Genomic DNA, 56767 nt, shown 5'->3' on the forward strand with positions numbered 1-56767 from the left:
GAACTGGGCGCCGAGCTGGGGGAGAAGGCCACCCTGGTCCAGTTCTCCACCGCCTTCTGCCAGCCCTGCCGGGCCACCCGCCGCACCCTCGCCGAGGTCGCCGCCATGGTCGAGGGCGTCGGACACGTGGAGATCGACGCCGAGGAGCGGCTCGACCTCGTGCGCGCCCTCGGCATCGCCCGTACGCCCACCGTCCTCGTCCTCGACCGGGACGGCCGCATCGTCATCCGGGCCGCCGGGCAGCCTCGTAGGGCCGATGTCATCGCGGCGCTGGGGCGGGCGGTGTGAGCATGTCCGCATCCTGGCGATATCGTCCGCATGCTGATACGTACACTTGACTGAGCACGTCAACGATCGTCAGTCTGGCGCAATGCTCCCAGAACTCCTTCTCTACGGCCGGGCCCATGTGGACCTCGGCCGCAACGCGAGCGCGCGCTGTCCGGGTGTCTGACGGCCCCGCGACCCCTCTCCCGCCCTCGCAGAAGGACAATTCCATGACGGTCTCGCCCGAGCTCCGCACGCTCCCGACGATTCCCTCCGCTCCCTCCCCGCGCACCTCGTTCGCCGCCGACCCGGTCCCCGCCGTCGGTGCCCCGCGCCCCGGCTCCCCCGAACTGCTGCGCTCCGTCTTCCGGCAGCACGCCGCCGGCGTCGCGGTCATCACCGCGTACGGCGAGGGGCGCCCGGTCGGCTTCACCGCCACCTCGCTCAACTCCGTGGCCGCCGAACCCCCGCTGATCTCCTTCGGCGTGGGCACCGGATCCTCCAGCTGGCCGGTGCTCGCCGGGGCCGAGCACGTCGGCGTGCACATACTCGGCGAGCACCAGGCGGACCTGGCGGCCACCTTCGCGCGCAGCGGCGCCGACCGCTTCGGCGCGCCCACCCGCTGGAGCCACGGCCCCGAGGGAGTGCCGGTCCTAGACGGGGTGCTCGCCTGGCTGGTGTGCCGCGTGGTGGCCAGGGTCCCGGCCGGCGACCACCGGATCGTCATCGCCGAGGCCGTGGCCGGCGACCCGGACGGCGCGGGCCGTCCGCTGCTCTACCACCAGGGGCGCTTCAACGCCCTGCGCGACTGAGAGTTCCCGTACGAGCCCTGTGCGGGCGTTGGCAAGGTCACACGGCTGAGCGCTTGCTCACTGGTAACGAACTGGGTGTACTGGCGAGTAATATTTCGGCGGGGCGTCGGACGCCCCGACCGGAAACCCGCCCTTCAGGCGCCTATGCTGCGAGCAACAAGGCAGCCCAGTTATGACGATGCAGTAGGAGAGCCGGCGTGAGCTTGAGGATCGTTGTCTGTGTGAAGTACGTGCCGGACGCCACTGGCGACCGGAAGTTCGCCGATGACCTGACGGTCGACCGCGACGACGTCGACGGCCTCCTTTCGGAGCTCGACGAGTACGCGGTCGAGCAGGCCCTGCAGATCGCCGAAGAGGCGGACGACGCAGAGGTCACCGTGCTCACGGTCGGCCCCGAGGACGCCAAGGACGCCCTGCGCAAGGCGCTGTCCATGGGTGCCGACAAGGCCGTCCACGTCGAGGACGACGACCTGCACGGCACCGACGTCATGGGCACCTCCCTGGTGCTCGCCAAGGCCATCGAGAAGACCGGCTACGACGTCGTCATCGCCGGCATGGCCTCCACCGACGGCACCATGGGTGTCCTCCCGGCGATCCTGGCCGAGCGCCTGGGCGTCCCGCAGGTCACCCTGCTCTCCGAGGTCAAGGTCGAGGACGGCAAGGTGACGGGCCGCCGTGACGGCGACACCGCCTCCGAGCAGCTGGAGGCCTCCCTCCCGGCCGTCGTCTCCGTGACGGACCAGTCGGGCGAGGCCCGCTACCCGTCCTTCAAGGGCATCATGGCCGCCAAGAAGAAGCCGGTGGAGTCCCTGGACCTGTCCGACCTCGACATCGAGGCGGAGGAGGTCGGCCTGGAGGGCTCCTGGACCAAGGTCGACGAGGCGAACGAGCGCCCCGCCCGCACCAAGGGCACGATCGTCACGGACGAGGGCGAGGGCGGCAAGCAGCTGGCCGAGTTCCTTGCGGGCCAGAAGTTCATCTAGGGCCCGCGCGAACCGCGCCGTTCGCTGTTTCCCCGACGTCCCCCGTTTCTTCCGCAGGAGATTGAAGTCCCATGGCTGAGATTCTCGTCTACGTCGACCACGTCGACGGAGCCGTCCGCAAGCCCACCCTGGAGCTGCTGACCCTCGCCCGCCGCCTCGGCGAGCCGGTCGCCGTCGCGCTCGGCAACGGCGCCGCCGACACCGCCGCCGCGCTCGCCGAGCACGGCGCCGTGAAGGTCCTCACCGCCGAGGCCCCCGAGTTCGCCGAGTACCTCGTCGTCCCGAAGGTGGAGGCCCTCCAGGCCGCGTACGAGGCTGTCTCCCCGGCCGCCGTGCTCGTCCCGTCCTCCGCCGAGGGCAAGGAGATCGCCGCCCGCCTCGCCGTCCGCATCGGCTCCGGCATCATCACCGACGCCGTGGACCTCGAGGCCGGCGCCGAGGGCCCGGTCGCGACGCAGTCCGCGTTCGCCGCCTCGTACACCACCAAGTCCCGTGTCTCCAAGGGCACTCCGGTCATCACGGTCAAGCCGAACTCGGCCCCCGTGGAGGCCGCCCCGGCCGCCGGTACGGTCGAGGCCCTCGCCGTCTCCTTCTCGGAGAAGGCGCACGGCACCAAGGTCACCGCCCGCACCCCGCGCGAGTCGACCGGCCGCCCGGAGCTGACCGAGGCCGCGATCGTGGTCTCCGGCGGCCGCGGCGTCAACGGCGCCGAGAACTTCGGCATCATCGAGGCGCTCGCCGACTCGCTCGGTGCCGCCGTCGGCGCCTCCCGCGCCGCCGTCGACGCCGGCTGGTACCCGCACTCCAACCAGGTCGGCCAGACCGGCAAGTCGGTCTCGCCGCAGCTGTACATCGCCTCCGGCATCTCCGGTGCGATCCAGCACCGCGCGGGTATGCAGACCTCGAAGACCATCGTCGCGATCAACAAGGACGCCGAGGCGCCGATCTTCGACCTGGTCGACTACGGCGTGGTCGGCGACCTGTTCGACGTCGTGCCGCAGCTGACCCAGGAGATCCAGGCCCGTAAGGGCTGAGCTGGGCACTCGTACCGGTCCGGGGGCCGCGTGGTGATCGTCACCGCGCGGCCCCCGGCCGTTTCACCGACGGGTGGACACCCATTGACGCAGGTCCGGACCGACTACTAACTTCGCCATACGGATTGTTGATTCCGTGCAGCGGAAAACAGGAGGACGTGGGATGGGCCAGCAGGAGAAGGTGTCGACGAGCCTCGCCGGCGCGGTCAGCGAGGGCATCAGCGCCTCCCTCGCCACCGTGGACGCCGAGCTGGACCGTCGCTACCCGGGAGACCCCGGCACCCGCCAGCCCGTCCACACCGTCTACGTCCCCGGCGACGTCTTCGACGCCGGCACCATCCGCTCCTGGGGCGACCAGGCCCTCGCCGCCCTCGACGAGCACGCCCCGGACGCGGCGACCTTCGCCGGCGTCCTCGGCCTGGCCGACGACCTCGCCGAGGACGTCTACGGACGCGTCCGGGCCAAGCTGGAGCGCGAGCCCGTCGAGGACCTCCGGGTCGACTTCGAGGACGGTTACGGGGGCGGTGACGAGGACCGCGACGCCGCCCGCGCCGCCCGGATCATCACCGAGGCGTACGCGGACCTCAGCGCCGCCCCGTACATGGGCATCCGGATGAAGTGCATGGAGTCCGCCGTGCGCGACCGGGGCATCCGCACCACCGACGTCTTCCTCACCGGCCTCATGGAGCACGGCGGCCTGCCCGACGGTCTCGTCCTCACCCTCCCCAAGGTCACCTACCCCGAGCAGGTCACCGCCTTCGTACGCCTCCTGGAGGCCTTCGAGAGGGCCCACGGCCTCGACGAGGGCCGCCTCGGCTTCGAGATCCAGATCGAGACCAGCCAGGCCATCCTCGCCGCCGACGGCACCGCCACCGTCGCCCGCATGATCGACGCCGCCGAGGGCCGCGCCACCGGCCTGCACTACGGCACCTTCGACTACAGCGCCTGCCTCGGCGTCTCCGCCGCCTACCAGGCCAGCGACCACCCGGCCGCCGACCACGCCAAGGCGATCATGCAGGTCGCCGCCGCGGGCACGGGAGTGCGCGTCTCCGACGGCTCCACCAACGTGCTCCCGGTCGGCTCCACCGCCCATGTCCACGAGGCCTGGAAGCTCCACTACGGCCTCACCCGCCGCGCCCTGGCCCGCGCCTACTACCAGGGCTGGGACATGCACCCCGGCCACATCCCCACCCGTTACGCCGCCGTCTTCGCCTTCTACCGCGAGGGCTTCGAGAGTGCCGCTCAGCGTCTCTCCGCCTACGCCAACCACGCCGGCGGCGACGTCATGGACGAGCCCGCCACCGCCAAGGCGCTCTCCTCCTACCTGCTCCGCGGCCTGCAGTGCGGCGCCCTCGACAGCGCGGAGGTCGACGCCCTCACCGGCATGACCCGCGCCGACCTGGAGCGCTTCTCGGCCCCGCGCCGCGGCGATCTGACGGCGACAGCCCAGTAACCCTCGGCCCGCCCAGGGCCACGCTCCGTGCCCCGTACTCTGTACGCGTCCATCGCAGCCGACAGAGGAACGGGGCACGGGTGTCTTCGGGGGAGTACGAGCGGCTGTCCGGCCGCTACCGGGTGGTGAGCCGACTCGGGCGCGGCGGCATGGGAGTCGTCTGGCGCGCGGTCGACGAGGTGCTCGGCCGTGAGGTGGCGGTCAAGGAACTGCGCACCTACAACGACGCGTCGGGGGCGGAACTGGAAGACCTGCGGCTGCGCATGCAGCGCGAGGCCCGGGCGGCGGCCCGGATCCGCCACCCCGGAGTGGTCGCCGTCCACGACGTGACCGAGCATCAGGGGCGGCCCGTCATCGTCATGGAACTGGTCGAAGGGCCCTCGCTCGACGGTGTCCTCGCCGAGCGCGGTGTGATCGACCCGCGGGAGGCGGCGGGCATCGGCGCCGCCGTCCTGGAGGCGCTCGCCGCCGCGCACGAAGCGGGCGTGCTCCACCGGGACGTGAAGCCGGGCAACGTGCTGCTCGACCGCGGCGGACCCGCCGGGGGCGGCCGGGTCGTCCTGACCGACTTCGGCATCGCCGCGATGGAGGACCCCGACGACGGCAACGCCACCCATCTCACCCGCAGTGGCGAGATCGTCGGCTCCCTCGACTACCTGGCGCCCGAACGCGCCCAGGGACGGCAGCCGGGGCCCGCCTCCGACGTATGGGCACTCGGCGCCACCCTGTACGCGGCGGTCGAGGGCACCTCGCCCTTCCGCCGCACCTCCACCTGGTCCACCCTCAACGCCATCGTGGTCGAACCCCTCCCGACCCCCCTCCGCGCCGGCCCCCTGACCCCGGTCCTGCTGCGCCTCCTCGACAAGGACCCGTCCCGCCGCCCGGACGCGCGGACGGCGGCGGGCCTGCTGCGGGCGGTGGCGGCCGGGGACACGGGTCCGGCGGCGGGTCCGGGGCTGGCGCCGCCTCCGGCGGCAGGTGCTCCGGGCCCGACCGCCCCGACCGCCCCGGCGGGCTCGCTCCCGGGCGTGCCCGGTGCCGTACCGGCGCAGCCGTGGACGCCCACCGCACAGGAGCCCGTACCGCCCCGGCCGGAGACCGGCGGCCCGGCAGGACCGCTCGCGCAGGAACCCGGCACCCCTTGGGCCGCGGGCGGCGGCCCGGCGGCACCGCCTGCCGCGCCCGCGCAGGGGTGGACGCCGGCCGGCCGGGACGTCGTACCGCCTGGGACCGCGACCGGCGGTCCGGCGGCACCGCTCGCCGCGCCCGCGCAGGCGTGGACGCCCACCGAGCCCGGCGCCGTACCGCGCCCACCCCAGGGCTTCGGCCCGGCGGTCGCTCCGGTGGCGATGTCGGCGCCCGCGCCGGTGGGCTTCCCGGGCGGGGCGGCGACGGCCTCCGTCGCGTCCGGAGAGCAGGGCGGGCCCGGCGGCGGGGCCTCGGTGACGGCCGGGCGGCCTGCGCGGAGGCGGTCGGGGGCGCTGGTCGCCGCCGCGGCCGTCGCGGGGGTGCTGCTGGTCGGCGGCGGGGTGACGTACGCGCTCCTCGACCGCGACAGCGGCGACGGCCGCGAACCGACGGCCGGCGGCGAGGCGTCGGGCCGGCCCACCGGCGACCCCGGGCGGGTCCTCGACCCGGGCAAGCCGGGTGGGGGAGCGACCGCCGACGGGCGGCCGACCGCGTCCGCGACACCCTCGCGGGAGGGCGGGCGGCCGTCGGCCTCCCCGTCCGCGCCCACGGACTCCGCGCCGCCCGCCTCCTCGGCCCCGCCCGGCACCCGGCCGACGACGGCGCCGACACCCGGCCGGACCGGAGGTACGAAGACCGCGCCCGCGCCCGCGCCGTCGAGCGGCGGCGGCTGCACCGCGAAGGGCGGCGGGAAGTACGACTGCCAGGTGTGGCGCACGGAGAAGACGTACCGTCACGACGGCGGCGAGATGGGCATCCTGAACGCCGGCACGAACTACTTCTACTGCCAGGTCGACCTGGGCCGCCGCGAGACCTACGGTCAGTGGACCAACATCTGGTGGGCCAGGACCGACGACGACAGCGGCAACACCAACGTGTACTTCAGCGTCGTCTACATCAAGGGCGGGAACAACGACCAGCCGGTGCCGGGCCTGCCGATCTGCTGAGCCGACCGCCGGGGGGTCAGGCCGGCGGCGCGATCTCGCCCGAGCCCCGGGCGAGCAGCCGCGTCTCCAGGACCAGTGTCTCCGGCGCCCCGGCCACTCCGTCGAGGCGCCGGAACAGGCGCTCCGCCGCCGTGCGGCCGAGCGCCGCCGCGTCCTGCGCGATGACCGTGATGCCGAGCAGATCCGCGAGCTCGATGTCGTCGAACCCGACCAGCGCGACCGGCTGTTCGCGCCCGGCGAGCACGCGGACCGCCGTCACGGTCACCCGGTTGTTGCCCGCGAAGAGCGCCGTCACCGGCTCCGGACCGGACAGCATCGCCTCGACCGCCGCCGCGACCCGCTCCGGATCCGTCGGACCGAGCGACACCCACGCCTCGGCCACTTCGAGCCCCGCGTCCTCCATCGCGGCCCGGTAGCCGCGCAGCCGCTCCGTCGCGGTGTGGATGCGCGGCCGGTCGCCGATGAAACCGATCCGGCGGTGCCCGTGCGCGATCAGATGCGCCACGCCCGCGCGGGAGCCGCCGAAGCTGTCCGAGAGCACGGTGTCCGCCTCGATCCGCCCGGCCGGCCGGTCCACGAAGACCGTGGCCACGCCCGCCCGCATCTCCGGCTCCAGATAGCGGTGGTCGCCGCCCGCCGGGATGACGATGAGCCCGTCCACCCGGCGCGCGCACAGCGCGAGCGCCAGCTCCTGCTCGCGCTCCGGGTCCTCGGCGCTGGAACCGTTGATGAGCAGCGCCCCGTGCGCCCGCGCCACCTCCTCGACGGCGCGGCTCAGCGGACCGTAGAACGGGTCGGCGAGGTCTTCGAGGACCAGCCCGACCGAGGCGGTGCGCCCCTTGCGCAGCACCCGCGCGCTGTCGTTGCGGCGGAAGCCGAGCGACTCGATGGCCTCCTGCACCCGCCGTTCGGTGTCGGGGGTGACCCCCGGCTCGCCGTTGACGACCCGTGAGACGGTCTTCAGGCCCACGCCCGCACGGGCGGCGACGTCCTTCATGGTGGGCCGATTGCCGTAGCGGTGCTCGGGGCGTCGGACGATGTCGGCCACGGTGTGCGGTTCCTCCGTCGGATGCGCGATCGGGCGCTCAGATGCGTATCGATCTCGTTGCTGTCGAGCATAGGCCCTGGACAACGTTGTCAGAGGCGGGAAGACTGTAGGTCACACCCACCGTCCCCACGGAGACCCGGAGCCCATGCGCACAGACCTCGTCGTCGCCCTCGACATCGGCGGCACCAAGATCGCCGGAGCGCTGGTCGACGCCGGCGGCCGCATCCAGGTGCGCGCCCGGCGGCCGACCCCCGCGCGGGAGGACGGCGAGACGGTGATGAAGGCCGTGACGACGGTGCTCGACGAGCTCGCGGAGTCCCCGCTGTGGGCCTCCGCCGGAGCCGTGGGCATCGGCAGCGCGGGTCCGGTCGATGCCTCGGCGGGCACCGTCAGCCCGGTCAACGTGCCCGGCTGGCGTGACTTCCCGCTGGTCGAGCGCGTGCGCTGGGCCACCGGCGGGCGGCCCGTCACCCTGGTCGGCGACGGCGTCGCGATGACCGCCGCCGAGCACTGGCAGGGGGCCGCGCGCGGCCACGACAACGCGCTGTGCCTCGTCGTCTCCACCGGCGTCGGCGGCGGCCTGGTCCTCGGCGGCCGGCTCCACCCCGGCCCCACCGGCAATGCCGGTCACATCGGCCACATCAGCGTGGACCTGGACGGCGACCCCTGCGCCTGCGGCGGACGGGGCTGCGTCGAGCGGATCGCCAGCGGCCCGCACATCGCCCGCCGCGCGCTGGAGGCCGGCTGGCGGCCCGGCCCGGACGGCGACGCCTCCGCCGCCGCGGTGGCCGCCGCCGCCCGGGCCGGGGACCCCGTCGCCGTCGCCTCCTTCGAACGCGCCGCCCAGGCCCTGGCCGCCGGCATCGCCGCCACCGCCTCCCTGGTCGAGATCGACATCGCGGTCGTCGGCGGGGGAGTCGCCGGCGCCGGCGAGGTCCTCTTCGCCCCGCTGCGCCGCAGCCTCCGCTCGTACGCCACGCTCTCCTTCGTCCGCGACCTCACGGTCGTGCCCGCCCTCACCGGCACCGACGCCGGCCTCCTCGGCGCCGCCGCGGCCGCCGCCCCGCGCACGGACGCGGGGCCGGACGCGGACGCCGGTACGGTACGGCGCTGAGCGCACCCGGCGGCGCAGGCCGGGCTGTGGGGGGCGTACGCGGGGCGCATGGCAGGCGCGGGGGCGTCGTACGGCGTCGGGGCCGCGCCCTCCGCGGCGTACCGCCACCGTGTCCGGCGAGGTCCGGTGAGGCCCGGCGCGCACCGCTCCGCACCGCCCGGGCGCGGCACGGGGCATCTGCCGGGACGGCGCCGGACCCTCGCCCCGTACCGGCGAGCGGCCACGCGCGATGGCGTGCGCCGGGCCGCCGACGTCCGGTGGTTTCCGTGGCAGGGTGGTGCGGGCAAGCCACCTGGGGCCGACGATGAGGGGGAATCGTGATCATCTGGATCAACGGGGCGTTCGGCGCGGGGAAGTCCAGCACCGCGCGCGAACTGGTCGAGCTGATCCCGGACAGCACGCTGTACGACCCCGAGTCCACCGGTGGCGCGTTGAGCCGGATGCTCCCGCGGAAACGTCTCGCGGAGGTCGACGACTTCCAGGACCTGCCGATCTGGCGCCGCCTCGTCGTGGACACCGCCGCCGCCATGCTCGCCGAACTGGGCGGGGTCCTCGTGGTGCCCATGACCCTGCTGCGGCAGGAGTACCGCGACGAGATCTTCGGCGGCCTGGCGGCCCGCCGGATCGAGGTGCGGCACGTGGTGCTCGCACCCGATGAAACGATCCTGCGCGAGCGGATCGACGGCCGGGCCGCGCTCGTGGGCGCCGTCGACGCCGCCGAGGCGGCGGTCACCGCCCTGGCCGTCGGCGAGACCCCGGCGGAGGCCGCGGCCCGCGCCGGCCGCTGGTGCCTGGACCAGATCGACCGCTATCGCGGTGCGCTCGACGGCTGGCTCGCCGCCGACGCGTACGCCGTGGACAACTCCGCGCTGACCGCCGCCGAGACCGCCCGGGCCGTCGCCGACGCCGTCACCAGCGGTCAGGCCGCTCCCTGCGGCATCGTCCAGACCCCCGAACCGACCGGCGAGACGCTGGCCGCCGGCGTGCTCCTCTTCGACGAGGACGACCGATTCCTGCTGGTCGACCCCACCTACAAGCCCGGCTGGGAGTTCCCCGGCGGAGTCGTCGAACCCGGCGAGCCGCCCGCCCGCGCCGGCATGCGCGAGGTCGCCGAGGAGATAGGGCTCCGACTCGACACCGTGCCCCGGCTGCTCCTCGTCGACTGGGAACGCCCGCAGCCCCCCGGCTACGGCGGTCTGCGCCTCCTCTTCGACGGCGGCCGACTCGGCTCCGCCGACGCCGAACGCCTCCTCCTGCCCGGCGCCGAACTCCGCGCCTGGCGCTTCGTCACCGAGACCGAGGCCGCCGACCTGCTCCCCCCGGTCCGCTACACCCGCCTCCACTGGGCCCTCCGCGCCCGCGAACGCGGCACGGTCCTGAACCTGGAGGCCGGCGTCCCGGTGGGCTGACCGGCGGGCCGGTTCGCGGGTCGGACGCGTCCTAGTTGTCGAACCAGACCACCAGGCGGACGTTCTCCTCGCCGTGCACCTCGGCGAGGGCACCCATCGTCGTCCACACCGGGCGCCATTCGCCGTCGGCCGGCACCGCCTCACGCCGGGTCATGCGCTCCATGCGGAAGAGCTCGCCGTCCCACTCCCACGACTCGCCCTCCGCCCGGTCCGAGCGGTCGGGGAACACCCTGCCGACGAGGACCCAGTCGCCGTCCGGGCCGCGGCGGTAGCGGTGGGCCCGCTCCTCCGGGCGCTCGGCCGGCTCGGACCAGTCGACCCGGGTCAGCTCGGGCCAGCCGATCCACGACGGATCGTGGCCGTCGCGGCCCCACTCCTCGAACGCGGCGCGGGTCTCCGGCGCGGCGTCGGCGGGCAGGCCGCGGTGCTCGGCCAGAGGACGGAAGCCCGCATGGTTGCGCACGCCGAAGAGGCAGCCGAAGGCGTCGTAGTCGCGGCCGCCGTAGAGCAGATCGAGGTCGATCGCGGCATGCCAGCTCGCTTCGTCGTCGTCGAGCGTCCGGTACGTGCTCCGGCACTCGACGAACCCGTGGATGTCTGCTCCCATGCCGAGGGATTCTCCTGATCCGCCCGACCCGCCGCCACGGGATATCGCCGCGACGGCGCACGGCCGCCTCACTCGCCGGGTCCGCTCAGCCCGCCGGTTCCGCCGCCTTGGCGAAGCGTTCGGCCGTGTCCTCCGTCACCGGCTCGCCATGGCCGCAGCACAGCACCGACGGGCGCAGGGCGGCGAGCCGGCGCATGGAGGCGAGCGCCTCGGCCCGGTCCACGTGGAGCACGCCGAACATCACGTCCGGTACCGAGGCCACCGTGTCACCGGTGAACAGCACGCCGTGGCACGGCAGATGAAGGGCGATCGAGCCGGGCGTGTGGCCGGGGCCGTGGACGACCACCGCGCCGTCGCCGAAGTCGAGCACCTCGCCGTCGGAGAGCTCGCGGTCCACCCGGGTCGGCGGCGCCTCCGGGCTGGTGAGTCCGTGCTCGTGGATTGGATGCTCCCAGTCCAGGAGATCGGGCTCGGGGACGGGGAGTTCGCCCCGGACGTACGGGGCGTCGAGCGCGTGCGCCAGGATCTCGGCGCCGAAGCGCTCCGCCAACTCCCCGGCCGCGCCCACGTGGTCGCGGTGGCCGTGGGTGAGCACGATCCGGCGGATGCGCGACGGGTCGAGTCCGGCGCCGCGCAGCGCCGTCCCGATCTGGTCCGCCGCACCGGCCCAGCCGGCGTCGATCAGGGTCACGTCCTCGCCGTCGCGCCAGACATAGGCCTGACCGATGGGGAAGCGGAGCATGTGCAGGCGGGGGCCGATCTCGACGAGCTCCGGGTCGGTGAGGTCCATGCCGCGAACGTACGCCCGCCGCCCCGCCCGGCGGACCGGTCTACGCTCTGGGCGAGTTCCGCCCAGAGCGTGACCCCGGTGAAGCGGTTACGCCTTCGAGCGCGCGTAGTTGACCAGGAAGTGCGCCTCGGCCACCGACAGGCGCTCCAGCTCGTCCGGCGACACCGACTCGTTCACCGCGTGGATCTGCGCGTCCGGCTCGCTCAGGCCGATCAGCAGGATCTCCGACTCCGGGTAGAGCGAGGCCAGCGTGTTGCACAGCGGGATCGAGCCGCCCATGCCGGCCGCCTGCATCTCCTGACCGGGGTACGCGACCTTCATCGCCTCCGCCATCGACGCGTACGCCGGGCTGGAGGTGTCCGCCTGGAACGCCTGGCCCTGGCCGACCTGCTCGACGGCCACCCGCGCGTTCCACGGCGTGTGCTTCTCGATGTGCGCGATCAGCAGCTCCGTCGCCTTCGCCGCGTCCTGACCGGGCGGCACCCGCAGGCTGATCTGCGCACGGGCGCTCGCCGGGATGGACGCGGTGGCGCCGGCCACCGGGTGGACGTCGATGCCGATGACGGTCACCGCCGGGCGGGCCCAGATCCGGTCGGCCACCGTGCCGTTGCCCGGCAGGTCCACCCCGTCGAGCACCTTCGCGTCCTCGCGGAAGTCCGCCTCCGGGTACTGCAGGCCCTCCCACGCCGCGTCCGCCGGCAGACCGTCGATCACCGTCGAACCGTCCTCGGCGCGCAGCGAGTCCAGGATGCGGATCAGCGCCGCGAGCGCGTCCGGCGCGGCACCGCCGAACTGACCCGAGTGCAGATTGCCCTGCAGCGTGTCGACGCTGACCCGGATCATCGTCATGCCGCGCAGGGTCGCCGTCACCGTCGGCAGCCCGACCCGGAAGTTGCCCGCGTCGCCGATCACGATCGCCTCGGCCGTCAGCAGCTCGGGGTGCGCCTCCGCGTACCGCTCCAGACCGCCGGTGCCCTGCTCCTCCGAGCCCTCCACGATCATCTTGACCGTGACCGGCACGCCGCCGTTCGCCTTCAGGGCACGCAGCGCGAGCAGGTGCATGATGAAGCCGCCCTTGCAGTCGGCCGCGCCGCGCCCGTACCAGCGCCCGTCCTCGCGCTCGGTCAGCTCGAACGGCGGGGTCAGCCAGGCCGACTCGACCAGCATCGGCTGTACGTCGTAGTGCGCGTAGAGCAGCACGGTCGGCGCGCCCGCCGGGCCGGGCAGCACGCCGTACACCGACTGCGAACCGTCCGGGGTGTCGAGCAGCGCCACGTCCTGGAAGTCCTCGGCGCGCAGCGCGTCGGCCACCCAGTTCGCGGCGGCCTCGCACTCGCTGCGCGGGGCGACGGCCTCGTCCGCGACCGACTGGAAGGCCACCAGCTCCGTCAGCTCCGCCTTGGCACGGGGCATCAGGGATGCGATGGTCTCGGCGATCGGATTCGCGGTCATGGGCACGCTCCTGGTGGGTGCGACGTTGTGAGGACGACGCCGTGTTCGGTTGCACGGCGAACGTACTGCCGATCCTACGGCGCGGGGCGGCCCGGCCCGGCCGAGCCCCGCTACCGGGCCGTAGGATGCGGCAGAGCAGGAACCACCGGTCGGATCGGGAGCAGAAGCACATCGTGAGCAGCGAGAACGCAGACGCCGGAGCGGACGAGGGCGCGGCAGAAGGCGTGGCGGAAGGCGTGGCGGCGGCCGGCACCGGGCCGGTGGGCCCGGACGACGGACAGCAGGTCTGGGACGTGGTCGTCGTCGGCGCCGGCCCCGCCGGGGCCTCGGCGGCCTACGCGGCGGCCGTGTCCGGCCGCCGGGTGCTGCTCCTGGAGAAGGCCGAGCTGCCCCGCTACAAGACCTGCGGCGGCGGCATCATCGGCCCGTCGCGCGACGCGCTGCCGCCCGGTTTCGAGCTGCCCCTGCAGGACCGTGTGCACGCCGTCACCTTCCAGCTCGGCGGGCGTTTCGCCCGTACCCGCCGTTCCCGGAAGATGCTCTTCGGGCTCATCAACCGGCCCGAGTTCGACGCCCAGCTGGTCGAGCACGCCCAGAAGGCGGGCGCCGAACTGCGCACCGGAGTGACCGTCAGCCGGGTGGAGCAGCACGGTCCGTCCGTGCCGGACCGCCGCACGGTCGCCGTGGTGCTCGCCGACGGCGAGATCGTGCTCGCCCGCGCGGTCGTCGGCGCCGACGGCAGCGCGAGCCGCATAGGGGCACACGTCGGCGTGAAGCTCGGCCAGGTCGACCTCGGCCTGGAGGCCGAGATCCCGGTGCCGGCGTCGGTCGCGGAGGACTGGAAGGGCCGGGTCCTCATCGACTGGGGTCCGCTGCCGGGCAGTTACGGGTGGGTGTTCCCCAAGGGCGACACGCTCACCGTCGGCGTCATCTCGGCGCGCGGCGAGGGCGCGGCCACCAAGCGCTATCTGGAGGACTTCATCGCGGGCCTCGGGCTCGCGGGCTTCGAACCGGCGATCTCCTCCGGCCATCTGACCCGCTGCCGCACCGACGACTCGCCGCTCTCCCGTGGCCGGGTCCTGGTCTGCGGCGACGCGGCCGGCCTGCTTGAGCCGTGGACCCGCGAGGGCATCTCCTTCGCGCTGCGCTCCGGGCGTCTCGCGGGGGAGTGGGCGGTCCGGATCGCGGAGGCGGGCGACGCCGTGGACGCGCGACGCCAGGCGCTCAACTACGCCTTCGCCATCAAGGCCGGGCTGGGTGTCGAGATGGCCGTGGGCCGCCGGATGCTCGCGGTCTTCGAGCGCCGGCCGGGGCTGCTGCACGCGACGATAACGGGGGTGCGGCCGGCCTGGAAGGCCTTCGCCGACATCACCCGCGGCGTGACGACGCTGGCGGGCATGGTGCGGGGCAACGGCCTCGCGCGTCGGGCGCTCGATCTGCTCGACCGGTCGATGGACACGTCGGTGGGCGTGGGCCCGGCGGGGCGCGGCGTGACGCCGCGCAAGGGCGAGTCCGAGTCCGAGGTGTCGTAGGGCTGTCGTGGTGCGGGGGCGGGGTCCGGCCATCCGGCCATCCGGCCATCCGGCCGGACCCCGCCCCCGCGCGTCGGTCGTTCCGCGTCAGACCGTGGTGATCCGGAAGACCGGGTGCTTGGGCGCGATGGCCCGCAGCTCCTCGTCCGTCGAATCGGGACCGACACCGGCGAAGAACACGCCGACCTCCGCCTTCCAGCGCTTGAGGTAGGCGCGGAGCAGTGCGGGCTTGTCGTCGTCGGCGATCTCCACGGCCGTGAACGGCTGCACGTGCTTGCCGAGGTGCAGCTCTCCGCCGCCCGCCGCCCGCATGTTGCGGGTCCACTGGACGTGCCCGCGCGGGGCGACCAGGTACTGGGCGCCGTCCACCGTCAGCAGATTGACGGGGGTGGTGCGCCATTCGCCGCTCTTGCGGCCGCGTACGGCGAGGACCCGGGAGCCCCAGACGCTGATGCCGCGCCGGGTGAGCCAGGCGACGGACCGGTTCATGACGTGGACGGTGAACCAGCCGGGCTTCTTGACGTGGTCGGTGGTCTGGGCGGACATCGGAGCCTCCAGGCGGCTGGCGCGAGCTATGGGGATGAGCGCCGCTCCGAAGTGTGAGCGGTGCTCTCGCTTGAGATCAGTGTGCACGGATCGGCGCTCACAAGCAAGAGCGGTGCTCTCGTTTCAGTGCACTGCTCCGAAACGTGGCAGACTGCTCTCCATGACCACCGTTCAAGGAGCCCGCGCCCGCGCCCGGACCGAGATCACCGCCGCCATCAAGGACGAGGCCCGCCGGCAGCTCGCCGCCGAAGGCGCCGCCAAGCTCTCCCTGCGCGCCGTCGCGCGCGAGCTCGGCATGGTCTCCTCCGCGCTCTACCGCTACTTCCCGAGCCGCGACGACCTGCTGACCGCGCTGATCATCGACGCGTACGACTCCGTCGGCGCCGCCGCCGAACAGGCCCGCACCCCCGCCGAGGCCGCCGCCCCCGGAGACCACCTCGCCCACTGGACCGCCGTCTGCCGCGCCGTCCGCGCCTGGGCGGTGGCACACCCCCACGAGTACGCCCTGATCTACGGCTCCCCGGTCCCCGGCTACACGGCCCCCCAGGACACCATCGGCCCCGCCTCGCGGGTCGGCCTGCTGCTCGTGTCCACCGCCCGGGCCGCGTACAACGACAAGTGCGTCGCCCCGCCACCGCTCCCGGCCACCCTTCACTCCGAGGCCGAGCGACTGGCCGCCGACATCGCCCCCGACCTCCCCCCGCCCCTCGGCGTCGCCCTCGTCTTCGCCTGGGCCCAGCTGTTCGGCCTGATCTCCTTCGAGGTCTTCGGCCAGTTCAACAACGTCGTCGAGGACCGCGACGCCTTCTTCGCGGCGGCGGCGGAACGACTGGGCCGCGACGTGGGGATCCTGCCGAAACCGTGACCGGGGCGGCACCCGCGCCCCCCACCCACGACCCGCGCCCCCACCCCCGTACTCCCTCAGGAGTACGGGTGACCACCCCGCCCGGCGGACGCCCCCGCAGGTCCGGCGCGTCTAGCGTGGGCGCATGGACGAACAGCCGAGCAGCAGGCGGGGGCCCTGGCGCGGGAGCACTTGGCGCGGCGGGGAGGGACACGGTCTGCCCTGGCGGTCGACGCTCGCCGTCGGGGTGTTCGTGCTCGTCGGCTCCGGCTTCGCCGCCCGCAACCAGCCCGAGCGGGTCGCGCTCGACGGACTCGGTCGCACCCTGCTCGTCCTCGCCGTCCTGCCGCTGCTCCTCCGGCACCGCCGCCCCGTGCCCGTCGTGTCCGCCGTGGCGGCGGTGACGCTGGCCTACCTGGCGGCGGGATTCGCGTACGGGCCGGTCTTCGTCCCCGTCGCGGTCGCCTGCTTCGCCGCTGTCGTCCACGGGCACCGCCGCGCCGCGTGGTGGGCGCTCGGATCGCTCTGGGCCGGACACCTGCTGATCGTGCACTGGCTGTACCGGTATCTGCCGCCCGCCGGCGACGGCCCGGCGCCCTGGGGACAGGAACTCCCGACCGCTGCTTTCGTCGTCGCCATCCTGGCCGCCTCCGAACTGGTCCGGGTGCGCCGCGAGCAGTGGGCCAAGGAGCGCGCCGAACGGGCCGCCGCCGAGCGGCGCCGGGCCGACGAGGAGCGCCTGCGCATCGCCCGCGAGCTGCACGACGTCCTCGCCCACTCCCTCGCCGTGATCAACGTGCAGGCCGGCGTCGGGCTCGCGCTGCTCGACTCGGACCCCGGCCAGGCCCGCACCGCGCTCACCACCATCAAGGCCGCCAGCAAGGAGGCACTCGGCGAGGTGCGGCAGGTGCTCGACACCTTGCGCGCCCCCGGCGACGCACCCCGCGCGCCCGCGCCCGGCCTCGGCCGGCTCCCGGAACTGGTCGAGCAGGCCGCCGCGGCCGGCCTCACCGTGCGCACCGAGACCGAGGGGCGGCCGAGAGCGCTGCCGCCGGGGACGGAGCTGGCCGCGTTCCGGATCGTGCAGGAGGCGCTCACCAACGTGGTGCGCCACTCCGGCTCGCGCACCGCCACCGTCGTCCTCGGCTACGGTCCGGACGCCCTGGAGCTGAGCGTCGACGACGCGGGCCCGGCCACCGGCGGCGACGCGGGCGGCAGCGGCAACGGACTCGCCGGAATGCGGGAGCGGGCCGCCGCGCTCGGTGGCACCATCGAGGCGGGCACCCGGCCGGACGGCGGCTTCCGGGTGCGCGCCAGCCTCCCCGTCCGCCCCGAGGAGCCGACCCCGTGAGCCCCGAGACGCCTGCGACGCCCGAGACGCCCGCGACGCCCGACACGCCCGAGCCGACCGACACTTCCGAGCCGACCCGCACACCGGACCCGGTCATCCGGGTCCTGCTCGCCGACGACCAGTCCCTCGTCCGGGCCGGCTTCCACGCCCTGCTGTCGGCCCAGCCGGACATCGAGGTCGCCGGCGAGGCGGCGGACGGCGTGGAGGCCGTCGCCCGGGTCCGCGCCCTGCGCCCCGACGTCGTCCTGATGGACATCCGGATGCCCCGGCTCGACGGGCTCGCCGCCACCCGCGAGATCACCGGCGACCCGGACCTCGGCACGGTGAAGGTGGTCATGCTGACCACCTTCGAGCTCGACGAGTACGTCTTCGAGGCCATCCGCTCCGGCGCTTCGGGGTTCCTGGTGAAGGACACCGAGCCCGAGGAGCTGCTGCGGGCCGTGCGCGCGGTGACGGACGGCGACGCGCTGCTCTCGCCCGGCGTGACCCGCCGTCTGATCGAGGAGTTCGCGGCCCGCTCCAAGGCGCCCGCCCGGACCGTCGGGCTCGACGAACTCACCGAGCGGGAGCGGGAGGTGATGGCCCTGGTCGGCCTCGGTCTGTCCAACGAGGAGATCGCCCGCCGCCTCGTCGTCAGCCCGCTGACCGCCAAGACCCATGTGAGTCGCACCATGGTGAAGCTCGGCGCCCGCGACCGGGCCCAACTCGTCGTCCTCGCCTACGAGTCGGGCCTGGTGCGCCCCGGCTGGCTCGGGTGAGGCGGCGTCCTACGACCAGGTGATGGCGGAGTTCTCCCGCCACAGCCGGGCGATCCCCGGGTCGCCGGTCACCGTCACCGCGTCCAGCGGCAGCCGGTTCCACAGCGTCAGATACAACCGGTCGGCGGGCCCGCTCAGTTCGCAGTCGGCCGGGCCGGAGCCGCCGTCGCCCGCGATCCGCTCGGTGCGCGGTGCCTCCGGGGACAGATGTACGTCCCAGACGTCCCCGGTGTCCGTGGCCCGGACGCGGAGCAGGGCAGGCTCCTCCGTACGCACCCGGCTCTTGTCCCGTCCGTGCATGGCGCGCAGCAGCTCGTCCACGCCGTCGACGGCGAGCGCCGGATCCACCGGACCGGGACCGGCGGGCAGTGCCGACTCGGCGTCCGCCCGGTGGACAGTGGTCTCGTGGGCCTGGCGGCGCGCCCAGAAGGCGAGCGGCGACGGCGCGGGCAGGAAGGTCCAGCACTCCAGGTCGGCCGGGGCGGCACGGAGGGCCGCCACGAGCTGCTCGTGCCCTTCGCGTACGTACGCGAGGAGCGCGTCGCCGTCGAGATCGGGCTCGCCGCCGTCCGGGTGGTACGAGGTGTGGCCCTCGGCGACGAAGGCGGTGGCCCAGCGGTGCACCATCGTGGTGTGCCGCAGCAGGTCGCGCACCCGCCAGCCCGGGCAGGTGGCGACCTCCGCGTCGGTCCCGGCCGCCGCCGCGGCGGTCAGGAGCGCCTTGCCCGCGGTGTCGAGCGCGTCGATGTGCGTGTCGATGCTCAGGGTGTCCATGACACGGATTATGACGAGGCGCCGGAGCGGGCGGGGGCGAGGTCGCAGCGGGGGGCCGTGAGAGACCCCGCGCGGCCTGCGCGCGGGCGGGCGAGGGCCTGGGAGCGCCCGCCCCACGGGCCCCGTCCCCGTGACCCGGGCAGTCGCCCCCGCCGCCCCCGCGCCGAACCGCTCAACTCCTCCCGGACGCTCAACTCCGCCCGGACGCCCGCCTGTCCCGTACCGCCCACCCCATCGCCGCCGCCCCCGCGGCCAGCACCGCGACCGTCGTCAGGGCGACCGGCAGCGAGAACCAGTCGGCGAGGAAGCCGATGGACGGCGGGCCGAGCAGCATGCCGCCGTAGCCGAGGGTCGACGCGGTGGCGACACCGCCGGGTCCGGCGACGGCGCCGGCGCGCGCCACGGCGACCGGGAAGATGTTGGCCAGGCCGAGGCCCGTCACGGCGAAGCCGAGCAGGGCGGCCCACACGGTCGGGGCGAGCGCGCCGAGCAGCATGCCCGCGGCGGCGGTGAGCCCGCCCGCGACCAGGGTGCGGGTCTGTCCGAGGCGTTCGAGCAGGACGGTGCCGGAGAGCCGGCCGGCGGTCATGGTGAGGGCGAACAGCGAGTAGCCGGCCGCCGCCACGCCCGGGTGCGCGGCCAGGTCCTGCGCCAGGTGCAGGGCGCCCCAATCGGCGAGCGCGCCTTCCCCGTACGCCGTGCACAGCGCGATCACGCCGAAGACGAGCACGGTCCGGCGGGCCCCGGCGCTGCGCGGCGGCCCGGCATCGGCCTCGGGCCGGGCGGGCAGCGCCTCGGGCGGGGCGGGGGAGGGATGCCGCAGGAGTACGGGGCCGGCGGCGGCCGTCAGGAGCAGTCCGGCGACCGTGAGGCCGAGCAGATGGGCGGTGGGGGAGAGGGCGCCGGCGACGAGTCCGCCGAGTCCGGCGCCGAGCATGCCGCCGAGGCTGAAGGCGGCGTGGAAGCTCGGCATCACGGGGCGGCGCAGCGCGGCGACCAGGTCGACGGCGGCGCTGTTCATGGCGACGTTGATCCCGCCGTACGCGGCGCCGAAGGCCAGCAGGACCAGGCCGAGGGTGAGCGGGGAGCGGGTCAGCGGGGGCAGGGCGAGCGAGAGCGAGAGGAACACGGCCGTGACGACGGTGACGAGGTGACTGCCGTAGCGGCGGCACAGGCGCCCGGTGAGCGTCATCGTGACGACCGCGCCCGCGGACACGCCGAGCAGCGCGAGGCCGAGGTCGCCGGCGGAGGCGCCGGTCTGCTGCTTGATGGCCGGGATGCGGACCACCCAGCCGGCGAAGAGGAATCCGTCGAGGGCGAAGAACAGGGTGAGGGCGGTGCGGAGGCGGGTCAGGGAGAGGGTGGCGGTGTCTCCGCGGGTTCCCCCCGATACGGCCGTCCGTACTTTGTTTAGTAGCGGCACAAACTCAGGATAGGGGCGACCGCCGCCCGGATTCAAGCCGCCGGACGCGCCTGCCCCGGCCGCTCGACGCGCCCGCCCCGGCCACCGGACCCGTACGTCCCGGCCTCCCGGAGGTCCCCGGCGTACGCCTCCGAGGGTGCGGACCCGGCCAAAGAGGGACGGCGGGAGTCTCCGGGCGGGCGATCATGGGACACTCGGGGCCATGAACGGCAAGGCGACGACGACCCGGACACGGCTGGACAGGGGGCGCAGCGCGCTCGGACCCGCGCTCGAACTCGTGCACACGGGCCGGGCCCCGACCCGCGCCGTGCTCACCGCCGAGCTCGGTGTCACCCGCGCCACCGCCGGGGCCGTCGCCGCCGAACTGGAGGCCCTCGGCCTCATCCGCGTCGACTCCAACCCCGGCGCCGCCGCCGGCTCCCAGGGCCGCCCCTCGCACCGGCTCACCATCGACGAGAAGGGCCCCGTCGCCCTCGCCGCCCAGGTGCACGCCGACGGCTTCCGCGCCGCGCTGGTCGGCCTCGGCGGCACCATCGAGGCCACCGCCCCCGGCTGCGTGACCGTCTCCGCCGACCCCGCCCAGGTGCTCGGCGCCGTCGTCGAGGCCGGGGCCGCGCTGCTCCGCGCCACCGGGCGGCGCTGCGTCGGCGCCGGTCTCGCCGCGCCCTCCGCCGTCGCCGAGCCCGAGGGCACCGCGCTCAATCCGCTGCACCTCGCCTGGCCGGCCGGGGCGCCGGTACGCGAGATCTTCGCCGAGCAGGTCCGTGCGGCCGGCATCGAGGGCCCCTCCTTCACCGGCAACGACGTCAACCTCGCCGCCCTCGCCGAGCATCGGCACGGCGCCGGCCGCGGCGCCAAGGACCTGCTGTGCGTGGCCACCGGCCACCGCGGCGTCGGCGGCGCGCTCGTCCTCGACGGGCGGCTGCACACCGGGAGTTCGGGCCTCGCCCTGGAGGTCGGTCACCTCACCGTCAACCCCGAGGGCCGCCCCTGCCACTGCGGTTCGCGCGGCTGTCTCGACGTCGAGACCGACCCGCTGGCCTTCCTCACCGCGGCCGGCCGCGACCCCGGCCCCGAGGTCTCGCTGCTCCAGCAGGCCCGCGACCTGCTGCGCGACCACCCCGACGACCCCGGAGTCCGGGTCGCCACCGGGGAGTTGATCGACCGCCTCGGCCTCGGCCTGGCCGGCCTGGTCAACATCCTCAACCCCGACCGGATCATCCTCGGCGGCCTGCACCGCGAGCTCCTGGACGCCGACCCCGGCCGGCTGCGCGCCGTGGTCGCCGACCGCAGCCTGTGGGGCCGCAGCGGAGGCGTACCGATCCTGCCCTGCACCCTGGATCACAACAGCCTGGTCGGCGCCGCCGAACTCGCCTGGCAGCCGGTCCTCGACGACCCCCTAAATGCCTTGGGCGGGACAGCCGACGCCAGCTAGGGTCGCGCCCCATGACCGAAATCGCCGCCACAGACCCCGTCCCCGCCGATGCCGTAGCCGGACCGCCGGCCTTCGGTACCGGACTCACCTTCCACGGCCCGCTGTCCGAGACCCGGGTCGACGCCATGATCGAGCGGCTCGCCGCCGCGTCGCCCGCCACCGTCCTCGACATCGGCTGCGGCTGGGGCGAGTTGCTGCTGAGCCTGGTCGCCGCCGTCCCCGGCTCGAAGGGCCTCGGGATCGACATCAACGGCGACGACCTCGCCCTGGGGCGTCAGCTCGCCGCCGAGCGGCGGCTCGACGGACGTGTCGAATACGCCGAGGAGTCGGGGTTCCGTACCACCCGCGGCCCCGCCGACACCGTGCTGTGCCTCGGCGCCGGCCAGGCGCTGTGCGACCCCGACGGCCCGTACGACCTCGTCGCCATCCTGCGTGAACTGCGGCGTCTGGTACGGCCCGGGGGCCGCGTCCTGCTCGGCGAGGGCTTCTGGCAGCGCACGCCGACGGACACCGAGCTCGCCCGGATGTGGCCCGGCGCCCGCGTCGACGACCACACCACCCTCGACGCCCTCGTGGACCTCGTGATCGAGGCGGGCTTCCGGCCCGCCTGGATCGAGACGGCGAGCCCGGAGGAGTGGGACGCCTTCGAGTCCGGCTACCGCCACGCCGCCGAACTCTGGCTCGCCGCCCACCCCGAGCACCCGCTCGCCGCCGAGACCCGCCAGGGTCGACCGCCAGCGCGGTCAGTGGCTCGGCTACCGCGGCATCCTCGGCATCGCCTACCTCACCCTGGTGCCGGTGGGCTGAGGGCGGGGCGTTGACCGCCGAGGGCCGGTAAAGACCAGTCCGGTACAGACCGGGCCGGTCAAGACCCGGGCCGGCGAAGACCGGGCCGGTGAAAACCGCTGGGGCGGGCCGAGGGAAGCCCCTAAGGTGGCCGCGTGACGACCCGGATGATCATCCTCAACGGCGGTTCCAGCTCCGGCAAGACCGGCATGGTCCGGTGCCTCCAGGCCGTGCTGCCCGACCCCTGGCTGGCCTTCGGCGTCGACGACTTCGTCGACGCCCTGCCCGCGAAGCTCGAAGGCACGCCGGGCGGCATCGAGTTCGACGCGGAGGGCGCGGTACGTGTCGGACCGGCGTTCCGCTCCCTGGAGGCGGCCTGGACCGAAGGGATCGCGGCGATGGCCCGGGCCGGTGCGCGGATCGTCGTCGACGACGTCTTCCTCGGCGGCGCCGCCTCCCAGGACCGCTGGCGCGCGGCCACCGCCGGGCTCGACGTGCTGTGGGTCGGCGTCCGCTGCGCCCCCGAGGCGGCCGCCGCCCGCGAGATCGCCCGCGGCGACCGCACCAGCGGCATGGCGGCTCGGCAGGCCGAACTGGTCCATCGGGGCGTCACGTACGACCTGGAGGTCGACACCACCCGTACCGAATCGCTCGACTGCGCCCGGACGATCGCCGCACACGTGCGCCGCTGAGCCGCCGGTCGGCTCACGCCTTCCGGCTCACCAGGTGCGTCCCGGGCCGAGCGCGGACCGGGCCGGAGCCGACAGGTGCAGCACCTGGAAGCGGTCGGCGTTCGGCTCCACGGCACCGGGGTCGGCCCACAGGGTGAAGGTGAGCAGCTCCCAGTGGCGCGGATCCACGGCGACGGCCCGCGCCACCACACCGTCCGCCTTGACGTCGGCGGCCTGCCGTTCCAGGGCGCGTTCGACCGCCTCGGCCGGGGTGAGACGGTCCGGAACCGGCCGGCGGCGGCGCGTCGCGGTGCGCGGTGGCTCGGCGGCCGCCGGGCCCTCGTCGTACGCGAGCCCGGTCCAGTGCTGGACCACCGGACGCCCGAAGTCCTCGACGATGCCCTGGAATCCGGGCCCCCACAGGAACGCGTTCATCCCGGCCGGGTCGGCCCACAGGTAGAAGGGCGCGTACTGGTTCACCGGCGAGCCGTCCGCCCGCTCACGGATCAGATAGGCCTTCAGGCCCAGGCCCGGGAAGGCGTCCAGTAGATGCCCGCGGGTCGCCACCCGCTCCCGGATGATCCCCATGTCGTAGTCCGCGGGCAGTGTGATCTCGTACTGCAGGGCGTGCATGAACCGTGCTCCTCACGTCGTCGTCAGCGGGCGGCGGGTCGGCCGGTGGGTCGGGCGGTGGGTCGGGCGGTACGGGGGGGGCGAGCAGCGTGAGCAGGCCGCGTACGGCCGTGTCGAAGGCGGCGGGGGAGCCGGTGGCGCGGGCGAGGACGTAGCCGCCCTGGACGGTCGCGACGATCGTCGCGGCGAGCTCCCCGGAGTCCGGCGGACCGCCGGCCTCCGCGCCGAACTCCCCGGCGTCCAGGCCCTCCTGGACGATCCCGGCGAGCCGGCCGCGCAGCCAGTCGAGCGTCTCGTCGACGGGTGCCCGCAGCTCCTCGCTCGCGACGACCTCGGGGTCCATGGTCAGCCGCCCCACCGGGCAGCCGCGCAGCACGTCGCGCTCGCGCAGCAGATACGCCTCGATCCGCTCGTACGCCGTGCCCGTGCCGCCGAGGACCCGCTCGGCCGCGTCCCGCAGCTCGGCCGCGCTCCGCCGGATCGCGGCAAGGGCCAGATCCTGCTTGCCGTCGAAGTGGTGGTACATGCTGCCCTGGCCCGCTCCGGCGGCCCGCTGGATCGCCTTCGGGCTGGTGCCGACGTAACCGCGCTCCCACAGCAGCTCGCGGGTGGCCTCGATCAGTCGCTCGGAGGCGTCGGCATTCCTGGCAGCGCTCATGATCCTCACTGTACATACCAGTAGGTACAGAGTCGAGGAGCAGCCGCCGGGCCTGCCCGTACTCCCGCCGTGGTACGTGCGAAGCCGCTGGCCGTACGACGACCCGGGGGCCCTCCCGGAGCGAGTCTCGAAGCATCACCGAAGGCATCGAGAAGGACGCACGAGGAGCTGACCGACGATGAACACCCTCGCCCACGCGGGCCCCGGCCCGTGGATCCTCTTCTTCCCGCTCTTCTGGGCGGCCGTGATCATCACCGTGATCACCCTGCTGCGCCGCTTCGGCCGGCTTCGCCGATACGGTCCGGCCGGTCCCGGCACCCCGCGCGTGGACGAGCAGTCGCCGATCGCGCTCCTCGGCCACCGCTTCGCCGCGGGCGAGATCGACGAGGACGAGTACTGGCGCCGGCTGACGGTCCTGGAGGAGCAGTTCGGCCGCACGACCGATGACAAGGGGCGCCGCCGATGACCAGCACCGCGCTCCCCGCCGCCGCCGCGCGCGTCGTCGACGCCGTGAAGGTCTACGGCGCCGGAGACACCGAGGTCCGGGCCCTGGACGGGGTGAGCGTCGGCTTCCCGGCCGGCCGCTTCACCGCGATCATGGGCCCCTCGGGCTCCGGCAAGTCCACCCTGATGCACTGCGCCGCCGGTCTGGACACCCTCACCTCCGGCTCCACGCTGATCGGCGACACCGATCTCTCCGCCCTCGACGACCGCGGGCTCACCCTGCTGCGCCGCGAGCGGATCGGATTCGTCTTCCAGGCCTTCAACCTGCTGCCGACGCTGACCGTCGCGGAGAACATCACCCTGCCTCTGGACCTGGCCGGGATCACCCCCGACCGGGCGCGGCTCGACGCCCTGATCGACACCGTCGGCCTGCGCGACCGGCTGCACCACCGCCCGAGCGAGCTGTCCGGCGGCCAGCAGCAGCGGGTCGCCGTCGCCCGGGCCTTCGCCGGAGCCCCCGACGTGGTCTTCGCCGACGAACCCACCGGCAACCTCGACTCCCGCTCCGGCGAGGAGGTGCTGCGGCTGCTCGGCGACACCGTGCGCGGCACCGGCCGCACCGTCGTCATGGTCACCCACGACCCGGTGGCCGCCGCCCACGCCGACGAGGTGGTCTTCCTCGCCGACGGACGGCTCGTCGACCGGATCCAGGATCCGACCTCCGAACTCGTCCTGGACCGGATGAAGTCCCTCGACAGCAGAGGAGCGGTGTCATGACCACCCTCCGCCTCTCGCTCGCCTCCCTCCGCACCCACCGGCGCCGCTTCCTCGGCACCTTCGCGGCCGTCCTGCTCGGCGTCGCCTTCCTCACCGGCACCCTGGTCATGGGCGACACCCTGCGCGCCAACTTCGACACCCTCTTCGCCGACGCCAACCGCGGCACCGACGCCGTCGTCCGCAGTACGGACGTGGTGACCGCGGCCGGCGAGACCCAGGGCACCCGCGGCCCGGTCGACGCCGCCCTCGCCGCCCGGATCGCCCAGGTCCCGGGCGTCGCGGCGGCCGTCCCGCGCGTCGAGGGGGCGGGCCAGCTCGTCGGTGCGAACGGCAAGCCCGTCGGCGGTCAGGGCCCGCCCACCCTGGCCGGCACCTGGATCGCGGACCCCGAGCTCAACCCGTACGCCCTCGCCGAGGGCCGCGCCCCGCAGAAGACCGGCGAGGTCGTCGTCAACCGCGGCGCCGCCGAGGCCGGCGGCCTCACGCTCGGCTCCACCACCGTCCTGCGCACCCCCGACCCGGTGCGCGTGACCGTCGTCGGTCTCGCCACCTTCGGCGGCGAGGACGGCATGGGCCAGGTCACCTACACCGGTCTGACCCCGGCCGACGCCGAGAGGTACCTCGCGCCGAAGCCCGGTGAGGCCACCGACATCCTCGTCCGGGCCGGCCCCGGGACCTCCCAGGAGGAGCTGGTCGAGGCCCTGGCCCCGGCTCTCCCCGACGACGTCGAGGCGATCACCGGTCGGCAGGCCACCGACGAGAGCAACGAGACGATCTCCGGCCGCTTCCTCGGCCTGTTCACCACCCTGCTCCTGGTCTTCAGCGGCATCGCCCTGCTGGTCTCGGTGTTCTCCATCCACAACACCTTCGCCATCGTCGTCGCCCAGCGCACCCGCGAGAACGCGCTGCTGCGCGCGCTGGGCGCCGAGCGCCGCCAGGTCGTCGGCATGACCCTGGCCGAGGCGGTCGCCGTCGCGGTGCTCGCCTCGGCGGCCGGGCTGCTCGGCGGCATCGGCATCGCCGCCGGTCTGCAGGCCCTCTTCCCGGCGATCGGCTTCCCGTTCCCGGACGGCTCCCTGGTGATCGGCGCGGTCTCGCTCGTACTGCCCTTCGCGGTCGGTCTCGCCGTCTGTGTCGGTTCGGCCCTGCTGCCCGCCGTACGGGCCGGGCGCACCGCCCCGCTCGCCGCGCTGCGCGAGACCGCCGTGGACGACTCCGCCGCCTCGCGCCGCCGCACCGCGCTCGGCGCCGGGCTGCTGCTGCTCGCCGTCGGCCTGGTGCTCACCGGGGTGCTCGCGGTGCCCTCGCTGTGGCTCGCCGGCTCGGGCGCGGTGCTCGCGCTCGCCGCGTTCGTGGTCCTGGGCCCGGTGGCCTCCTCGTACGCGGTACGGATCCTGGGCGGCCCGCTGCGCGGCACCAACCGCGGGCTCGCCCGCCGCAACGCGCTGCGCAGCCCGCGCCGTACCGCCGCGACCGCCACCGCGCTGATGATCGGCGTGGCCGTGGTCTCCCTCTTCACGGTCTTCGGCGCCTCCCTCAAGGCGACCATGGACGACACGGTGTCCCGCTCCTTCGCGGGTGACGTGGCCGTCAGCACACCCTCGTTCGGCGCGGGCGGCAGCGGCCTCAGCCCGGGTCTCGCGCCCGCCGTGGCCGCGCTGCCCGAGGTGGACACGGCCGTCGGCCTGGGACGCGGGATCGCCGAGGTCGACGGCCGGGGCCGGGCCCTGACCGTCACGGACCCGGCGGCGCTCTCCCGGGTGCTCGACCTCGGGACCGTACGCGGCTCGCTGACCGGGCTCGGCACGGACGGGATCGCGGTGGCCGACGACGAGGCCGAGCGGTACGGGCTCGTGCCCGGCCGCACCGCCGAGCTCGCCTTCACCGACGGCACCCGGCAGACCTTCACCGTACGGGCCGTGTACACGCGGGCCGACCTGGCAGGCGACTATCTGCTCACCCGTCAGGCCTGGGCCCCGCACCGGATCCAGGACGCCGACCGGCTGGTCGCCGTGACGTTCCGGGACGGTGTCTCCACCGGCGCGGGCGAGGCTGCCGTGCAGCGGGTCGCGGAGCGCTTCGGCGACCCCGAGGTGCAGACCCGTGAGGAGTACGCGGAGTCCTCGGCGGCCGGCATCGACATGATGCTGACCCTGGTCTACGCGCTGCTCGCGCTGGCGGTCCTGATCGCCCTGCTCGGCATCGCCAACACGCTGACCCTCGCCGTGCACGAACGCACCCGCGAACTGGGCCTGCTGCGGGCGGTCGGCCAGACCCGGGCGCAGCTGCGGGCCATGGTCCGCTGGGAGTCCGTCCTCGTCGCGGCCTTCGGCACGGTCGGCGGGCTGCTGCTCGGCGGCTTCCTCGGCTGGGTCCTGGTGGGGGCCTCGGACGGTGCCTCGGACAGCGCGTTCAGTTTCGCGCTGCCGCCGCTGCGGCTCGCGGTGGTCGCTCTGATCGGTCTCGCCGCGGGTGTCGTCGCGGCCTGGCGGCCGGCGCGCCGGGCGGCCCGCCTGGACGTGCTGCGGGCCGTCGCGACGGAGTGAACCGGCGTCAGAGGAGGCCGAGGGGCGGGGGTTCCGGGAGACCGGCCCCCGCTCGGCCGCGTCGTCCGACGCGGTGCCGTCCGCATCGGACGGTCCGATTTCGGTCGGTCCGCTTCGGTCAGGTCCGCTGCGGTCAGCGGGCCGCGGACTGCACCAGGCCCGGCGCGCCGAGCGGTACGGCGTCGACCAGCGGGCCGTCGGTGGTGGCGCCGTGCACGGCGTCGAGGTGCGGCAGGACGGCGACCGGTGAGGACGGCGCCTGGAGGGTGAACCAGACACACTTCCCGGATTCGCCCTGGGGGCGCACGCCCCAGCTCTCGCTCATCGCCTCGATGATGGCGAGGCCGCGGCCGGAGGTCGCGAACTCGTCCTCGTCGGCGTCCGGTTCGGCGACGCCCGGTATCCGGGGGTCGTTGTCGCGGACGGAGACCGTGAGGCGGTCGAGCAGCAGCGCGATCTCGACGGTGCACGTCTTGTCGGGCTGCGCGTGTCGGTGAACATTGGTCAGGAGCTCGGTCACGCCGAGCGCGGCAAGGTCGATCAAGGAATCGAGATGCCAGTGGCGCAGCTGCGCCGTAACGATTCTGCGGACCTGACCGATCCGCGCCGGCAGGGCCTGAAGCTCCACCGTGCAGTACCTGCTGGGCTCGCTGATCACGGCTGCGACTCCCCGAAGTAGGTCCGGAAGAAGACGGAGATTCGGATCTGTCATGCGGTGTAGCAGGGCGGTGGGCTGGATCGCAGCGTCACCGCAGGTAAACCCTCAGTGAGGTGGTTCCAGCCTGAACCAGTGGTGACCGGGTCGCAACTCGCGGCGATCCACCGCAGGTCAGAGGCGGCGGACAGGCGGGGGCGGCGGAGCGGTCGGGGTCGGTGGTGTGGTCGGGCTCAGTGGTGGCCGGCGTGACCGGTGGCCTTCTTCAGGGCCTCCAGGAGGCGCCCCGAGCCCGACAGCCGGTAGCGCGTGCCGTTGACCGTCGCCACCGCCTCGTCGTCCTTGGCGAACCACGGGCGGCCCGCCCGGACCGTACCGAGTGGCGCGCTGTCGATCTCGCTGCCGTAACTCGTGAGCAGCGAAAGGCGTCCGTCCTCGATCCGGACCTCGCCCGCGCGGGTCAGCGAGCGGGGCCAGCGCTCGATGCGTACCCCCGTGGCCGTGAACTCGGGCTCCGACTCGGGTTCCGACTCGGCCTTCGACTCGCGCTCCGACATGGTGCTCCGCCCCCTTCGCGCAGGCTGCCTGTCCCCAGTGTGCCGGGCCGCGCCCCGGTGCACCAGCAGACCTTCCGTAAGCGACTCCTATGGACTCTCAAAGGGAACGTTTGCCCAGGTGAGAGCGGTATTGTCGGTCAGTGGGGAACCCCCGTGGACACCCGCCACGAGCCTTCCCGCGGACACCCCGCGGGCACCGTGAGAAGAGGCAGACACGCATGACCAGCACCATCGGCCCCATGGCCACCGTCGATGTCGACCGCAGCGACCCCGGCTACCGGTCCTGGCTCAAGGAGGCCGTGCGCAAGGTGCACGCCGACGCGAACCGCTCGGCCGACACCCACCTGCTGCGCTTCCCGCTGCCCGAGAGCTGGGGCATCGACCTCTACCTCAAGGACGAGTCGACCCACCCGACCGGCAGCCTCAAGCACCGGCTCGCCCGCTCGCTCTTCCTCTACGGCCTGTGCAACGGCTGGATCCGGCCTGACGCGCCCGTCATCGAGGCCTCCAGCGGCTCGACCGCCGTCTCCGAGGCCTACTTCGCCAAGCTGATCGGCGTCCCCTTCATCGCCGTCATGCCGCGCACCACCAGCCCGGAGAAGTGCCGGCTCATCGAGTTCCACGGCGGCCGCTGCCACTTCGTCGAAGACTCGCGCACCATGTACGAGGAGGCCGCCGCCCTCGCCGAGCGCACCGGCGGCCACTACATGGACCAGTTCACCTACGCCGAGCGGGCCACCGACTGGCGCGGCAACAACAACATCGCCGAGTCGATGTACCAGCAGCTGAAGCTGGAGCGCTACCCGGAACCCACGTGGATCGTCGCCACCGCCGGCACCGGCGGCACCTCGGCCACCATCGCCCGCTATGTGCACTACATGCAGTACGACACCCGGATCTGCGTGGCCGACCCGGAGAACTCCTGTTTCTTCGACGGCTGGGTGCACGAGGACCCGGAGGCCACCGCCGACTGCGGCTCGCGCATCGAGGGCATCGGCCGGCCCCGCATGGAGCCGAGCTTCGTGCCCGGCGCCGTCGACCGCATGATGAAGGTCCCGGACGCGGCCAGCGTGGCCGCCGTCCGCGCCCTGGAGGACGCCATCGGCCGCAAGGCGGGCGGCTCCACCGGCACCGGCCTGTGGAGCGCGCTGAAGATCGTCGCCGAGATGGTCGCCGAGCGGCGCACCGGCAGCGTCGTCACCCTGATCTGCGACCCGGGCGAGCGCTACCTCGACAAGTACTACTCGGACGACTGGCTGGCCGCCCAGGGCCTCGACATCGCGCCCTACTCCGCCGCTATCGACCGGTTCCTGGCGACGGGTGTCTGGCCGGAGTGAGCCGCCGGTCCAGGTTGCGCATCGCGTCCCGGAAGGACTTCCCGACGCCGGGGCGGGCGAGCCGCAGGGCCAGCCGGCAGGGGCCGTTGCCGTCCACGGCCATGGTCCAGCGCACCCGCGTGCCGTCCGCCGCGGGGGAGAGCACCCACTCCTCCAGGAGCGCGGTCAGGCCCGGGGCGTTGGTCCGGTCGATCCGGTACGCGTAGCGCGCGCCGGGGTCGCTCGCCAGGATCGTCTCGCGGAACTCGATCCCGCCGTGCAGCCGGACCGTGCGCCCGGCGCCGCCGTGGGTCGGCGTCGCGGCGGCCACCGCGGTGAACCAGGCGGGGGTGCTGCCGAGTTCCACCGCGAGCGAGCGGTAGACCGCCGAGGGCGGGGCGGCCAACTCGGTGGCGAACACCAGGCGCAGGGGCGCGGACTCGGCGAAGTCGAGCTCCACCGGCCGGAGTCGGCGCTGCATGGCCGTACCTCCCGTCTCGGGGTCGTGGCCCACCACCGTAACTGACAACCCGTCAGTGACGCAGCAGTCCGTCGAGCGCGCGGGCGAACACCCACCGGCCGGCCGCCGCGAGCAGGGGGTCGAAGACGGACGGCACGCCCCGCAGGCGCAACTCCTCGATCCACACCACCCGGCTGCCGACGGCCGCCCCCGTCACCTCGAACGCGGCCCGGCCGAGCACCACCCGGCCCCGCTTCTCCAGCCGGCACACACCGGTACGGCCCGGCGCGGGCGGGGTGAACACCACGACCTCCATCGGGTCGTCGAAACCGAGCCGGCCGATTCCGGTGCGCGCCGTGAACCGGGTGCCCAGGCCGTCAGGGCCGGGCGTCAGGACGATCGTCCGGGTGAGCGGCACCCGCGCGCCGTGCGCCGGCCAGTCCGTGAGCCGGCGCCACACCTCCTCCGGCGGCAGCGCGACGGTCCGCTCGATCAGGAACCGGCTCACTCCGGCGCGTCCCCGTACGCCGCGCCGTCGCCCTCGTGCGCCTCCTCGTGCTCCTCCGCGTCCGGGTCCTCCTTGCCCGCCACCACGAGCCCCGGCAGATGCTCCGCCATCTCGGCCCGCACCCGCGGCGACACGCCCGGATCCGTCACCAGCGTGTCCACCTCGTCCAGCGCGGCGAACGAACTCAGGCCCACAGTCCCCCACTTGGTGTGGTCGGCGACGACCACCACCCGCCGCGCCGCCTGCACCAGGCGCCGATTGGTCTCGGCCTCCGCCAGGTTGGGCGTGGACAGACCGGCCTCCACGGAGATGCCGTGCACCCCGAGGAACAGCGCGTCGAAGTGCAGCGAGCGGATCGCCTGGTCGGCCACCGGACCCACCAGCGCGTCCGACGGGGTCCGCACCCCGCCGGTCAGCACCACCGTCGCCGCGCCCGGCCGCGCCTCGCCGCCCGCACCGGACTGCTGCGCCTCGTGGAACACGTCCGCGACCCGCACCGAGTTCGTCACCACGGTCAGCTCCGGCACGTCGAGCAGCTGCCGGGCCAGGGCATAGGTCGTCGTACCGCCCGAAAGGGCGATGGCCGTGCCCGGCCGCACCATCCGTGCCGCCGCCCGCGCGATCTCCTCCTTCGCGCCGAGTTCCAGCACCGACTTCGCCTCGAAGCCCGGCTCGTGGACGCTCGCCTCGTCCACCGGCACCGCGCCGCCGTGCACCTTGGCGACCATGCCCTGCCGGGCCAGCGCGTCCAGGTCCCGCCGGACGGTCATGTCGGAGACGTTCAGCCGGCGGGTCAGCTCATTGACCCGTACACCGCCGCGCCGGCGCACCTCGTCGAGGATCAGCGCGCGTCGCTGCTCCGCCAACAGGTTCTGATGGTCACTCACCGCCGGGGCCGGTCCTTTCCGAAGGAATGGGGAAACAAAGGAGGAAGGGCGTCGGATTCGGTGAGGACGGCCCCGCCGGGCGCGGTCGTCCGCGATCCTGGTGGACGCCGCCGAGCCCTCCGGCCCGGACCTCCACCGGAGATCCTCCCACCCGAGATCCTGCCATCGGGATCCTGTCACCCGGGATCCCGCCACCCGGGATCCTGTCACCGCTGATCCTCCCACCGCCCGATCCTCCCACCGAGAGAGCGAGCCACCGACGTGTCCCCTGCCACACCGCACCCGACGAGCGGGGGTGCGGCGCTCGAACTGCTCGTCCACGGCGTGGGCGGAGCCACCCCGGCCGACATGCTGGACGACCCGCGCACGGTGCGGGTCACCGGCGACAGGACGGCCGCGGTGTTCCGCCGCCGGGACGACGTCGACGCCGAGGAACACCCCGAGCGCCATGCCGACGGCCCCGTGCCCGAGGCCTACTGCTGGTCCAACCTCACCTCCGGCAACGGCACCCGCGCCCTGTGGCTGCTGCTCCTGCCGTTCATGGTGGTCAACCTCGCCCACTGGATGCGCCCGCCCGCCGAGGGCCGCGCCCGGCTCGTGCGCCTCTACGGCGTCCTCGTCCGGCTCGTCGCGCTCACCCTGACCGTGCTGCTCACCGCCGCCGCCTGCGAGGTCGCCCTCGATCTGACGGCCTGGCAGTGCGCGGGCTCCGCCGACTGCGCCGGAGAGCGCTCCTGGCTCGGCTTCCTGTCCGCCGAGCGCGGCGGCTGGTGGTCCGAGCCCGGCCGCCGGCTCGCGCTCGCCGCGCTCGTACCCACCGCCCTCGTGGGCCTGCTCTGGTACCTGTCCAACCGCACCTGGAGCGCGTACGAGGCCCAGCGCCCGCCGACCGGCTACGACGCCGACCCGGACGCCGAGCCCGATCCGGCGCCCGCCCCCGCCGCCGGTGGCGACACCGAGGCCGGCGACACCGAGGCCGCCGACACCGTGACCCCCGCCCCGGCCACACCCGTCGAACTCCGGCCCGCCCTCGGGCGTCCCGGTTTCTGGTACGGCCGCAGGCTCGTCGCCCGGCTGCGCGCCGCGCACACCGCCGCGGGGTTCCTCACCGTCGCCGCGGTCCTCGCCGGCGCCGCGGCAGGCCACGACCACCGGGCCGCCCCCGGAGGCGCGCGGGAACTCCTCGGCCGGCCCCTGCAGGGCGCCCTCGTCGTCCTCGGGCTCGTCGTGCTGTGGGTGGTCTGCCGCCGCGGCCGCAGCGAGCACCGGCTCGACCTGCGCATCGAACGCGCCCTGGTCTCCTGGCTGCCCGCCGCCGCACTGCTGCTGCTCGCGCTCACCGCCGTCCACACCGGCTGGTCCCGCCCCGACTGGACCTCCACCGGCACCCTGCCCGGCAACCCCGCCTTCGGCGTCCTCACCCTCGCCCAAGGCGGTCTGGTCGTCGCCCTCGCCTGCGTCGCCCTGTTGCTCCAACGACCGATCCGCGACCCGCGCACCGCCCTGTACGGGCTCGGCGGACCCGCCACCGCCATGCTGGCCTGCGCCCTCGGCGGCGTCATGTCGGGCGGCGTCGCCCAGCGCGTAGCCGACTGGCTCGACGGGTCCGGCACGCCCGGGACCGGCGACGGCCCGATGACCGGCCCGCCGGTGCTGCTGAGCTGGCAGGCCTCGGTCATCCCGGTCCTGCTCCTGCTGCTCCTCGCACCCACTGCGCTGCTCGTCGCCCGTACCGTGCTCGCCGGGCGCCGGCTCCGCCCGGTCGTCGACGCCGCCTACCGCGAGGCGGACCCCGACCGGCTGCGCACCGACCAGATCGCGGCGAGCCGGGCCCGCGCCGCGCTCACCGACTCCGCGCCCGTGCTCGTCGGCGTCGTCTCCGGCGCCACCCTGCTGCTCGGCGCGGCCTCTGTGGCCGGCGCCTGGGCCAGCGGAAACGTTCCCGGACGGGCCTTCGACGGCGCCCACCCGGCCATCGCCTCGGCCGCCACCGCCGCCCAGTCCCTCGGCTCCTGGATGATCGGTTTCGGCTTCCTGCTCTTCGTCACCCTGGGCCGCCGTGCCTACAAGGACCCCTCCGCCCGCCGCACCATCGGCATCCTCTGGGACGTCGGCACCTTCTGGCCGCGCGCCGCCCATCCCTTCGCCCCGCCCTGCTACGCCGAGCGGGCCGTCCCCGACCTCACCTGGCGGATGAGCTCCTGGACCCGGCAGACCGGCGGCCGGCTCGTCATCTCAGGCCACTCCCAGGGCAGCGTGCTCGCCGCCGCCGCGGTCTGGCAACTGCCGCCCGCGACCCGCGGCCGGGTCGCGCTGCTCACGTACGGCTCGCCGCTCGAACGCCTCTACGGGCGCTGGTTCCCCGCCTATTTCGGCCCCGACGCGCTGCGCGGCCTGCACCGCACGGTGCACTGCTGGAGCAACCTCTACCGGGCCACCGACCCCATCGGAGGACCCGTCCGGGTCCCCGCCGAGGGCGACCGGCCGGACGTCGACCGCCCCGAACTGCTCGACCCCGTCGCGTACGGCCGCACCCGTGAACACCCGCTGCCGGAACCGATCCTGGGCCACTCCGACTACCAGGCCGACCCGGCCTTCGCCGCCGCCCGCGCCGCACTGCTCGACCGGCTGCCGCCCGCGCTGCCCAGGCAACGAGACAACACCACGCCCATTCAGGGCAGTTCTGGCAGATCCTCCGGATAGAGCAGGGTCAGGTCGTCCGTGCTCGGCTCGACGAGCGCGGCGACCCGGCCCGCGTGCCGCTCCACCATCGCCTCGAAGGTCTGGCGTGCGGTGCGCCCGTTGCCGAAGGTGGGGCCTTTGGGAAGCTCGGCGAAGTACTTCACCAGGGCCTCGCCGCTGCCCTCCGCGAGCCGGTACTCGTGCTCCTCGGCCTGCTGCTCCACGATCCGCAGCAGCTCTTCGGGGACGTAGTCGGTGAAGGTGATGGTCCGTGAGAAACGCGAGGCCACCCCGGGGTTGACGGTCAGGAAGCGTTCCATCTCCGCCGTGTAGCCCGCGGCGATCACCACCACCGCGTCCCGGTGGTCCTCCATCAGCTTCACCAGCGTGTCGATCGCCTCGCGCCCGAAGTCCCGCCCCGAGTCCTCCGGCGCGAGCGCGTACGCCTCGTCCACGAACAGCACACCGCCACGGGCCCGGTCGAAGGCCTCCTGGGTTCGGATCGCCGTCGAGCCGATGTGCTCGCCCACCAGGTCGACCCGGGACACCTCGACCAGATGGCCCCGCTCCAGGACCCCGAGGGCGGCGAGCACCTCGCCGTAGAGCCGCGCCACCGTCGTCTTGCCGGTGCCGGGGTTGCCGGTGAAGACCAGATGGCGGCGCGCGGACACGGCCTTGAGGCCCGCCTCCTGCCGGCGCCGCCCCACCTCGATCATGTTGGTCAGCGTCCGTACCTCGTGCTTGACGCTCTCCAGGCCCACCAGCGCGTCCAGTTCGCCGAGGACCTCCTGCGAGGACCGCGAGGCCACCGGCTCAGGGGCGGCCGGCACGGACGCCACCACGGCGGGGGAGCGCGGTGCCGGCACCGTGCCGAGCAGCCCGCCCGTCGACCGGGTGGCCGTGAGCACCCCGCCCGGCTCCGGCCCGGCCGGGGTCCGTACCTGGCTCTCGTCGCTGGTGCAGTCCTCCGCGACCGGCCCTTCCTCGGGGAACTCGTAACCCCCGCGCGAGCAGCGCTCCGTGCGGCACTTGCGCAGTGTCGTACGGCAGCCGTCCATCACATGGAAGCCGTAGCCCCCGCTGCCGGTCACCCGGCAGCCCAGGAAGGAGCCGCGGCCCTCCGCCGACACGTAGAAACCGGCCTCGGCGGGCGAGGTGACCGTGCACCGCTCGATCGTCGGATCAGCGCCCTTGGTGACGATGACCCCGGTCTGCACCGCGTCGATGGTGCAGCCGCCCAGCGTGCCGCCGCTGCCGTGGTCCCGGAACCAGGCGCCCGTGGAAGCCTCCCGGATCCGGCAGTCGTCCAGTTGGGCCGTGGCGCCGTCGCTCACCGACACGGCCGTGTTGCGCACCTGCGACAGATCGCTGTCGACGACATCGGCGCGCGAGCCCCGGTCGAGGACGAACAGCGCGTCCGGCACGTCGTGCACGCGGCAGGAGTCGAGCACGGCCGTCGCGCCGTCGCTCACCCACACCGCCGGATAGTCGCCCGTACTGTCGTGGATCTCGCACTGGTTGGCGTCCACCCGGGTCCCCGGGTCCCAGACCGAGAGACCGTTGCGCCCGAACCGGCGCACCGTGGACCGGGTCAGTGTCAGGACCGAACGGGACCGCAGGTCCACGGCGTTCTCCGGCACGTCGTGGATGTCGCAGTCGGACAGCGTGAGCACCGCGTCGGTGTCCAGGGTGATGCCGTCGGCCGAGGTCCGGTGCACCGTCGAGTCGGTGAGATGCGCGGTCGCCCGGGAGGCGATCTGCAACCCGGCGCCCTTGATCTCGTACACCTCGCAGCCGAGGCCCTCCAGGCCGCTGCCCTCGCCGGTCACCGCGATCCCGGCGCCCGAGGCGTGGTGCACCCGGCAGCGCTCCAGGCGCGGATGCCCGCCGCCGCGCACCGAGACCCCCGACTGCCCGGCGGACACGATCTCGCACTCCTCGAACACCCCGCCCGCGCCGTCGAGTACGGCGAGCCCGACCCCGGCGGGATTGTCGACGGTGCAGCGCCGCACGGTGGGCCGGGCCGCGCCGCGCACCTCGAGACCGGCCGCGGAACGGGTCACGATCCGCAGGTCGAGCAGCTCGGGCGTGCCGTCCTCGACGAGCAGCGCGGGCGCCGCCGCGTCCTGCCCCTCGATGTGCAGGTCCTGCAGGGTGGCCGAGGCCCGTACGGTCAGCGGCACGCCGTCGGCGGGCGCGATCCGCACCGAGCCCACCGACCCGTCGCCGCCCCGGAGGGTGACGGCCCGCCGGATGACGAGGTTCTCCCGGTAGGTGCCCGGGGCCACGGTGAGGACGTCCCCGTCGCCCGCGGCCTCCAGGGCGGCGGCGAGGGAGGGGTACTCGCCCGTGCGGCGCCGCCACCGCGACGTACCGGTGTGCGTCACCTGGACCGTGCCCTGTGCCATGGGTGTGCTCTGCCCCCACCTCGTGCGTCGACGCTGTGCCTGCTGCCCTGCTGCCCTGCTGCTCTGCTGCCGGAACGGGCCGGTGCGAAGACCGGGGCCGGGATCCGATGCCCCACCGTAGCGCGCGCGGCGCCGCCGGGTTGACGGGTCGCCCCGCTCCCCGCCGGCAGCCGGGCCCGGCCTAGGCCGTGTCTTCCGGATCTTGCCGGGCTCCCGACGTTGATCCGGCCTGATCCGAAAGACACGGCCTAGCTGCCGGTGCCCGTCCGCCCCCAGTCCGGACCGACCTGGGCCCATGCGCGGTCGAGACGCGCGTACCGCCGCTGCATCAGCCGGTGTACGACGAGCCGCCGGGCGGACTCGATCAGGAAGGCGGACAGGAGCGCCACCGTCAGTCCGGCGACCAGCGCGTGCGCGCGGGCGGTGTCGGGGTGCATCGGCGGGGTGACCGCCCGGCCCGCCCGGTCCGTCCACATCGGGAAGACGGCGCCCGCGTGCGCGTGGGACTTGGACGTGGTGACGGTCCCGGTGCGCGCACTGCCGTCGGGCGCCGTCCAGCGCGCCACCACGGCGGGGCGCAGTTGCTGCTCGGCGCCCATGTCCGCGTTCTCGTCCGCCTCGGTGGGGGTGTCGGCGGTGCGCACCACCTGGGCCACGGTCGGCACCCGTTCCCGCTGCTGGAGGCGTACGGAGTGCTGCAGCGAGGTGTTCGCGGAGACCCCGGCGGCCCAGCCGGCCGCCGGCACGGCGAGGAGGAGCAGCAGCACGGCCGTCACCGCGACCCAGGCCTCGACCAGGTCGGTGGTCCGGCGCAGGGGATTGTGCCGCCAGCGCCAGAGCCCCGTGGCTGCACGCACGCTCCGCACCCCCTCGTCTCGTCGACTGCCCGCGAAGGGCCCCTCGGTGGTTGCCGCTCTTCCAACGAGTGTCCCCCGGGGGTGGTTTCCGCGCCTCTCGGGAGGAATTTCGGCCGGAGTCGAGGAAGGTGACCGGGGGACCGGACAGGGGAGGGGGCGCGAGGCTCAGTCGAGGATCTTGACCGGGTCGCCGACCCGGACCACGCCCCGGTGCTCGGGCACCAGGTTCTGGCCGAAGACCAGCTGGTTCCCCCGCGCGCGGTGCCGGGCCAGGGTGCGCAGCGGTTCCTTGCCACGCTCGCCGGTGTGCTGGTCGGTGGTGGTGACCACGCAGCGGCCGCAGTCGCGGGCGACCCGGAAGACGACGTCGCCGACGGCGATGCGCCGCCAGCCGTCCTCGGCCCACGGCGTGGTGCCGTCGACGACCAGGTTCGGCCGGAACCGGTTCATGGGCAGCGGCCCCTCGTCGGCGTGATCGCCCTGGGCGATCAGGGAGTTGAGGGCGTCGAGGGAGGAGGTGGTGGTGACGAGCAGCGGGTAGCCGTCGGCGAAGCTGACGGTCTCGCCGGGCAGCGCGTAGTCGGGGTCGACGGGCCGGCGGCGGGCCGGGTCGTCCATGTGGACGAGCCGCACCGGGGCGTCCAGATAGGCGGTGAACCAGGCGTGGGCGGCAGGATCGGCCGGTACGGCCCGGACCGTGGTGCCGAAGATGTCCACCGGGATCGTCCCGGTCTCGTCGGCGTCTGCTTCCACGGGGGCCGGCACCGCCACGGTCAGTGGTTCCATGCCGGGGCCGGAGAGGGTGACGGAGCCGTCGGGCAGCATCTCGGCGGAGGCCAACGCCAGCCGTGCGTGCTGGCGTTGGGTCACGACCTTGCCCGCGGTGTCCACGGTGGTCCAGCGGCGGTCACCGGCCAGTCCCCATGGCTGGACCTCCGCCTCCGCGGGGGCGAACCCGCGCATTGCCTTGACCGGGTGGACATGGACGGAGCGCAAGACAGGATTCGGCATGCCCTCATCCTGCCAGTCGCCCCGCCGGGTCCGGACGTCAGTATCCGCGGCCCTGGTAGGGGCGGTTGTACGGATCGTCGTACGGCGAGGGGGCGGGCGCCGGCGCCGGGCGAGGGGCGGCCGGGCGCATCGCCTCGTACCCGCCGGCCATAGGGCGCGGCTGCTGCGGCGCCTGCGGGCCCGGGTAGCCGCGCGGGGCGGCGGGCTGCTGCGGGATGTACGGGGTGGGCGCGGGCTGCAGCGGCACCGGGGCCATCAGCTGGGTGGCCGGGGCGGGCGCCATGTGCTGCGCGGGCTGCGGGTAGCCGTAACCGCCGGCGTGGCCGTGACCATGGCCGTTGTAGGCCGGGGCGGGAGGCTGTGGGGAGGGCGCCGCCGGGAGGGCGGGCAGGGCCGCGGGCAGCGCCGGCAGGTAGCTGCTGCTTCCGGCGTAGCCGTTGCCGGTGTCGTACGCGGAGGGCACTCGGATCGGGGCGATCTGAGGCGTGCCCCGTTCTGCGACGAGGGAGTCGTAGATCGGGGTGTCGGGGAACGACGGCGCGGTGTAGTAACCGCCTCCGTAGGTGGAGCGCGGGGAGGTCATGGCCATAAGTTAAGCCCACGATGTGCTGGATGGGGAGCCCGATAAGCGGGTTGTTTGACGGGTTCGTTGAGACCGCCGATCGGCAATGTGAGCGAATCTGGCAAAAACGGTCGCCCAGCGCGTCCAAGATCTTGAAAAACCCGAGATGGGGAGGGGTTACCCACGGGTCGGGAAGGGGAGCGGGGGCCTTCCTTCCGGGGTGCGCGTCAAGGAATCCTGACGCCCGCGGCTTCGGAAGTTCACGGAAGGTACATCTCGAACGCGCGGAATTGGCGGGGCGTTCGGCAACGCCGGAGGCGGGAATGTCGTGAACCCGTCACCATGCCGTCGCTCCGTGTGTCGGAAAAGGCGGACCGTGGCGAGGAGTTCGCGCTCCTTCCTTATGTGTATGAGGAAGGAATCGGCCGGACGGGGTGCGCGCGGGTGGAGGCGTCAGCGGTCCGGGGCCGCCTCGGGGCGCGCGTAGGTGCGCCCCTTCCACGCGGCACCCTTGCCCCGGTAGTGCTGCACGGCCGAGTCCGCCGTCATCAGCAGATAGAGCAGCGCGGTGAAGGGGAGCAGCGGCGCGAGCCAGGGCGGCTGCCGGTAGTAGCGGAGCATCGGCAGGTACGTGCCCGCCATCACCGCCCACGCGAGCCCGCCCGCCCAGGCCGCCGGGGCGTCGCCGGTGAGCAGTCCGGCGACCAGCGTGCCGGGCGGCGCCAGATAGACCAGGGCCAGACCCGCGACCGTCCCCGCGAGCAGCAGCGGGTTGTGCCGCAGCTGTGCGTAGGCGCTGCGCGACACCATCCGCCACAGATCGGCGAGGCGCGGATACGGACGGATGCTGTCCACCCGCTCGGCGAGTCCCAGCCACACCCTGCCGCCCGCCCGGCGCACCGCCCGGGCCAGCGACACGTCGTCGATCACCGCCTGCCGGATCGCCGTCGGCACCCCCGCCCGCTCGGCCGTCTCCGTCCGCAGGAGTACGCAGCCGCCTGCCGCCGCCGTCGTGAGCGGCCGGCGCCGGTTGATCCAGCGGAAGGGGTAGAGCTGGCAGAAGAAGTAGACGAAGGCCGGCACGATCAGGCGCTCCCAGCCGCTCGCCACCCGAAGCCGCGCCATCTGCGACACCAGATCGAGCCGGTGACCGGTCGCCGCCTCCACGAGGAGCCGGAGACTGTCCGGCTCGTGCGCGATGTCCGCGTCCGTGAGGAGCAGGAATTCGGGTCCACGCGCGCGTGCGAGCGCCATGCCGTGCCGCAGCGCCCACAGCTTGCCCGTCCAGCCCGGCTCCGGTTCGCCCGGCGAGACCACCGTCAGGGGCAGCCCGCCGTGGCAGGCGGCCAGCTCGGCGGCGAGCCGTCCGGTGCCGTCCGAGCTGCCGTCGTCCACCAGGATCACCTCGGCCCGCCCCGGATAGTCCTGGGCGAGCAGCGACGGCAGGCTCAGCGGCAGCACCTCGGCCTCGTCCCGGGCCGGGACCACCACCACGACCCCCGGCCACCGCGCCGGCGCCCCGGCGGGCGCGGGCAGCCGCTGGTCGGTGCGCCAGAACAGGCCCTGGCCGAGGAGCAGCCACCCCCAGACGGCCAGAGCGGCGATCGCGATCCACGCAAGCGGGCTCATTCGCCGCAGTCTGCCCCAGATCGCCGGGGAATCAAGGGCGGTCGGCTAGGGTGACCGGGTGAAGATCGCACTGATGGACTCCGGAATCGGCCTGCTCCCGGCTGCGGCGGCGGTCCGCCGTATGCGGCCCGACGCGGACCTGGTGCTGTCCTCCGACCCCGACGGCATGCCGTGGGGCCCGCGCACCACCGAGGACCTCACGGAGCGCGCCCTCGCCGTCGCCCGGGCCGCCGCCGCGCACTGTCCGGACGCCCTCATCGTCGGCTGCAACACCGCCAGCGTGCACGCGCTGCCCGCGCTGCGGGCCGCGCTCGAGCCCGGTATCCCGGTGATCGGCACCGTGCCCGCGATCAAGCCCGCCGCGGTCGGCGGCGGCGAGGTCGCCATCTGGGCCACCCCCGCCACCACCGGCAGCCCGTACCAGCGCGGACTGATCGAGGAGTTCGCCGGCGGCGCCCACGTCACCGAGGTGCCCTGCCCCGGTCTCGCCGACGCCGTAGAGCACGACGACGCCGAGGGGGTACGCCGGGCCGTCGCCGCCGCGGCGGCGCTGACGCCCCCGGACGTCCGGGCCCTCGTCCTCGGCTGCACCCACTACGAGCTCGTCGAGGAGCAGATCCGGGCGGCCCTGCCGCGGGCCGAGGGACAGCCGGAGCTCGTTTTCCACGGCTCCGCCGGGGCAGTCGCCGCACAGGCGCTGCGGCGGATCGGCGCCGAGGCCGACCCCGCGGCCGCCCCCACGGGCGGCCTGACCGTGCTCCACAGCGGCCGGCCGGGCGCGCTCACCCCGGCCGCGCTCGCCTATGCGCAGGGCCGCGTCCTCGCGGCGGCGGCCGTCGCGCACTGAACGTGTCCGGACGGCTCCGCCGAGGCGCCGCGACCGCGGAACGTGCGTAGGCTGTCACCATGAGGGACCACACCCAGAATCAGGGTCCCGAGGGACCCGCACCCCCGGTCTGGACCGGTCGCGCGACCAACCGGCTGCAATGGCTGCCGGCGATCGGCGGGGTCGCCTGTCTCGCGCTCGGCGTGCTGCTCGCCGTCGAATCCCCATGGGCCTCGGGCGACGCCCCGCTCCTGATGGCTGTCATCGGCTGCATCGCCGCCGGCCTCCTCGTGCTCTTCGGCACCCTCGCCTTCGTGCAGGTCGCCGTCCGGGTCGACCACCGGGCGATGGAGGTGCGCTGCGGCCACATCGGCGTGCCGCGCCGCCGCATCCCGCTCTCCCACGTGGTCGGCGCCGACTTCGCCCCCTCCGTCACCCCGCGCCAGTGGGGCGGCTGGGGCTACCGCTGGCGCCCCGAGAAGGGCACCGCCGTGGTCGTCCGGCGCGGCGAGGGCCTGGTCCTGCGCCTCGGCGACGGGCGCACCTTCACCGTCACGGTCGACGACGCCGAATCCGCCGTCCGCACCATCCGCGCCCTCCTCCACCGCGCCGCCCCGCCGACCCCGACGGCTCCGGCAGGACCCGCGGGGGTCTGAGCCGTACGGCCCGAAGGGGAAGACCGGAGCGCTCGCCGCGCCGAAGGGGCGCGTGGGGCGGGCCGCGCTCCTGGTGGGGGCGCCTCGCGCCGTAGACTCCGGCACGTGAGCACCACCATCGCACCCGCCGACGCGCCCGAGTCCACCCCCGCCCCGGAGCGGGCCCGCGGTCCGCGGCGGCTGCTGCGGCCCGGCGCGGCCGCGGTGGCCGGGCTGATGCTCTACCTGAGCTTCCCGCCCCGGCCCCTGTGGTGGCTCGCGCTGCCCGCGTTCGCGCTGCTCGGCTGGACGCTGCGGGGCCGCCGGCCGCGGGCCGGCTTCGGCCTCGGCTATCTGGCCGGCCTCGGCTTCCTGATGCCGCTGCTCGTGTGGACCGGCGAGGAGGTCGGGCCCGTGCCGTGGGTCGCCCTCGCCGCCGTGTCGGCGCTGTTCGTCGGGGCCGTCGGCCTCGGCATCGCCATGGTCTCCCGGCTGCCCGCCTGGCCGGTGTTCGCCGCCGCCGTGTGGGTCCTCGGGGAGGCGGCACGCGCGCGCGTGCCGTTCGGCGGCTTCCCCTGGGGCAAGATCGCCTTCGGTCAGGCGGACGGGTTCTTCCTGCCGCTCGCCGCCGTCGGCGGCACCCCGGTGCTCGGCTTCGCCGTCGCCCTGTGCGGCTTCGGCCTGTACGAGGTGCTGCGCCTGGTCCTCGCCCGGCGCGCCGCCTCCCGCACCCGTACCGAGGTGCCGGAGACCCCGGCCGCGACGCCCGCGACGCCCGCGCGCGGGCCGCTGCTCGCCGCCGCGCTCGCCGTCCTGGTGCCCGTCACGGGCGCGCTCGCGGCGCTCCCGCTGGTGTCCGACGCCCCGGAGGACGGCACCGCCACCGTCGCCGCCGTGCAGGGCAACGTGCCCCGCCTCGGCCTCGACTTCAACTCGCAGCGGCGCGCCGTGCTCGACAACCACGCCGACCGCACCCGCGAGCTCGCCGCCGCGGTGAAGGCCGGCAAGGAGCCGCAGCCCGACTTCGTGCTGTGGCCGGAGAACTCCTCCGACATCGACCCGTACGCCAACGCCGACGCCTACCAGGTGATCGACGAGGCGGTCCGCGAGGTGAACGCGCCGACCGTGATCGGCGCCGTCATCGCCCCCGAGACCGGCAAGCTGCGCAACACCCTCATCCAGTGGAACCCCGCGAAGGGGCCGGTCGCCGAGTACGACAAGCGGCATGTGCAGCCCTTCGGCGAGTACATCCCGATGCGCTCCTTCGTGCGCCTCTTCAGCAGCGACGTCGACCGGGTGCGCCGTGACTTCGGGCCGGGCGGCAAGGTCGGCGTCTTCGACCTGGCCGGTACGAAGGTGGGCCTGGCCACCTGTTACGAGGCGGCCTTCGACTGGGCGGTCCGGGACACCGTGACCCACGGCGCCCAGCTGATCACCGTACCCAGCAACAACGCCACCTTCGGGCGCAGCGAGATGACCTACCAGCAGCTCGCCATGTCCCGGGTGCGCGCCGTCGAGCACAGCCGCAGCGTGGTCGTCCCGGTCACCAGCGGTGTCAGCGCGGTCATCCGGCCGGACGGCACGGTCGTCGCGAAGACCGAGATGTTCACCCCGGACGTCCTCGTCGAGAAGGTCCCGCTGCGCTCCTCGCTGACCCCGGCGACCCGGATGGGCACCCTGCCCGAGGCGCTGCTCGTCGCGGTCGCCGTGGCCGGTCTCGGCTGGTCGGCGACTCGCTCGGCGCGCGCCCGGCGCGGCCGTACCGCCTGAGCGGAACCGCCGGCGGTCCCGACACCACGCGGGCGGCGGGACCGTCCGTAGATGATCTAGGGTCGGGTCATGGGCACCCCTGACTTCATCCGTGACATCCGGGCCTCGGCCGGCCACCAGCTGCTGTTCCTGCCGGGCGTCTCCGCCGTCGTCTTCGACGACCGGGGGCGGGTGCTGCTCGGGCGCCGGGCGGACACCGGGATGTGGGCGATCGTCGGCGGCATCGTCGAGCCGGGCGAGCAGCCCGCCGCCTGCGCCGTGCGCGAGGTGCACGAGGAGACCGGCGTGCACTGCGAGGTGGAGCGGGTCGTGCTGGTCCAGACCCTGCGCAAGCCGGTCGTCTACCCCAACGGCGACCAGTGCCAGTTCATGGACGTGTCCTTCCGCTGCCGGGCCGTCGGCGGGGAGGCCCGGGTCAACGACGAGGAGTCGACCGAGGTCGGCTGGTTCGAGCTGGACGCCCTGCCCGAGATGAAGCGCTTCTCGCACTTCCGCATCGAGCAGGCCCTCAAGGACGAACCCACATGGTTCGACCCCAGCCACCAGGGCTGAACTATGTGTTCGGCGCACATCGGTCGGGGGTGGGGCGCTTCATAAGGTGCCAAGCATGAGCGCCCCCACCACCTCCGAGCCCGGTCCCGTCCGGGCCGTCGCGCCCCGGCCCGCGCCGGGGTCCGTCACCGTCGACCTCTCCGGGCGCACCGCGCTCGTCACCGGCGCCGCAGGCGGCATCGGGCGTGCCGTCGCGCTGCGGCTGGCCGCCGCCGGAGCCCGGGTCAGAGCCGTCGACCGGGCCGCCGAAGGCCTGGACGCGCTGTCCGAGGCGGCCGGGGACCTGCCCGGCGCCGTCGAGGCCCGGCTGCTCGACCTCACCGACCTCGACGCCGCCGAGGCCGCCGCCGCGGGCGCCGACATCCTCGTGAACAACGCCGGGATCCAGCTCGTCCGCCCCCTCCACGAATTCCCGCCGGACGTCTTCCACACCGTCCTCACCGTGATGCTGGAGGCCCCGTTCCGGCTGATCAGGGGCGCGTTGCCGGGGATGTACGCGCGGGGCTGGGGCCGGATCGTGAACATCTCCTCCGTCCACGGCCTGCGCGCCTCCGCCTTCAAAGCCGCCTACGTGGCCGCCAAGCACGGCCTGGAGGGCCTGTCCAAGACCGCCGCCCTCGAAGGCGCCCCGCACGGCGTCACCTCCAACTGCGTCAACCCCGGCTATGTGCGCACCCCGCTCGTCGAGCGCCAGATCGCCGACCAGGCCGCCGCCCACGGCATCCCCGCCGAGCGGGTGCTGACCGAGGTGCTCCTGAAGGACTCGGCACTCAAACGGCTGATCGAACCCGAGGAGGTCGCGGAGGCCGTGCTGTACCTCTGCACACCGCAGGCCTCCTTCGTCACCGGAGCCTCGCTCGCCCTCGACGGGGGCTGGACCGCCCACTAGGCCGGCCGACGGGGCCCGCCACAGGGCCCTCCGTTGTCCACAGGCGGTTGTCCACAGGGCTGGTGCGACCCCCCGTACGACAGGTATCCCTGTGACCATGACCCACGAACAGGCCGTCTACCTGGAGCTCCTCGCCCGCGGCGCCGCCACCGAGGCGTACGAGCGCCCCGTGCTGCTCGCCCGCGCGAGCGGCACGGGGCCGGAGGAGCTGGCCGAGCTGGAGCGGACCAAACAGCTCGCCCTGCGGGTCCGGGCCGAGCTGGAGGGCCGGCGCCGCCGCGAGGCCGAGCTGTCCGCGCTCTTCGAGACCGCCCACGACCTGGCCGGCCTGCGCGACCTCGACGACGTGCTGCGCGCCATCGTGCAGCGCGCCCGCTCCCTGCTCGGCACCGAGGTCGCCTACCTCAGCCTCAACGACCCGGTGCGCGGCGACACCTACATGCGGGTCACCGAGGGCTCCGTCTCCGCCAGGTTCCAGCAGGTCAGACTGGGCATGGGGGAGGGGCTCGGCGGACTGGTGGCCCAGACCGCCCGGCCCTACGTCACCGACGACTACTTCCGCGACGAGCGCTTCCAGCACACCGAGTCCATCGACAGCGCCGTCGGCGACGAGGGCCTGGTCGCCATCCTCGGCGTGCCGCTCACCCTCGGCAGCCAGGTCATCGGCGTGCTCTTCGCCGCCGACCGGCGCGCGCGGGTCTTCGAGCGCGAGCAGGTCGCCCTGCTCGGCTCCTTCGCGGCCCACGCCGCCGTCGCCATCGACACCGCCAACCTGCTCGCCGAGACCCGCTCCGCGCTCTCCGAGCTGGAGCGGGCCAACGACATCATCCGCGAGCACAGCGGCGTCATCGAGCGCGCCTCCGAGGTCCACGACCGGCTCACCGAACTGGTCCTGCGCGGCGGCGGCGTCCACGACGTGACCGCCGCCGTCTCCGAAGTCCTCGGCGGCACCGTCGAGTTCGTCGAGGAGCGGCCCGGCCCCGCCGCCCTCGCCGAGGGCCACGCCGCCCGGGACGGCGACGACTGGATCGCCGCCGTCTCCGCCGGCGGCGAGAGCTTCGGCGCCCTCGTCCTGTACGACCGGCCCGGCCTCGACCCGGTCGACCTGCGCACCCTGGAGCGCGCCGCCCTCGTCACCTCCCTGCTGCTGCTCGCCCGCCGCTCCGCCGGCGAGGCCGAACAGCGGGTCCGCGGCGAACTCCTCGACGACCTGCTCGACGCCCCGGACCGCGACCGGCGCCTGCTGCGCGAGCGCGCCGCCCGGCTGCACACCGACACCGACGCCCCGCACGTCGTCCTCGCGGCCCGCGTCGACGGGGCCGGCGCCAAGGGGGACACCGACAGCGGAGGGCGGGAGAGCGCCGACCGGCAGCGGCTCCGCTCCGCCGCCTCGCACCTGGCCGCCACCCGCCACGGCCTGGCCTCCGCCCGCGACGGCGGCACCGTCCTGCTGCTGCCCCTCGGCCCCGGCGAGACCGCCGCCGAACTCGCCCGGCAGACCGCCAGACACCTCGGCGGCGCGCTCCACGAGCCCGTCACCGTCGGCGCCTCCGCCCCCGTCACCGCGCCTCTCGCCCACCCCGACCGGGTCGCCCCCGCCTACGAGGAGGCCCGCCGCTGCCTCGACGCCCTGCGCCTGCTGCACCGGCCGGGCGAGGGCGCCGCCGCCGAGGACCTCGGCTTCCTCGGCCTGCTGCTCGCCGACACCCGCGACATCGAGGGCTTCGTCGAGCGCACCATCGGCCAGGTCGTCGCCTACGACCGGCGCCGCGGCACCGACCTGGTGCGCACCATGGACGCCTACTTCGCCAGCGGCATGAGTCCCGCCCGCACCAAGGACGACCTCCACGTCCACGTCAACACCGTGGCCCAGCGCCTGGAGCGGATCGGCCGGCTCCTCGGCCCCGACTGGCAGGCGCCCGCCCGTGCCCTGGAGATACAGCTGGCCCTCCGGCTGCACGCCCTCTCCTCGGCCGTCATACGCTGACGGCGCGCCGCCCGTTCTCCGTTCCACCTCCGTTCCGCCCCCCCGAAATCCGCCCTGAATCCCCCGAATCGTCCCCGCCCCGGACCCGTTCAGCCCCAGGAGGACGCCCGATGACCGGACGCCTTGCCGACCTGCCGCTCACCGGCATCACCGTCGTCAGCCTCGAACAGGCGGTGGCCGCCCCCTTCGCCACCCGCCAGCTGGCCGACCTCGGCGCCCGCGTGATCAAGGTCGAGCGGCCCGGCGACGGCGACTTCGCCCGGCGCTACGACACCACCGTGCACGGCGAGTCCAGCTATTTCGTCTGGCTCAACCGCTCCAAGGAGTCGATCACCCTCGACCTGAAGACGGACGCCGGACGCGAGGTCCTGGAGCGGCTGCTCGCCCGGGCCGACGTCTTCGTGCAGAACCTCGCGCCCGGCGCCGCCGACCGCCTGGGGCTCGGCCCGGCCGCCCTGGCCGAGCGCTTCCCGTCCCTCATCCCGGCCGGCCTCTCCGGCTGGGGCACGAGCGGCCCGTGGTCGGAGCGCAAGGCCTACGACCTGCTCGTGCAGTGCCAGACCGGTCTGGTCTCGCTCACCGGCAACGAGCACGGCACCGCACGGGCCGGGATCTCGGTCGCCGACATCGCCGGAGGGATGTATCTGTACAGCGGCATCCTCACCGCCCTGTTCACCCGCGCCACCACCGGCCGGGCCCGGGCCGTCGAGGTCTCCCTCTTCGAGGCGCTCGCCGAGTGGATGCACCAGCCCGCCTACTACACCGCCTTCGGCGGCACCCAGCCGCCGCGCATCGGCACCCGGCACGCCACCATCGCCCCCTACGGAGCCTTCACCGCCGCCGACGGCAAGGACGTGCTGTTCTCCATCCAGAACGAGCGCGAATGGGCCGCCCTGTGCGAGCGGTTCCTCAAGCGGCCGGACCTCGTCGAGGACCCGCGCTTCGCCACCGGCTCCGACCGGGTCGCCCACCGCGAGGAGCTGGACGCCCTGGTCGCCGAACGGTTCACGGAGCTGGACGGCGCCACCGCGGGCCGGATCCTCGACGAGGCCGGCATCGCCAACGCCGGCGTCAACGACATGGGCGCCTTCCTCGACCACCCGGTGCTCGAGGCCCGCGGGCGCTGGCGCGACGTACGGATACCCGGCGGCACGCCCGTGCCCGCGCTCCTGCCGCCCGCCGACCTGGCCGGCACCGCACCGCGCATGGACCCCGTCCCCGGCATCGGAGAACACACCGACGCACTCCTCGCCGAACTCGGCTACGGGGCCTCCGACATCGCGGCGATGCGCGCCGCCCACGCGGTCTGACAGCCGGGCGGCTCCGTGGCGCGGCACGTCACGGCGTCCGGTACAGGGCGGTGAGCAGTTCGATGACGTCCTGCGTGGCGGGATGCGGATCGTCACGCCACCAGGCGAGCCGCACGGCGACCGGTTCGGCGTCGCGCACCGGGCGGTAGACGACGCCCGGCCGACGGTACTGGCTGGCCGTCGCCTCGGCGCTCATCCCGATCCGGCGGCCGGTGGAGATCGCCGTGAGCCAGTCGTCCACGTCGTGCGTGTCCTCGGTCGCAGGCCGCGCGTCCGGCGGCCACAGCTCCGGCGTCGTGGTGCCCGTACGCCGGTCGATCAGCAGCGTGTACCCGCTGAGCTCGGCCAGGCGTACGGAGCGGCGCCGGGCGAGGGGGTCGTCCGCGGCCATCGCGCACAGCCGGCGTTCCAGGCCGACGATCGCCGAGTCGAACCGCCGGTCCGCCGGCGGCCGGCGCAGCACCGCCAGGTCGCAGGAGCCCTCGGCGAGCCCGGCGCTGGGCGTGTTCACCCGCACCAGCTGCAGTTCCGTGTCCGGGTACGCAGCCGCCCACCGCCGCTGGAAGGCCGGGGTGTGCCGGCCGAGCGCCGACCACGCGTAGCCGACGCGCAGGGCACCCTCCCCGGCCGCCGCCACCCGGACCAGTTCGTCCGCCTCCGCGAGCACCCGGCGCGCATGGGCCACCAGCCGCGTCCCGGTCGCCGTCGGCGTCACCGACCGCGAGGTGCGACGCAACAGGCGTACACCCAGGGCCTGTTCGAGCGAGGCGAGGGTGCGGGAGACCGCGGCCTGGGAGACGCCGAGCCGCAGGGCGGCATCCGTGAAGGTGCCCTCGTCGACGATCGCGACCAGACAGCGCAGCTGGCGCAGTTCGATGTCCATGCGTCGAGCGTATAGATGAGAGCCGGTCATGCATTTTGCGCAACCATGGACGGGGACGACGATCGCCCCATGTCAGAAGTCCCTGCCCCTACCCCTGCCCCTGCTCAGTCCCCTGCCGCCTCCCTCGCCACCCCCGCTCCCGGCCCCTCCTCCCGTTCCTCGGCGGCCGGCGTGGCCGCCATGCTGGGCAGCGGTCTGTCCACCCAGATCGGCGCCGCGACCGGTTCGCTCGCCTTCCCCGTCATCGGACCGATCGGGGTGGTCGCGGTCCGCCAGTACGTCGCCGCGCTCGTCCTCCTCGCCGTCGACCGGCCCCGGCTGCGCTCGTTCACCTGGCAGCAGTGGTGGCCGGTGCTCCTCCTCGCCGTCGTCTACGGCGCGATGAACCTCTCCCTCTACACCGCCGTCGACCGGGTCGGTCTCGGACTCGCCGTGACCCTGGAGTTCCTCGGCCCGCTCGCACTCGCCCTCTCGGCGGCGCGCCGGGTCGACGCCGCCTGCGCCGTCCTCGCCGCGGCCGGCGTGGTCACCCTGATGCGCCCGCAGCCCTCCACCGACTACCTCGGCATGGGCATCGGCGCGTTCGGTGGCGCCTGCTGGGCTGCGTACATCCTGCTCAACCGCACGGTCGGCCACCGCATCCCCGGCGCCCAGGGCAGCGCCGCCGCGGCCTGCCTGTCCGCGCTCGTCTTCCTCCCCGTCGGCGTCCTCGTCGCCCTGAACCGCCCCCCGACCGCCATCGCCCTCGGCTGCGCCGTCATCACCGGCCTCCTCTCCACGGCCGTCCCCTACCTCGTCGACCTCTTCACCCTCCGCCGCGTCCCACCCGCCGCCTTCGGCCTCTTCATGAGCGTCAACCCCGTCCTCGCCGCCCTGGTCGGATGGATCGGACTCGACCAGCGCCTCGGCCTACTGGACGCGGCGGCCGTCGGCGCGGTCGTCACGGCGAACGCCCTCAGCATCCTCACCGCCGCGCGTCGCTGACCAGACCCGCCACGGCCCGTACGCCCCGCTCCTGGAAGGCCCGTTACTCCTGGAAGGCCCGTTACTCCTGGAGGGCCCGTTCCGCCGCACGGGCCTCGCGCAGGGACGTGTGCACCGACCAGACCACCGAGACGAGCGGGACGGCGACGACCGCGCCCACCATGCCGGCCGCGATCGAGCCGGCGATGACGGAGATCGCGACGACCAGGGGGTGGAGGCGCACCGCCCAGCTCATCACCAGGGGGTGCAGCAGATGGCCCTCGATCTGGCCGATGACCACGATCAGGGCGATCACGATCGCCGCCACCAGCGGGCCCTTCGACGCGAGGGCGACGACGGCGGCGACCGCGAGGGCGATCGGCGAGCCGATCAGGGGGACGAAGGCCGCCGCGAACTCGAGCAGGGCGAGGGGGACCGCGAGCGGGACGCCGAGCAGCCAGAGGGCGAGACCGACGAGGACCGCGTTGATCGCCGCGACAAGGACGATCCCATGGGTGTAGCCGGTGAAGGTGCGCCAGGCCGCGCGCCCGCCGATGTCCGTGTGGGTGCGCACCGAGGCCGGCAGCTGCTCACGGAACCACGACCACTGGCGGTCGCCCGAGTGGATGAAGAAGACCGAGCTGAACAGCGCGAGCGCGAGCGTGGTCAGCACCTCGACCAGCCGGCCCGCCCCGCTCAGCGCCTGGCTGACCAGGGTGGAGCGGTGGCTCGACAGATACCTCCCGACGCGTTCCTGCACATCGGTCAGCGCCTGCGGGTTCACCCGGAACGGCGGCTGCTCCAGCCAGTGCTCGATCCGTCCGACGCCGACCCGGAACTCCCGTACCAGCGTCGTCCGCTCGCCCGCGACCGCCTCGCCGACCAGCGCCAGGATGCCCAGGACCAGCGCGATGCTGCCCAGCAGGGTCAGGGCCACCGCCAGCGGGCGCGGCAGTCCGCGGGCCACGATGTCCGCCACCGGCCGCAGCAGCGCGGTGATCACGAGACCGAGGAAGACCGCCACCCCGATCTCGTGGAACCGCCCGAGTACCGCGAAGAGCCCGTAGACGAGCGTGCCGACGACCAACAGCCGCCACGCGTAGGCGGCGGCCGTACGGAGAAAGGGGGCGACCGCGGGTGGCGAGCCTGGCTGCATGGGCTCGACGTACCACCCACGCACCGGCCGGCAACGCCCCCGCCCGCACATTCCCCCGACCGGACCCGACCCGACCCGACCGGACCCGCCCGGACCCGGCAGGGCTCACCTCATGAGGTCCGAGGGGTCGGTGTTGGCCCCGCACAGCACCACGCACACCTGCTCGCCGCGCTCCGGCCGGTAGGCGCCGCCCGAGAGCGCGGCGAGCGCGGTCGAGGCGGCGTGCTCGACGACGAGGCGCCGGTCGTCCCACAGGGCCTGCCGGGCGCGGACGATCTCCGCGTCCGGGACGAGCAGGGTGCGGACCCCGTCGTGCCGGGCCGCCTCCAGGGCCGCCGCCGAGACCCGCCGGGCCCCGAGCGAGTCCGCCGCCACCGAGTCCACCGGCACGTCGACCGGCGCCCCCGCCGCGAGCGCCGCGTCCAGCGCCCGGCAGTTCTCCGGCTCCACCGCCACCGTCCGGATGCCGTGCTCGCGCGCCGCCGTCGCCACCCCCGCGAACAGCCCGCCCCCGCCGACCGACACCACCACCGTGTCCAGACCGGGGATCCGTTCGCGGATCTCCTCAAGGAGGGTGCCCGCTCCCGCCGCGATCAGCGGATGATCGTACGCGTGCGAGGCCAGCGCCCCGCTCTCCGCCGCGAACGCCTCGCAGGCCGCCAGCGCCTCCGCGTACTCCGCACCGACGAGCCGCACCTCCGCCCCGTACCCGCGCAGCCGCTCGACCTTCACCCGCGGCGCCGTCTCCGGCAGGAACACCGTCGCCCGCACACCCGCCTGCCGCGCCGCCCAAGCGCAGGCGAGCCCGGCGTTGCCGCCGGACGCGATCGTCACCCCGGCCGCGGGCAGGGTGCCGGACTCGCGATGCGCCTGCAGGAAGTTGCGCGCGCCGCGCGCCTTGAACGAGCCGGTGTGCTGGAGGAACTCGAGCGCGAGATAGAGCTCGTGTCCCGCCTCCCGGTCTCCGGCGGGGGCGATCACGACGGGGCGGACCCGGTCCGCGACCCGCTCGACCGCCGCCTTCACGTCTCCGTAACTGAGGGTCTGCACGATGCTGCTCCTGGGACGGGTCGGTCTGGAAGGTGTTCGGTACGGTGCCGACGATCATGGCACCGGTCGCACCCGTCGCGCCGGTCGTACCCGTCGCACTCGTCGCGCCGGTACGTGCCGCCCGCCCGCACCGTCCCCGTACCCGGCCGGATCTTGCCCATCCGCCCGACGCGGTAGGACAGTTGCACTATCTTTCTCCCTCGTGGACCAGTTGACCGCCGAAGACCCCACCCACATCGGCCCCTACCGGCTCATCGCCCGCCTCGGCGCGGGCGGCATGGGCCTCGTCTATCTGGGGCGTTCCGAGGGCGGGCGGACCGTGGCCGTGAAGGTCGTGCAGGCCGAGTACGCGGGGAACGCGGAGTTCCGGCGCCGGTTCGCGCGCGAGGTGGCCGCCGCCCGGCGGGTCGGCGGGAACTGGACGGCGGCGGTGCTCGACGCCGACCACGAGGTGGCCGTGCCGTGGGTGGCGACCCAGTACATCCCCGGGCCCGATCTGCACACCGTCGTCGCCGAGGACTTCGGTCCGCTGCCCGAGCACTCCGTGCGCGCCCTCGCCAACCGGCTCGCGCTCGCGCTCGGCGCCGTCCACGAGGCGGGGCTGATCCACCGCGACCTCAAGCCGTCCAACGTCCTGGTGACCGTGGACGGCCCGCGCGTCATCGACTTCGGCATCGCCCGGGCGATGGACAGCCTGGCCGGCGACAGCCTGCACACCCGCACCGGCATGCTCATCGGCTCGCCCGGCTTCATGTCCCCGGAGCAGGTCCGCGGGCTCGAACTCAGCCCGGCCAGCGACGTGTTCTGCCTCGGCGCGGTGCTCGTGTACGCGGCCACGGGACGGATGCTGTTCGGTGCCACGGACACCGGCCTCAACGCCCACCTCTTCCGGGTCGCCGAGGAGGAGGCCGACCTCACCGGCGTACCCGACTCGCTCGTCGACCTCGTCCGCGCCTGCCTGGAGAAGGATCCGGCGCGGCGGCCCACACCGCGGGAGATCGCCGAGCGCACGGCCACGGACGCCGGGCAGCGGGATACCGAGGAGTGGCTGCCGGGCTCCGTGCTCGCCCAACTGGGCCGCCACGCGGCCCGGTTGCTCGACTTCGCCCCGCCCACGACACCGGCCCCGCCGGCCCCCGTCGTGCCCGTCCAGCCGGACCCCCGGGTCGCCCTCGCGCACCAGGCCGCCGCGCCCGGCGCGTACACCCCGACGGCCCCCGCGCACGCCGCGCCGTACGTGTACGGCGGCGCGGGCGCGGTGCCCATGGCCGTGGGGCCCACCGCGCCCCGGGATGCGGCGTCCGGCAGCGGCCGGCACCGCAGGGTGCTCACCCTGGCCGCCGTCCTCCAGCTGCTCGTCGTGATCGACGCGTCCGTCTTCTCCGTCTCCTCCTGGTACCTCCAGGCCGACCTGGGCCTCCCCGACGCGTCCATGGGGCAGGTGTTCCAGGCCTACGCGGTGGGGCTCGGCCTCGCACTGCCCCTCGGCGGACACCTCGTCGACCGGGTCGGACGCAAGGCCGTCGTGGTCGTCGGACTCGTGGCCTTCATGGTGGCCGCCGCCCTGGAAGCGCTCTCGGCCGACGCCCCCATGCTGGTCGCCGCCCGCGCGCTCCACGGCCTGGCCGCGGCGCTCCTCACGCCCGGCGCGCTCTCGCTCGTGGCCGGCGGCTCCTCCGACCCCGCGGAACGCCGTCGGGGCTTCGCCGTGTACGCGGTCGTGGCCGCCGGCGGCGGCGCCGCGGCGGCGCTGGTCGCCGGGGCCTCCACCGAGTTCCTCAGCTGGCGCCTGGTCGGCTACTTGGGGATTCTCCTCGCCGTCCTCGCGATGACCGGCGCGGCGAAACTCCCCGGCGGGCGCCGCGCAGAGTCCAACGGCCCCTTCGACCTGCCGGGTGTGCTGCTCGGAGGCCTCGGCCTCGGCGCCCTCGGGTACGGGCTGGCCGGTCTCCGCGACCTTCACGACGGGGAGGTCAGCCCCCTCGCCGGGGGCGTGGGCCTGGCCGGACTGGCGCTGCTGGCCGCCTTCCTGTGGCAGCAGCGCACCGCGCCCGCCGCGCTGCTCGGCCCGGACGCCCTGAGGGACCGGGCCCGCACCGGCGCGTACGGCGGCCTGGTCCTGTTCGGGGTCGCCCTGTTCGGCCTGTACGACGGGGCGAGCATGCGACTCGTCCACGGTTGGGGTTACGGCCCGTTCCAGAGCGGCCTGATGGTCCTGCCGGCGCTGCTGGCCGCCGTCCTGGGCGTCCGTCTCGCCTCCGCGCGGCTCGCGCGCGACGGAATGGCCCGCTCCACGATCGTCCTGGGGGCGCTTCTCATGGCCGCGGGCCTCGGCCTGCTCGCCGGTCTCCCCCTCTCGACCGTCTACCTCGCCGCCGGACTCCCGGCCTTCCTCCTGGCCGGCTTCGGCGCAGGACTCGTCGCCCTCCCGCTCTACACCCTCGCCACCCCCTACGCACCCGGCGTACGCACCGGTGGTGCGGCGTCCCTCGCCACGTGCGGCGCCCCGCTGGGCACCCTCCTCGGCGCACTGGCGGCGGGCGGCGGAGGCCTCCTCGTCGGCGGCCTCGCGGGTGAGGCCGCAGCCCTTCTCACCGCCCTCGTCGGCGGACTGACGGCAGGCCGGAGTTCCGGGCGGTGAGGCCTGGTGATGGAACCCCTCTCGCACCCCTGGCGTGAGCGCATGGATCGAGACGAACACACGCTCCATGCCTCGTCGTTCGGGGCCGCCGCGCTCGCCCGCATGCGCACGTATCGCCCGGGCCGGAGGGCTCAGCCCTCGCCCTGGCGGCCCACCGTGCCCAACGCCGCGCGCAGCGCGGCGAGTTCGTGCTCGTCGAGGTTCCCGACGAAGGCGGCGAGGGTGGCGGGGCGGTCCTCGCCGGCGGCCAGGCCGTCCTCCATCAGCGCGGCGGCGTAGGCCTCGCGGGTGGCG

49 protein-coding genes and 4 pseudogenes (2 of these 53 running past the window's edge) are annotated in these 56767 nt (G+C 74.4%); 30 read left to right on the forward strand and 23 right to left on the reverse strand.

From position 1 onward, the window contains the following. From AB0M18_RS07795 to AB0M18_RS07820, 6 genes are all read left to right on the forward strand, one after another. Nucleotides 1–288, forward strand: the 3' portion of a protein-coding gene (locus AB0M18_RS07795) for a thioredoxin family protein (RefSeq protein ID WP_365755928.1). It extends 60 nt beyond the left edge of the window; 288 of the gene's 348 nt are visible here — the last part of the coding sequence; its start codon lies beyond the left edge, outside the window; its stop codon occupies nt 286–288. Between the two features lie 206 nt (nt 289–494). Beyond that, the gene (locus tag AB0M18_RS07800; RefSeq protein WP_365755930.1) at nt 495–1076 is read left to right on the forward strand and encodes a flavin reductase family protein; all 582 of its coding nucleotides are present in this window, start codon (nt 495–497) and stop codon (nt 1074–1076) included. A 197-nt stretch (nt 1077–1273) separates the two neighbouring features. Then, nucleotides 1274–2059: an electron transfer flavoprotein subunit beta/FixA family protein gene (locus AB0M18_RS07805; RefSeq protein WP_365755931.1), complete on the forward strand. Its 786-nt coding sequence runs from the start codon at nt 1274–1276 to the stop codon at nt 2057–2059. A 71-nt stretch (nt 2060–2130) separates the two neighbouring features. Then, nucleotides 2131–3093 (forward strand): electron transfer flavoprotein subunit alpha/FixB family protein, encoded by a 963-nt coding sequence (locus tag AB0M18_RS07810; RefSeq protein ID WP_365755932.1) that lies wholly within the window; start codon nt 2131–2133, stop codon nt 3091–3093. Nucleotides 3094–3256: 163 nt separating this feature from the next. Further along, the gene (locus AB0M18_RS07815; protein WP_365755933.1) at nt 3257–4546 is read left to right on the forward strand and encodes an aldolase/citrate lyase family protein; all 1290 of its coding nucleotides are present in this window, start codon (nt 3257–3259) and stop codon (nt 4544–4546) included. A gap of 80 nt (nt 4547–4626) precedes the next feature. Then, on the forward strand, nt 4627–6681 hold the full coding sequence (locus AB0M18_RS07820) for a protein kinase (RefSeq protein ID WP_365755934.1): 2055 nt from the start codon (nt 4627–4629) through the stop codon (nt 6679–6681). A gap of 16 nt (nt 6682–6697) precedes the next feature. Here AB0M18_RS07820 and AB0M18_RS07825 read toward each other — a convergent pair whose 3' ends face one another. Then, nucleotides 6698–7729, reverse strand: a complete 1032-nt coding sequence (locus AB0M18_RS07825) for a LacI family DNA-binding transcriptional regulator (protein WP_365755935.1) — start codon at nt 7727–7729, stop codon at nt 6698–6700. 145 nt (nt 7730–7874) lie between these two features. On the opposite strand from AB0M18_RS07825, the gene AB0M18_RS07830 reads away from it, so the two are divergent. After that, complete coding sequence (locus tag AB0M18_RS07830) at nt 7875–8843, forward strand: ROK family protein (protein WP_365755936.1); 969 nt, start codon at nt 7875–7877, stop codon at nt 8841–8843. A 317-nt stretch (nt 8844–9160) separates the two neighbouring features. Further along, nucleotides 9161–10252 (forward strand): NUDIX domain-containing protein, encoded by a 1092-nt coding sequence (locus AB0M18_RS07835; protein ID WP_365755937.1) that lies wholly within the window; start codon nt 9161–9163, stop codon nt 10250–10252. A gap of 31 nt (nt 10253–10283) precedes the next feature. Here the strand turns inward: AB0M18_RS07835 and AB0M18_RS07840 are convergent, their stop codons facing one another. From AB0M18_RS07840 to AB0M18_RS07850, 3 genes are all read right to left on the reverse strand, one after another. Continuing rightward, complete coding sequence (locus tag AB0M18_RS07840) at nt 10284–10859, reverse strand: hypothetical protein (RefSeq protein WP_365755938.1); 576 nt, start codon at nt 10857–10859, stop codon at nt 10284–10286. An 85-nt stretch (nt 10860–10944) separates the two neighbouring features. Continuing rightward, nucleotides 10945–11649: an MBL fold metallo-hydrolase gene (locus AB0M18_RS07845; protein WP_365755939.1), complete on the reverse strand. Its 705-nt coding sequence runs from the start codon at nt 11647–11649 to the stop codon at nt 10945–10947. 87 nt (nt 11650–11736) lie between these two features. Beyond that, nucleotides 11737–13101, reverse strand: coding sequence for a dipeptidase (locus tag AB0M18_RS07850; RefSeq protein ID WP_365755940.1), 1365 nt, complete (start codon nt 13099–13101; stop codon nt 11737–11739). Nucleotides 13102–13226: 125 nt separating this feature from the next. Here AB0M18_RS07850 and AB0M18_RS07855 point away from each other — a divergent pair, with 125 nt between their 5' ends. Further along, nucleotides 13227–14633 carry a geranylgeranyl reductase family protein gene (locus AB0M18_RS07855; protein WP_365755941.1) on the forward strand — a complete coding sequence of 469 codons (1407 nt, stop codon included), beginning with the start codon at nt 13227–13229 and terminating at the stop codon, nt 14631–14633. 87 nt (nt 14634–14720) lie between these two features. Here the strand turns inward: AB0M18_RS07855 and AB0M18_RS07860 are convergent, their stop codons facing one another. Further along, nucleotides 14721–15179, reverse strand: a complete 459-nt coding sequence (locus AB0M18_RS07860; RefSeq protein ID WP_365755942.1) for a nitroreductase family deazaflavin-dependent oxidoreductase — start codon at nt 15177–15179, stop codon at nt 14721–14723. A 160-nt stretch (nt 15180–15339) separates the two neighbouring features. Between AB0M18_RS07860 and AB0M18_RS07865 the strand changes: the two genes are divergently transcribed. From AB0M18_RS07865 to AB0M18_RS07875, 3 genes are all read left to right on the forward strand, one after another. Then, nucleotides 15340–16044 (forward strand): TetR/AcrR family transcriptional regulator, encoded by a 705-nt coding sequence (locus AB0M18_RS07865; protein WP_365755943.1) that lies wholly within the window; start codon nt 15340–15342, stop codon nt 16042–16044. A 124-nt stretch (nt 16045–16168) separates the two neighbouring features. Further along, complete coding sequence (locus tag AB0M18_RS07870; RefSeq protein ID WP_365755944.1) at nt 16169–17374, forward strand: sensor histidine kinase; 1206 nt, start codon at nt 16169–16171, stop codon at nt 17372–17374. A gap of 95 nt (nt 17375–17469) precedes the next feature. Continuing rightward, nucleotides 17470–18132, forward strand: coding sequence for a response regulator transcription factor (locus tag AB0M18_RS07875; protein ID WP_365756228.1), 663 nt, complete (start codon nt 17470–17472; stop codon nt 18130–18132). 9 nt (nt 18133–18141) lie between these two features. Here the strand turns inward: AB0M18_RS07875 and AB0M18_RS07880 are convergent, their stop codons facing one another. Together AB0M18_RS07880 and AB0M18_RS07885 are read right to left on the reverse strand one after the other, a co-directional pair. Next, the gene (locus AB0M18_RS07880) at nt 18142–18897 is read right to left on the reverse strand and encodes a maleylpyruvate isomerase family mycothiol-dependent enzyme (protein ID WP_365756229.1); all 756 of its coding nucleotides are present in this window, start codon (nt 18895–18897) and stop codon (nt 18142–18144) included. A 199-nt stretch (nt 18898–19096) separates the two neighbouring features. Continuing rightward, nucleotides 19097–20329: an MFS transporter gene (locus tag AB0M18_RS07885; RefSeq protein WP_365755945.1), complete on the reverse strand. Its 1233-nt coding sequence runs from the start codon at nt 20327–20329 to the stop codon at nt 19097–19099. A gap of 202 nt (nt 20330–20531) precedes the next feature. On the opposite strand from AB0M18_RS07885, the gene AB0M18_RS07890 reads away from it, so the two are divergent. From AB0M18_RS07890 to cpt, 3 genes and pseudogenes are all read left to right on the forward strand, one after another. Continuing rightward, nucleotides 20532–21764, forward strand: a complete 1233-nt coding sequence (locus AB0M18_RS07890; RefSeq protein ID WP_365755946.1) for an ROK family protein — start codon at nt 20532–20534, stop codon at nt 21762–21764. 11 nt (nt 21765–21775) lie between these two features. Beyond that, nucleotides 21776–22571, forward strand: a pseudogene (locus tag AB0M18_RS07895) (class I SAM-dependent methyltransferase). Between the two features lie 146 nt (nt 22572–22717). Then, on the forward strand, nt 22718–23242 hold the full coding sequence (gene cpt, locus AB0M18_RS07900) for a chloramphenicol phosphotransferase CPT (RefSeq protein ID WP_365756230.1): 525 nt from the start codon (nt 22718–22720) through the stop codon (nt 23240–23242). A gap of 27 nt (nt 23243–23269) precedes the next feature. Here cpt and AB0M18_RS07905 read toward each other — a convergent pair whose 3' ends face one another. Together AB0M18_RS07905 and AB0M18_RS07910 are read right to left on the reverse strand one after the other, a co-directional pair. Then, nucleotides 23270–23854 (reverse strand): DUF4865 family protein, encoded by a 585-nt coding sequence (locus tag AB0M18_RS07905; protein ID WP_365755947.1) that lies wholly within the window; start codon nt 23852–23854, stop codon nt 23270–23272. 76 nt (nt 23855–23930) lie between these two features. Then, nucleotides 23931–24512 (reverse strand): annotated as a pseudogene (locus AB0M18_RS07910) (TetR/AcrR family transcriptional regulator); the annotation flags it as partial. Between the two features lie 178 nt (nt 24513–24690). Between AB0M18_RS07910 and AB0M18_RS07915 the strand changes: the two are divergent. Genes AB0M18_RS07915 through AB0M18_RS07925 form a run of 3 tightly spaced genes read left to right on the forward strand, consistent with a single transcriptional unit; the run spans nt 24691 to nt 28279 of the window. Next, nucleotides 24691–24978 (forward strand): SHOCT domain-containing protein, encoded by a 288-nt coding sequence (locus AB0M18_RS07915; protein ID WP_365755948.1) that lies wholly within the window; start codon nt 24691–24693, stop codon nt 24976–24978. Next, nucleotides 24975–25733, forward strand: coding sequence for an ABC transporter ATP-binding protein (locus tag AB0M18_RS07920; RefSeq protein WP_365755949.1), 759 nt, complete (start codon nt 24975–24977; stop codon nt 25731–25733). Before AB0M18_RS07915 ends, AB0M18_RS07920 begins: the two co-directional genes overlap by 4 nt. Then, nucleotides 25730–28279: an ABC transporter permease gene (locus AB0M18_RS07925; protein ID WP_365755950.1), complete on the forward strand. Its 2550-nt coding sequence runs from the start codon at nt 25730–25732 to the stop codon at nt 28277–28279. Before AB0M18_RS07920 ends, AB0M18_RS07925 begins: the two co-directional genes overlap by 4 nt. 133 nt (nt 28280–28412) lie before the next feature. Here the strand turns inward: AB0M18_RS07925 and AB0M18_RS07930 are convergent, their stop codons facing one another. Further along, a complete protein-coding gene (locus AB0M18_RS07930) occupies nt 28413–28937 on the reverse strand; it encodes an ATP-binding protein (RefSeq protein ID WP_365755951.1) in 525 nt (174 codons plus the stop codon). A 230-nt stretch (nt 28938–29167) separates the two neighbouring features. After that, nucleotides 29168–29491, reverse strand: a complete 324-nt coding sequence (locus AB0M18_RS07935; RefSeq protein ID WP_365755952.1) for a hypothetical protein — start codon at nt 29489–29491, stop codon at nt 29168–29170. 218 nt (nt 29492–29709) lie between these two features. On the opposite strand from AB0M18_RS07935, the gene AB0M18_RS07940 reads away from it, so the two are divergent. Further along, the gene (locus AB0M18_RS07940; RefSeq protein ID WP_365755953.1) at nt 29710–30828 is read left to right on the forward strand and encodes a PLP-dependent cysteine synthase family protein; all 1119 of its coding nucleotides are present in this window, start codon (nt 29710–29712) and stop codon (nt 30826–30828) included. On the opposite strand, the gene AB0M18_RS07945 is transcribed toward AB0M18_RS07940, so the two are convergent. From AB0M18_RS07945 to AB0M18_RS07955, 3 genes are read right to left on the reverse strand one after another with little or no spacing between them, the layout of a single operon-like run. After that, nucleotides 30788–31288 carry an SRPBCC family protein gene (locus tag AB0M18_RS07945; RefSeq protein ID WP_365755954.1) on the reverse strand — a complete coding sequence of 167 codons (501 nt, stop codon included), beginning with the start codon at nt 31286–31288 and terminating at the stop codon, nt 30788–30790. The genes AB0M18_RS07940 and AB0M18_RS07945 overlap by 41 nt on opposite strands. Nucleotides 31289–31340: 52 nt before the next feature. Then, a complete protein-coding gene (locus tag AB0M18_RS07950) occupies nt 31341–31775 on the reverse strand; it encodes an SRPBCC family protein (RefSeq protein WP_365755955.1) in 435 nt (144 codons plus the stop codon). Further along, nucleotides 31772–32662, reverse strand: coding sequence for a DeoR/GlpR family DNA-binding transcription regulator (locus AB0M18_RS07955; protein ID WP_365755956.1), 891 nt, complete (start codon nt 32660–32662; stop codon nt 31772–31774). Before AB0M18_RS07955 ends, AB0M18_RS07950 begins: the two co-directional genes overlap by 4 nt. Before the next feature lie 261 nt (nt 32663–32923). On the opposite strand from AB0M18_RS07955, the gene AB0M18_RS07960 reads away from it, so the two are divergent. Continuing rightward, nucleotides 32924–35365 (forward strand): hypothetical protein, encoded by a 2442-nt coding sequence (locus AB0M18_RS07960; RefSeq protein ID WP_365755957.1) that lies wholly within the window; start codon nt 32924–32926, stop codon nt 35363–35365. Here AB0M18_RS07960 and AB0M18_RS07965 read toward each other — a convergent pair. The 5 genes from AB0M18_RS07965 to AB0M18_RS07985 all read right to left on the reverse strand — a co-directional run bounded on the left by AB0M18_RS07965 (nt 35335) and on the right by AB0M18_RS07985 (nt 41811). Next, nucleotides 35335–37752, reverse strand: coding sequence for a right-handed parallel beta-helix repeat-containing protein (locus AB0M18_RS07965; protein WP_365755958.1), 2418 nt, complete (start codon nt 37750–37752; stop codon nt 35335–35337). The two genes, AB0M18_RS07960 and AB0M18_RS07965, sit on opposite strands and share 31 nt — an antisense overlap. Before the next feature lie 248 nt (nt 37753–38000). Next, entirely contained in the window at nt 38001–38609 is a 609-nt protein-coding gene (locus tag AB0M18_RS07970; protein WP_365755959.1) for a hypothetical protein, read from the reverse strand. Between the two features lie 165 nt (nt 38610–38774). Beyond that, on the reverse strand, nt 38775–39620 hold the full coding sequence (locus tag AB0M18_RS07975) for an MOSC N-terminal beta barrel domain-containing protein (protein WP_365755960.1): 846 nt from the start codon (nt 39618–39620) through the stop codon (nt 38775–38777). A gap of 37 nt (nt 39621–39657) precedes the next feature. Next, the gene (locus AB0M18_RS07980; protein ID WP_365755961.1) at nt 39658–40203 is read right to left on the reverse strand and encodes a DUF6643 family protein; all 546 of its coding nucleotides are present in this window, start codon (nt 40201–40203) and stop codon (nt 39658–39660) included. A 432-nt stretch (nt 40204–40635) separates the two neighbouring features. After that, on the reverse strand, nt 40636–41811 hold the full coding sequence (locus tag AB0M18_RS07985; protein WP_365755962.1) for a glycosyltransferase: 1176 nt from the start codon (nt 41809–41811) through the stop codon (nt 40636–40638). A 58-nt stretch (nt 41812–41869) separates the two neighbouring features. Here AB0M18_RS07985 and AB0M18_RS07990 point away from each other — a divergent pair, with 58 nt between their 5' ends. From AB0M18_RS07990 to AB0M18_RS08020, 7 genes are all read left to right on the forward strand, one after another. Continuing rightward, nucleotides 41870–42658 carry an aspartate/glutamate racemase family protein gene (locus tag AB0M18_RS07990; RefSeq protein ID WP_365755963.1) on the forward strand — a complete coding sequence of 263 codons (789 nt, stop codon included), beginning with the start codon at nt 41870–41872 and terminating at the stop codon, nt 42656–42658. 59 nt (nt 42659–42717) lie between these two features. Beyond that, nucleotides 42718–43293 carry a hypothetical protein gene (locus AB0M18_RS07995; RefSeq protein ID WP_365755964.1) on the forward strand — a complete coding sequence of 192 codons (576 nt, stop codon included), beginning with the start codon at nt 42718–42720 and terminating at the stop codon, nt 43291–43293. Nucleotides 43294–43398: 105 nt separating this feature from the next. Then, complete coding sequence (gene lnt, locus AB0M18_RS08000; RefSeq protein ID WP_365755965.1) at nt 43399–45042, forward strand: apolipoprotein N-acyltransferase; 1644 nt, start codon at nt 43399–43401, stop codon at nt 45040–45042. 69 nt (nt 45043–45111) lie between these two features. Beyond that, nucleotides 45112–45594, forward strand: coding sequence for an NUDIX domain-containing protein (locus tag AB0M18_RS08005; RefSeq protein WP_365755966.1), 483 nt, complete (start codon nt 45112–45114; stop codon nt 45592–45594). A gap of 55 nt (nt 45595–45649) precedes the next feature. After that, entirely contained in the window at nt 45650–46483 is an 834-nt protein-coding gene (locus AB0M18_RS08010; protein WP_365755967.1) for a 3-hydroxybutyrate dehydrogenase, read from the forward strand. A 97-nt stretch (nt 46484–46580) separates the two neighbouring features. After that, nucleotides 46581–48470, forward strand: a complete 1890-nt coding sequence (locus tag AB0M18_RS08015; protein WP_365755968.1) for a GAF domain-containing protein — start codon at nt 46581–46583, stop codon at nt 48468–48470. 110 nt (nt 48471–48580) lie between these two features. Further along, nucleotides 48581–49780: a CaiB/BaiF CoA-transferase family protein gene (locus tag AB0M18_RS08020; protein WP_365755969.1), complete on the forward strand. Its 1200-nt coding sequence runs from the start codon at nt 48581–48583 to the stop codon at nt 49778–49780. 28 nt (nt 49781–49808) lie between these two features. On the opposite strand, the gene AB0M18_RS08025 is transcribed toward AB0M18_RS08020, so the two are convergent. Beyond that, a complete protein-coding gene (locus AB0M18_RS08025; RefSeq protein WP_365755970.1) occupies nt 49809–50663 on the reverse strand; it encodes a LysR family transcriptional regulator in 855 nt (284 codons plus the stop codon). Between the two features lie 69 nt (nt 50664–50732). On the opposite strand from AB0M18_RS08025, the gene AB0M18_RS08030 reads away from it, so the two are divergent. Beyond that, nucleotides 50733–51647: an EamA family transporter gene (locus tag AB0M18_RS08030; protein WP_365755971.1), complete on the forward strand. Its 915-nt coding sequence runs from the start codon at nt 50733–50735 to the stop codon at nt 51645–51647. A 61-nt stretch (nt 51648–51708) separates the two neighbouring features. On the opposite strand, the gene AB0M18_RS08035 is transcribed toward AB0M18_RS08030, so the two are convergent. Further along, nucleotides 51709–52782, reverse strand: a complete 1074-nt coding sequence (locus AB0M18_RS08035) for an AI-2E family transporter (RefSeq protein ID WP_365755972.1) — start codon at nt 52780–52782, stop codon at nt 51709–51711. A gap of 105 nt (nt 52783–52887) precedes the next feature. Next, complete coding sequence (locus AB0M18_RS08040; RefSeq protein ID WP_365755973.1) at nt 52888–53832, reverse strand: serine/threonine dehydratase; 945 nt, start codon at nt 53830–53832, stop codon at nt 52888–52890. Between the two features lie 202 nt (nt 53833–54034). Here AB0M18_RS08040 and AB0M18_RS08045 point away from each other — a divergent pair. Together AB0M18_RS08045 and AB0M18_RS08050 are read left to right on the forward strand one after the other, a co-directional pair. After that, a pseudogene (locus tag AB0M18_RS08045) lies at nt 54035–54934 on the forward strand (serine/threonine-protein kinase); the annotation flags it as partial. A 297-nt stretch (nt 54935–55231) separates the two neighbouring features. After that, nucleotides 55232–56473 (forward strand): annotated as a pseudogene (locus AB0M18_RS08050) (MFS transporter); the annotation flags it as partial. Nucleotides 56474–56604: 131 nt separating this feature from the next. Here the strand turns inward: AB0M18_RS08050 and AB0M18_RS08055 are convergent. Continuing rightward, nucleotides 56605–56767, reverse strand: partial view of a BlaI/MecI/CopY family transcriptional regulator gene (locus tag AB0M18_RS08055; protein WP_365755974.1) — the 3' portion only. Its footprint extends 206 nt past the window's final position; the window shows 163 of its 369 coding nt (coding positions 207–369); the start codon falls outside the window, past its right edge; it ends in the stop codon at nt 56605–56607.

Origin of the sequence: Streptomyces sp. NPDC051909 (assembly GCF_040681095.1) — a bacterium.
GTDB lineage: Bacteria > Actinomycetota > Actinomycetes > Streptomycetales > Streptomycetaceae > Streptomyces.

What these genes read in the sequence shown, in the direction of transcription:
- AB0M18_RS07800 (WP_365755930.1), top strand. Translation starts at nt 495, where the DNA reads ATGACGGTCTCGCCCGAGCTCCGCACGCTCCCGACGATTCCCTCCGCT.
- AB0M18_RS07810 (WP_365755932.1), top strand. Translation starts at nt 2,131, where the DNA reads ATGGCTGAGATTCTCGTCTACGTCGACCACGTCGACGGAGCCGTCCGC.
- AB0M18_RS07815 (WP_365755933.1), top strand. Translation starts at nt 3,257, where the DNA reads ATGGGCCAGCAGGAGAAGGTGTCGACGAGCCTCGCCGGCGCGGTCAGC.
- AB0M18_RS07830 (WP_365755936.1), top strand. Translation starts at nt 7,875, where the DNA reads ATGCGCACAGACCTCGTCGTCGCCCTCGACATCGGCGGCACCAAGATC.
- AB0M18_RS07840 (WP_365755938.1), bottom strand. Translation starts at nt 10,859, where the DNA reads ATGGGAGCAGACATCCACGGGTTCGTCGAGTGCCGGAGCACGTACCGG.
- AB0M18_RS07845 (WP_365755939.1), bottom strand. Translation starts at nt 11,649, where the DNA reads ATGGACCTCACCGACCCGGAGCTCGTCGAGATCGGCCCCCGCCTGCAC.
- AB0M18_RS07850 (WP_365755940.1), bottom strand. Translation starts at nt 13,101, where the DNA reads ATGACCGCGAATCCGATCGCCGAGACCATCGCATCCCTGATGCCCCGT.
- AB0M18_RS07855 (WP_365755941.1), top strand. Translation starts at nt 13,227, where the DNA reads ATGCGGCAGAGCAGGAACCACCGGTCGGATCGGGAGCAGAAGCACATC.
- AB0M18_RS07860 (WP_365755942.1), bottom strand. Translation starts at nt 15,179, where the DNA reads ATGTCCGCCCAGACCACCGACCACGTCAAGAAGCCCGGCTGGTTCACC.
- AB0M18_RS07865 (WP_365755943.1), top strand. Translation starts at nt 15,340, where the DNA reads ATGACCACCGTTCAAGGAGCCCGCGCCCGCGCCCGGACCGAGATCACC.
- AB0M18_RS07870 (WP_365755944.1), top strand. Translation starts at nt 16,169, where the DNA reads ATGGACGAACAGCCGAGCAGCAGGCGGGGGCCCTGGCGCGGGAGCACT.
- AB0M18_RS07890 (WP_365755946.1), top strand. Translation starts at nt 20,532, where the DNA reads ATGAACGGCAAGGCGACGACGACCCGGACACGGCTGGACAGGGGGCGC.
- cpt (WP_365756230.1), top strand. Translation starts at nt 22,718, where the DNA reads ATGATCATCCTCAACGGCGGTTCCAGCTCCGGCAAGACCGGCATGGTC.
- AB0M18_RS07905 (WP_365755947.1), bottom strand. Translation starts at nt 23,854, where the DNA reads ATGCACGCCCTGCAGTACGAGATCACACTGCCCGCGGACTACGACATG.
- AB0M18_RS07915 (WP_365755948.1), top strand. Translation starts at nt 24,691, where the DNA reads ATGAACACCCTCGCCCACGCGGGCCCCGGCCCGTGGATCCTCTTCTTC.
- AB0M18_RS07920 (WP_365755949.1), top strand. Translation starts at nt 24,975, where the DNA reads ATGACCAGCACCGCGCTCCCCGCCGCCGCCGCGCGCGTCGTCGACGCC.
- AB0M18_RS07925 (WP_365755950.1), top strand. Translation starts at nt 25,730, where the DNA reads ATGACCACCCTCCGCCTCTCGCTCGCCTCCCTCCGCACCCACCGGCGC.
- AB0M18_RS07935 (WP_365755952.1), bottom strand. Translation starts at nt 29,491, where the DNA reads ATGTCGGAGCGCGAGTCGAAGGCCGAGTCGGAACCCGAGTCGGAGCCC.
- AB0M18_RS07940 (WP_365755953.1), top strand. Translation starts at nt 29,710, where the DNA reads ATGACCAGCACCATCGGCCCCATGGCCACCGTCGATGTCGACCGCAGC.
- AB0M18_RS07945 (WP_365755954.1), bottom strand. Translation starts at nt 31,288, where the DNA reads ATGCAGCGCCGACTCCGGCCGGTGGAGCTCGACTTCGCCGAGTCCGCG.
- AB0M18_RS07965 (WP_365755958.1), bottom strand. Translation starts at nt 37,752, where the DNA reads ATGGCACAGGGCACGGTCCAGGTGACGCACACCGGTACGTCGCGGTGG.
- AB0M18_RS07975 (WP_365755960.1), bottom strand. Translation starts at nt 39,620, where the DNA reads ATGCCGAATCCTGTCTTGCGCTCCGTCCATGTCCACCCGGTCAAGGCA.
- AB0M18_RS07980 (WP_365755961.1), bottom strand. Translation starts at nt 40,203, where the DNA reads ATGACCTCCCCGCGCTCCACCTACGGAGGCGGTTACTACACCGCGCCG.
- AB0M18_RS07985 (WP_365755962.1), bottom strand. Translation starts at nt 41,811, where the DNA reads ATGAGCCCGCTTGCGTGGATCGCGATCGCCGCTCTGGCCGTCTGGGGG.
- AB0M18_RS07995 (WP_365755964.1), top strand. Translation starts at nt 42,718, where the DNA reads ATGAGGGACCACACCCAGAATCAGGGTCCCGAGGGACCCGCACCCCCG.
- AB0M18_RS08005 (WP_365755966.1), top strand. Translation starts at nt 45,112, where the DNA reads ATGGGCACCCCTGACTTCATCCGTGACATCCGGGCCTCGGCCGGCCAC.
- AB0M18_RS08010 (WP_365755967.1), top strand. Translation starts at nt 45,650, where the DNA reads ATGAGCGCCCCCACCACCTCCGAGCCCGGTCCCGTCCGGGCCGTCGCG.
- AB0M18_RS08015 (WP_365755968.1), top strand. Translation starts at nt 46,581, where the DNA reads ATGACCCACGAACAGGCCGTCTACCTGGAGCTCCTCGCCCGCGGCGCC.
- AB0M18_RS08020 (WP_365755969.1), top strand. Translation starts at nt 48,581, where the DNA reads ATGACCGGACGCCTTGCCGACCTGCCGCTCACCGGCATCACCGTCGTC.
- AB0M18_RS08025 (WP_365755970.1), bottom strand. Translation starts at nt 50,663, where the DNA reads ATGGACATCGAACTGCGCCAGCTGCGCTGTCTGGTCGCGATCGTCGAC.
- AB0M18_RS08030 (WP_365755971.1), top strand. Translation starts at nt 50,733, where the DNA reads ATGTCAGAAGTCCCTGCCCCTACCCCTGCCCCTGCTCAGTCCCCTGCC.
- AB0M18_RS08035 (WP_365755972.1), bottom strand. Translation starts at nt 52,782, where the DNA reads ATGCAGCCAGGCTCGCCACCCGCGGTCGCCCCCTTTCTCCGTACGGCC.